Below are 54,534 nucleotides of genomic sequence, written 5' to 3'. Positions count from 1 at the left end.
TTTTCAGCGGACTGTCAGGCTTGCTGAAAAAGATTGTATCCCTATGATGCACCAGAAAAGGAGCCATACTGCTCCCTGCTACAATCAGACTGACTTCCTTTCCTGCATCCGTCAGTTCCCGTAACATATCTATATATGCACGTGTATCTACAAATTTCATGACAAACCGTTAATTATTGAGAATGAAATGTCTATATTAGAAGGCTGTTCAGGTAATGTTTAAGTGTAAGTACAGCATCATGTTCCATGTTACACTTTAAATGCACCATAGGCACGTTTTTAGCAATAGCTTCTATTAATCCAATGCTTTTCATTACAGCTTCTTTATTCCATTTATTGATACTCGTTTCTCCAAAGAGCTTACTTACGGCTTTTATGCCCGGCATTTTTTCTACTATATTCTGAGGAGCCTGTTCTATAAATACGATAGCTTTAAGCGGCATTATTTTGTTCCGGTGAATATTGGAGGAACCGCAAAATGGCAATCCGGCAATATAATATTTCTGTGTCATGATATCCTGTACGATGATGGAGCGATCCCCATTGATAATTTCGCACCCTTCATGTCTTTGCCAGAGAGCTGCTTGTGTCGATTTCCCGGTTCCACTGGGAGCTGTAAAGGCTATTCCTTTTCCTTCCCATTCAATCAAAGAGGAATGAAGAACTAATGCATTCTGTTTCAGTAAAAAACGTTCCAATGCAAAAGCCTCCAGTAAAGAGGTATTTATGATAATTGTTTCGGTATCTTCCTGACAAATTTCGATTATTACTTTATTTTCATCAATTTCCCTATAGTATGCATTAATACATCCCATAAGAATACGCCTTTCCTGGTTTTTGTGTTTGAGTACAATACACTGCGGCATTTGGCATATTATCTCCCCATCTATTTTGCTGGAAACTTTTACAACGTTCAGTTGTACCTGAATCAGTTGAGTCTGTTCCGGAGAAAAAGGGCTGGGCTTTTCTTGCGAACAGAATTCAGCACAATCTGCATCAATGTGTAAGGTGGCTTCTGAAGTTATTTCAAATATTACGGTAGCAATCGATAGGTAAATTTTCGACTTCATTTATTTTTCAAGTGTTTCTACATTATCCTTCAATTCGGGGATTTCCAACACCATATTTCGTCTGTAAAGCTCTGTTAGAAAACCATAGACATCTCTTTTTGCGATTTCTTCTGTTATTTCATACTTTTCCATTAATTTTTGTATGATTTCTTCCAGGCAGTTAGAACTATCTACTTCTTTCCAGATAAAAGCAGCCGTTGGAGTTAAATGAATCATTCCATTCAGATGCTCTGATGCCTCTCCAATAGGAATAAGTATGCTTTCTTCATCTATCTCACGTAATACATAGTTTTCGTTGGTTCTCATTTGTTTATTTGCTTTTATTCAAGTTTTTTTAATTCTTCTTTCAGAAGCTCTTCGTAAGCTTCATTCAATTCACAATGATATGTTGCAGGTAAAGAAAAATCATGATTTTCAGCAAACGATGCGGCGCCACATGCTTTACAAATTTTACGGAATCTGCAATTAAAACATTTTTTTGAAGTGAAGATTTGTTTGGTTTCTGTTTTTATAGCCTCCCATGCCTCTTTGAATGCATATTCTTTTAGGCTTCTAGCTGGCTTCTGGAGCATTCCGCAGGGTGATATTTCTCCTTTCCAATTTACCCAAAAGCTACTGACACCGGCTGCGCAAAGTAAGCCCCCAGGGGGTAAAACCTCTTCTTCTTCTTCTTCTGTTTCTTTAATATCCTCTAATGTTTCCTTTATATAGTTGATGTAATCGGATAAATGAGGATGCCCCATTCGTATGACTTTTAATTGCTCTTTGGCTGCCTGCTGGGGAGAAAGTCTATTGATATTATCGGTTGATATCTTTCTAGGTTTCCTTTCTGGAGGAAACATATAAGTAGGAGTAGAAATCGGAATATTTAAACTTTCTGTTATCTCAATTACTTTCTCCAAATCATGGCAATTTTGCGGAGTTGGAGTAAAGTTTATTTTCACTTGCACTCCAGCATCCAGTAGTAAATGAATGCCATTCATCACTTGGGTAAACCCTTTCGGATTGCCGCATAATTCTTTGTAAGTATTATCCGATGCTCCGTAAAGAGATATATTTACCCGTCGTGGTTGATTATGCTTGAATGTTTCTGCTATCTGTTTGTCAATTAATGTCCCGTTCGTATTTAGTGTGATAATGATACCTAAATACCGTAATCCTTCATAAAGTTTTAAGAAATCAGGGTATAATAAAGGCTCTCCTCCCGTAAGCAATAAAAACATACACCCACTGTTTGCGGCTTCTTTTCCGATACGTAACCAATCGTCTACAGACAGTGGTGTACCTTGTTGATACATTTCATGTGGAGACATACGAATATAACACATCTTACAGTCCATATTGCAGGCTGGTAGAAGTTCGAATGTCCCACAGATAGGAGTTCCTGAATTAAAAGCCTTATTGCATAGAAATTTCTCAAACGAATTGACGGGTTGGAGGGTAAACATATTTTTAGCTCAATACTTTATCAATATATGTCCCATCGAAGCGATAAGAACCGTAACAGTCCCCCCCTTTATTTTCTGCAACACTGGCTGGTACATAGTAATTTCCAACTCCCCTCACGGACACACTCCTGTTGGCATACTCTGTGTGATTGTCTTTGAATAGACATGGATCACCATATGGTATAGTCATACCACCATCACTATTACTTTTAGGAGTACTTTTTGTTATATAAGTATTACAGACTACACTTCCTGGAGCATCAATCCATACATAAGTAAAATAACCTTCATCATAATGATTGTGATAAGGGTTAATACAACGCATACCATTCTTTCCTGTTACTTGTGTTCCACAGTTGGAGCAGTAGCTATTTGCTACAAAAGCCTCTTCAATAGCTTGAGGCATAACATATTTTTCTTTTTCCATATAGTTGCTTTATTAAATTAATTAAGTTATGAATTCTATATCTCTAAAAGAAATATATTGTGTGCAAATGTACTATTTTTTTTATTATAAGGTTTTAAATTGATGAAAAAGGTGATGAAAATAAGGCTTATTATGTATCTATATATTCAATTTTACATTGTCTAAAATGGGTAAAATCGGGACGAATAGATATTTGATGCTGTTAGTTCCGACTCTGAAATAAAGCTGAACGAATCGTGCTTAATTGGGATTAATTTCTTAATTCAGATTGAAATAGTTGCATCCATTGATCAATGATATTGTTGATAGAAAAATCATCTACCCTTTTTAATGCTTGATTACTCATTTCTTTTCTGACATCTAGATGTTGTATTAAATAGATTAATTTTTCGCTTAGAGATTTTATATCTCTATTGTATATTAGCAATCCATTCTTTTCATCTGTAATAATATCTTTAGGGCCAAATTGACAGGCAAAAGCAACTGAGGGTAATCCGCATGCCATTGCCTCTAATAGAACTAAGCCGAATCCTTCATATAAAGATGTTAGAACAAAAATTGATGATTCTGCCATCTCTTTCTTTACATTATTGGAGTATCCTGTTAATACGACACTGTTACCAAGATTTAATCTTTTGATTTCTTCCTCTAAATTGTTTCTTTCTGGACCTTCACCAACAATCTTTAATTTCCAGGTAGGGCATTCTCTTTGCACAAGATTCCATGCTTTTATTAATGATATAAAATCTTTCTCTATACTTAATCTACCCACTGCAATTATATAATTATTATTATTGTAATTGTTTGTAGGTTCAAATGTTGCAGGGTTATGAATATAAATGAATTTATTATTATTGGGGAAAAAAGTATCTTTATCCTCTTTTGTTAGCAAGACCATTTTGTTATATCCTTTTGACATAACCTTATAATCTAAAAAATTTAAGGATTTAGCTAATATTTTCGATTTATAAGTGAAGTTACGATAATTGGAATTGAAATGTATTTCTCTAATTTTTATAGCGTTCGTATGAAGTAAAGGTACTATATATTTTTCGCTTTGTCCTACACTGATAATTATGTCGGGGGTTATTTGTGAAATGACTTTTTGTAGCTTGAGATAATGATTTATAATCTTAAAATTAGATATTATCTGATGGAGCTTAGATTTATAGTCGTCTTTATAATAATTGATTTGGAGATTGATAAAGGTTATTTTAGGAGATAGTTCGTGAATCAAAGGGTGATTCATCCAATTATCTGTAACAATAATATATACTTTATTTTGAGGAATATCAGCTAAAGCATTAGCTTTTAATAAAGTAACTTTTTGTATTCCTCCTAAGCCACGAATACTATTTATGGTATAAACTATTTTCATATATTCATTTCTTTAATTTATATATTGATTCATTTATAAACATGAAACAATTATATGTTTTAGGTATATAAAGGAATAAAAGTAAACCTATTTTTTTAGATAAACAGATGTGTTTATTTCGAACAAATTCTTTTATTGTTTGTCGCTTTAATATTAAGAATTGGCTAATTGTATAATTATTCCATTTTGTCTTCTCAGAACGATATCGAATATTAATTATAGTTTTATATAGTTTTTGTAGACAAAATGCTCTATATAAGTTATTTTCTACTGGAATTTCATGTAAACATATAAGATATGAATATGCGCGATTAATAAAGTTTTGATTTATAAGTTGATGAGTTATAGATGATGGTCTTTGTACCCAATAGTATAGTGGAACATTTACTAAAAGAGCAGAATTTGTCTTAAGATATACTTGGTTATTAAACTCGGTATCTTCTGTTCCTGTTTGTTTAAATCTTAAATTGCTTATCAAACTTTTTTTATATAGTTTATTCCATACAACTTGAAAATTCATTTCAGACCATTTTAACTTTTGGTCATTGACATTGTATAATCGCTTCATTAAACTTAAACGATTAGCGGTAAAAGTGTTATTGATAGTTACTGTAATATCTTCTTTACAATATTTCCATACTTGTTTGAAAGTTACCATTGAAAAATCATAATCTCCTTTTTGTAAGGCTTCATACAGGATTTCAAGCATTTGCGGATGAATATAGTCGTCTCCGTCAATAAAAGAGATGTACTCCCCAGTTGCATGATCTAAACCTGTGTTTCTTGCTCCTGACAGCCCTTTATTTTGCTGGTGAATAACGATGCATCTACCATCTTGTTTGGCATATTCATCACATATTTTCCCAGAATTATCTGTAGAACCATCATCTATTAAGAGAATTTCAAGGTCTTTGTATGTTTGGTTAATAATACTTTCAATACAAGCAGGTAAATATTCTTCTACGTTGTATATGGGAACTATAACACTTATCATACGTTTTTTATATTATTTTCTTTATACATACAATTAATAGCATAAGCACTCTGTTCATGTTATGCTTGGCTGCAAAAAAGAAGACTTTCCAATGTATCGGGAAGTAGGTTAAATCGAGTTCTTTATATGCTTCTCTATAATGTGGCTGTCTGATAATCTCAGCTATTTTATTTGTTTTCGCTTTCAGGGTATCGGGGGACAAACATTCATTTAATCCCAATCCGATAATGCTGAGTGCAATACGGTTGTACAGAGCTTTGTGACCGATTTCATCAGTGACAGTTGCTTTCATGTAGTTGAATAGTCTGTTCCATTGCTGAGATAACTGGGGCTTATATCTTTTCGTTTCTGCACCGGAGTTGAATTTACGGTAATGATAAAAAGCTTTGTTTATGTAAACGGCTTTCTGTACTTTTCTAAATACATTGCAGTTGAAGAGGGAATCTTCTGCTGTACCGATTATTTTTAAATCAATAAACGATGTCCCATCAAGCACCTCTCTTCGATAAAGTTTTCCCCAGATAGTCCCTAATGAATCCAGCATACCCGGATTGGCAAGTTCCTCGCCTACCGGTCCTATCATTCTTCGCTGGAGTTGTTTACATGCTTCTTTTGTGAAATGCTGTGTTTGTGCAAACAATAACTTAGGCAGCGAGCGATTGCTAAACTCTCGTACGTATGCAAAGAAGCAGACATCCGCATCTTCTATCGTTTGCAGACACTCTTCGATTGTAGATGAATCAATCCAGTCGTCCGCATCTACAAACATGACGTATGTTCCCGTAGCTTTACTGAGTGCTAAGTTTCTGGCTGCCGAAACTCCTTGGTTGGGTTGGGAGAACACCTTTAGTCGATTGTCTTTGACTGACAACTCTTTTAATAGGCACAGGCTATTGTCCGTACTACCATCGTCAACTGCTATGATTTCAATGTGTGAATAGCTTTGTTGGAGCAGAGAATTTAGACATTCACGAATGTATTTCTCCGTATTGTATACCGGTACGATGATAGAGACTAAAGGATTTTTCATCATGATAGTTTGTTTAGATAAAAATTCGTCAGCCATTCTGCATTGTTGCTAATATCGAAACCAGCCTTCTTTATCATAGCAGTTGTATCTACATGTGGCATATTCATGCACTTTTCCAGTTGAGTTACCCATACTTCTGGCTTTTCCTTGATGGATATAGGATAATAAACAGGTGTAAGTCTGGTCTGGTCAGAAATAGTATCCGATAGTACACAAGGCAATCCACTGGCTTGCGCTTCTATTAATGAAACAGGCAAGCCTTCGTAGAAAGAAGGGAAGAGGAATACGTCGAATGCCTGATAGAGTAAAGGCATATCTGCTCTGTTTCCTAAGAAACAGACATCTTTTCCCAGTCCAAGATGCTTGACTTTTTCTTGTATCACACCTTGAAGCTCTCCGCTTCCAACGAGCGCCAATACACTTTCAGGATGTTTGGCATGAAATTCGTGGAAGATGTCAATCAGAAAATCATGGTTTTTCTGCGGACAGAATCTTCCTACATGACCAATCACATATTTGTTGGCCCAGCCGAATTCAGCTTTTACTTTTTGGGAGGTTGCTTCATTATAGGCAAAGGCTGCGGCATCGATAGCATTCCGCATGAAAATCAGTTTTTCCCGATTTTTCTTTCCAAATAACCATTCTCCTGCAATCTGGCTACAAGTAAAGTAGTCGGTTGAGAGCTTACGCATTTGCCTTGCCAACAGTTCCCGAGGAATTCGTTTGAGTTTCTCTATTGCGGTTTCACTGCTGAATACGGGTGCATTGTGTGCATGGCAAATCCGCACTGGTACTCCGTGTTTAATTGCTTCCTTGAAAGCAAAATAACCCAATTCAGACATGTGTGAATGAAGAATTTGATATTCCGGATGATTATCGAAGAACGTTTTCAACAATTGTTGATATTTAAACAGGTTCTGTGGATAAATAGGACACATCCTGAATATCCTTCCTCCCATCGCTTCTATTTCATCGTCATAAGCTCCCCGTTCCTGACGGTGTACCATGAAGTCGAACTGTATCTTGCTTTTGTCGATGGCACGATAGTAATTCATGACCATGGTTTCTGCTCCTCCCCGATTCATGATGGTAAAGAGATTCAGTATTCTGATGGGTTTATTCATTTTACATTCAATTTTTGGTTGGATTGCACTTTATATTTTGTCAGTAGGTACAATAAACAGCCCGGTAGAATGGCGAGTATGGTCAAACCTGGCAAAGGAGATTCTGCAATGAAATGTATATTCTTGGATCGGATGGAACTGGATACATAGTGTATGCACGATTCAAATTTTCGTTTCATGCTGCCACACAGTTTCATGTCGACTTTGCGGATGAAAGCAAATCCTTTAGGGTTGTTCCAGTACTGCCGGTACATGTTCATGCTGGAGCCATCTTGCTGGTATTCTACAACGACAAGCGGTTTATTCAAGGTAAGCAGCGTATAATCCTGATCAATGAGCAGATACTTGTAGCCGAGACTCACATATTTCTCTCCTTCAAAGATGGGATATTCCGGATATTGCTTGATTACTTCAGTTCGGTATACCAGTTTTTTGTCCCCCTTCCCTCCTTTGGCATAGAAGCCGTTCAAGGTCGTTTCTGTCATTCCTTTAGGGAAAGAAGTCCCGATGATGTTTCCGTTTTCAGTACAATCCAAGCCGATGATGCCTGCATACTTATCGGAACCATGGGCTTTCCAGAAATTGACAATCGTTTCCACTGCATCATCGGGCATATAGTCGTCAGAATCGATACAGGTATTCAGTTCGGTATCTATATTCCGGTACGCGGTGTTGTGGGCACCGTGCATTCCCTGATTCTGCTGGTAAATGTACCGGATACTGATTTTACCTTCCTGTATCCATCCTTCCACCAGTGCCTTTGTTGAATCCTTGGAACCGTCATCCACAATCAGCCATTCAAAGTCGTCACAAGTCTGGCGTAGCAGGCTTTCGTACGTTCTACCTAATGTGTGAGCCCGGTTATATGCAGGGGTAAATATGGTGAGTGTTTTCATTTGTCTGTCTTATTTCATTTTTGTTCCTATCAGTCGATGGAATAATTGTGATAGTTTAGTACGCCACTTGGAATTGCCTATCCACGACTGGCTGAACCAGTGTATGGTGTAAGTCTTTGGCGTGCGGGTGATTTTTCCGTTCAGGTAATCGTAGGGAGTGAAATACTCCGAAGGATATACCGTAAAATCGTGGATTTGCTGTTTTTCTCCATTCAGGATCAGTCCGTATGAACGTGTTAGCATTCGGGTCCATTCTTCTACATTGGTAGTCTGATCCAGACTTCCGTCTGCCTTGATAAACTCGCGCTGTTGATAGGAGTTCAGGAATTCACCTATTAGTTCATTCTTCGGTTCTGCTCCTATGATGTTAGTCGCTATCCATTGAGTTCCTTCAAATCCTAAAAATGCTTTGTGCCCTAATAAATCGTCCAGCGGGCGTAACACTTCCACATCGGTATCCATGTAGATGCCTCCTTCGTGATACAAAGCCCAAAGGCGTGCCACGTCGCTTACAAATGCCCATTTCTTATGCTGATAGGCATCCCGGCAATAGGCACATTGGTTGATGTCGAAATTGCTTTCGTTCCATTCTTTGATGACGTATCCTTTACAATATTTCTTCCATGTACCTATCAGGCGTTTCACATCTTCAGGTTTTTCTTTCCCGCCAAACCAGCAATAATGTATTATTTTAGGTATCATAAATAAAAAAATCATGCTTTTTTGCCCTTCACGCCCTTCACACGTTCCCGTAGAAGCCTTTGGCCGGCTTGTATATCGGATTGTGTAGCGTGTTGACATTTACCAGTCTGCCTTCATCCTGCAATCTCTGTAAATGCCGTTGAGCAGTTGTTTTCGTAAAACCACAAAGCCTTTCAAACTTGGTTCTTGTCAGAAAATCGTTCTCGTAAAAGTAGTCCACCAGTAATGCGTCTATTTCGTAGATGTCCAGTCTGGAGGAATGTACTTTGATGTCGCTTCGTTCAAACCGAGCACGGTTCTCCAGGCTGTTCTTCAGGATACTGTCTGCCCTGAACTCTACCGCCTTTATTCCGATGCTCTGTGAACGGGTGGTCTTGGGATCGGCATCCTTGGGAGCCGAGAGTGAAAGGTAAAAATAACCTATCCCCGGCAGGTACACACGGTCGCCTTCACACAAGTTGTATGCCAGCTCATCCCCTAATTCATCCAGTACTGCCCGTATATCCCCTTTCGAGAGTGTACAGCGCTTGCTGATGTTGTTCACTATATCGTTTATGTCTACGGTATGGCTTCTTACCACCCGTGCATGATATTTCTCTTTTCCCTCCTTCTCCGGATCGGATGGAGATGCATAAAAGTCAAATAGAATAGGCATGTTTCACATAGTTTTATGAGTATCTTTTCACTTAAATGAAGCGTTCGCCTGACTCCTGTGAAGCGTTCATTTCACCTTGGTGGGGCGATGTGTTCACCTTTGTGTAATGGTTCCAACGTCTGCACGTTTCCCTTTTATCTTCGAGGTATCTAAGGCTGTTGAAAGCCTCGAAACGGCTTGTCGCAAGATATTGTCCAACGGCTGTTGAAGCTGTTGCAGCAGGTCACTGTGTACGTTATATTTGCCAAAGTTATAAATAAAAACTGTATGAAAAAATTCCTTAAAAACATTTTCTGTAAGCTCCGCAAGCACTTCGTTACAGACCAGTCAGCCGAGGTGCCGGCGGCATCTCTCCGTGTGGTAGAACCTTTTGTTACACGGGCCAGACGTTACAAACCCGATGAGTTGAGCCGTTTTCTGAACGAGCATTACCAGTTTCGTTTCAATCTGCTGACAGAGATGACAGAGTTCCGTTCTGTCCAGACTCCGACAGCAGAGTTTGCATTATTGGATGACCGCGAAATGAATACGATATGCATCGAAGCCTTTAATTCCGGTCTGTGCTGCCGCGACCGTGATGTAAAGCGCTATGTCCGTTCTACGTACATCGAGGCTTATCACCCTTTCCGACTGTATCTGGATAGTCTGCCGGAATGGGATGGTACCGACCGGATGACCGACCTGGCAAGGCGTGTATCGTCTACTTCCTACTGGAGGGACTGCTTTCATCGGTGGATGCTGGCACTTACGGCTCAGTGGATGGGACTGAACCAGGGTATTCATGCCAATAGTACCGCTCCCCTGCTTGTCAGTACCGAACAGGGCTGGCATAAGTCTACGTTCTGCAAATCGCTTGTTCCGGCTTCTTTGCAGGCTTATTATACCGATCAGCTTGATTTGTCGGAAGGACATACTACCGAAATGAAGCTGGCCCTTATGGGACTGATCAATCTCGATGAGTTCGACCGGCTGTCGGTACGGAAAATGGCACAGTTGAAAAATCTGATGCAAATACCATCGCTCAACCTCCGCAGAGCCTATAAGAAAAATTACTGTCAGTTGCCTCGTATTGCTTCCTTCATTGGTACTTCCAACCGCAAAGACCTGTTGACGGATCCTACCGGCAGCCGTCGTTTCATCTGTGTGGAAGTGGAAAGCATGATCGATTGTACGAATATCAATCATGACCAGCTTTACGCCCAGCTTCGTCATGAACTGCTTGCCGGTGAACGTTACTGGTTCACTTCCGAAGAAGAAGCCGAGATACAGCGCCGTAATTTGGATTTTTACCGGATCATGCCCGAAGAAGAAATCTTCCGTAGCCATTTCCGTGCGGCAGTGTCCAATGAGGCTGGTGAGATGCTTTCCCTTGCCGATATCCTCGAAGTACTCCGTGAACATCATCGGGGACTGATGCGTAACATCAACCTCTCCCGGTTCGGCAGTGCCTTGGTGGCTTCCGGTGTAGAACGGTTGCATACCCGTGAGGGCAACCGTTATCGGGTAGTCCGGATCGGTGAAGGGCGTGAAGGGTAAAAAAGGGTAATTAATTCATTAAACTGTAGAGTTTTTGCACCTCCTTTTCGTTTCCGTAGTCGTGTTCCTTCAAATAACCGACTATCTTTTGTTGAAGTTCTTTATTCTTGATAAATTGAGCTATTTCATGGGCACAGCCGGCATTGTCTTGCGGAACAATGATTCCGTCGACACCTTGTTTAATCTGGCTGTGCGCCGTGGGATAGTTAGCCACAATGACAGGCTTACACAGTATCTGTGCTTCGCGTACGGTAACGGCATTTCCTTCAAATCGGGAAGGCTGTACATAAATGTCGCATTCCTTGATGAAGGGGTAAGGATTTTCCCGCTTTCCCAAAAGAATGACGTGTTCTTCCATTCCTGCTTCTTTTATCTTTTCCTTTATCAGTTGTTCATCTCCTCCATAGCCTACGATATACCAGTATACCTCACATCCTTCCTGCAATATCCGTCGGCATATATCGGGCACATTGTCGAAATTCTTGGCAAAGGTGAAACGACCTACAGAGAGCAGATTGACTCGTCCGTTCTGGATCGGGGAATCTATCTTGCTTGTCAGTGCCTTTGCTCTGACCGTCCGTGGAGAAAGAATATTGGCTATCTCGATGATTTTTCCGGCCAAAGTTGGGAATACACTCAAGAAAGAACGTGTCACATCTTCCGATATGGAAACAATATGGTCGAACTGACTCCATACTTTTATCTCCTTTTCCACATTCACACTGATTTTGGTGTAATCCGTATGAATCCATGCTAATTTTTTCTTTGCCTTTACTTTATTCAATACAATGTTGTGAGGAGTCAGGAAGCTGATGGCCAGATCATATTCCGTATTCGGATTGATGTCCGGCAACAGCGGTGTCACCGCATCAAATACATATTGTAGGATAGCCGAACCTTCTTTCAAGTGGTTTCTCTTTGCATACCGGGCAAACTGGAATTTAGCCCATAATCTGGCCAATGCAATATCAGGGAATCCTTTCAGTATCGCTTCCTTTATCGGTTTTTCTATGACATCATATTTCTTGATTTCCGGTAATAAGTGTACCGTATCTGGTACCTGTTTCAACAGTTCTCCCCGGTGACTGTACAGAAACAAATCAACATCGTACAGTTCTGTATCGATTGCATTGAGCAGACCGATTAGACTTATTTCCGCTCCTCCAATTTCTAAATAATGTATGGCTATGAAAATGCGTTTTTTCATGTATACATGAGACTATGTAGTAATAAAGTTAGTAAATTCTGGTTTCTATCGGAATATGTTTGATATTGGTTATTTAATTGATAGATTTTCCTTAACTACTATTTTTATAATAAGGGAATAACTGAGGTTGTTACTAATGAATAGATATTTATCCAATTTTAGAAATAATTTGGCTTAAATACACTTGGTCGTTGCATAGTCCTACACCAACTCCAGCTCCAGCTTCATTTACAAATTTATTATGTACGGGAACTTTATGAGTAGCTTTCATTAGAAACCATTCGTATTCAATATCTACGTGTCCTATATCAATAGCCTGATATCCTAATTTCGCTAAATCGTAAGCCATAATAGTTGCAGTAGGACCTAAGGCTAGTAGAATTAAGTATTTAGTTTTATCGTATTGAGTTACTTTTTCTAATATAGGACGATAGTAATTGAATGCATTTCTATTAGGTGCCAGAATTCTTTTTATTGACTTAGCGTTGTTAAATAAATCGTTATTTACTCCAAGACGACTTTTTTCTCCCTCTATTATTATTAAATCTCTATCTTGCCATATTTGTTTAAGTAGGTTAAACATACGATTAGCCATAGGAGGATTTTGATACATCATGTAGCATCTACTGATGAAGGCATTGTAAAAAGTTGTTTGTTTATTTATATATTTATACCAATATTTTCGATAGAAGGCTAAATGTTTTTTCCAGTGTTTTTGGGAGTCTGAGTCATATATAGATAGATTGTTAAATATATCAGGTAGACATACTATATGGTTTGCTATGGGTTTACTTAACACCTCAATCATTTTTTTTCGTAATATTGGATTTTTATCTTGAAATCCTAATTTCTTCCCAGCTATCAGTTTGATTTCTCCATCCCCTAATCTGCTGACTGAACAATGGGTTTGTAGGATATGGTTTACGGAATCTTCCAGAGAAGCTACTTTAGGTGCTTGTACGAAGTGTTTATAAATAAAATCATTCATTAAGTGGATATTGGCATTTCCTTGAATATATAGATTTACTATTGCATTCCAGATATAGAGTATTATTGTTTTTATAATCATTCTTGTTTTATTTTATAAATTGTCGTTTTAATATATTATATACAGCAAAACTGACTTTCCATTTCATTAATAAGAAAAATAGATACTCTTTCTTACTGTTATATAGATTTTTATAACCTATTATATGAAAAGATTCTTTAATAAACTTTAGCGATAGAATATGTTCTATATCTTTTAGTCTATTTGAAGAATTTGGATTGTTGAAAACGTTTCTAAATAATAAGTTTGTATATCGTTTAATGATATATTGGGCCATATCGTAAGTTATAGGCGTATATAAATCCAAATTATATTTTTTTATTAGTTCCTTTTTATCTTTTACTTGTAAAATAAGGCTACTTTCCATGTAAGGATTATATTTACTTCTCATGATACTATTTGTATTATTTACACGATAATAATATAATGCCTCTTTGATTAGATAAACTCTTGTTGTGGAAAGTAATGCTTTTAAATTATATGTAGTATCTTCTCCACACCGTACATTTTCATTAAAAAGGATTTGTTCTGTAATAACCCAATTCCTTTTAAATATAAATCTCCAAGAAAAACATAAATCATTACTTTCATGGATTTTTGTATTGTATTTGATAAAGTCGAGAGTATTACATACGCAATTGGCAGGAAAATTGGGATAAACAATATTATTATTGGGGATAGTTTTAAAGCTACACATTACTAAGTCCAGCTGATAAGTTTTTGCTATAGTAATCATCTTTTGATACATATTTTCAGCAATTGTATCGTCTGGATCAATAAATGCAATATATGTACCTTTGGCGTTATAGATTCCAGTATTACGGGCTGCACTAGGGCCTCGATTAGGTTGACATATTAATTTAATATTGTCATGATGACTGATATAAGCTTCAACTATAGATTTACTATTATCTGTAGAGCCATCATCAATGCATAGAATTTCTATATTCTTTTCCGTTTGCTTGATGAGGGAATCTAAACATTCCGCTAAATACTGTTCTACATTGTATATGGGAACTATAACACTTAAAATGGGTTCTTTACACATATTTGTTAAGTTCGGTTGATAGATATAATGTAATACCAAGTGTAAAAGGCATTGTTGAAAATTCTGTAGAATAAAATCCAATACCTTTAGTATCACCCTGTGAATAATCTACAGCTCCACTCCTTTGTGTGGCCTTCATTAAGGCTTTTTCTACCGCAAGGGCTGCAATTTTATATTTTTCTGATTTGGTGATTGTATACGCTTTAATGAATAACAATCCAATCAATGCACTACCGGAAGACTCGAAGCGAGTCGTTTTATTAAAATACATACAACCGAATCCTCCTTCCTCTTGCTGCAGAGGAAGTAAACTTTCTGCTAATCTAATAACTCTTTTCTCATTTTCTTCTGAATAGGAGGCTTCAGTAATACCTAGTATATACCAGCCAAGTCCTCTGCTCCAGTCGTAAATACCTAAAGGTAGTTTGTTCGTTAAATGATAGGCATGAGGAGGAAATACATGGTTCAGTAAGATTTCATCAAATTCTTTAATTTGTTTGGTTGCTATATTTTCTTTTCCGCATAAGTTTAAAAACGGACAGACCATTCCAATTGTATCAACGAAGCGAATATTGGGTAAGTTGTCTCTGTATGGGATAGTTGAGGATTGATATTTATTCAAAAATGAAAGAATCTTATGTTCATTTTCGATTGAAAGTGCATTTCTTTTCTTTAATGTATATGCTAGTAAAACCTGATCGGGATATATAATATTCTGATCAGATAACCTTTTGTTTAATTTGTCATATATATCAGGTTTTTGTGGTTCTACCCCTAATAGCAGTCCTGCAATTTGCCAGGATTGAATTGCATTTGATTGGTATTTTTTACAGATGATATCCCATAAAATAAGTCGTTTGGAGTCCTTAATTTTTACGGTTGGGGTATGTCTTAACCAATCTTGTGCCTTTTTATTCATCGCTTTTTGCCATTCGGCCCGAGTATTCCATCGTCCTATATGGATTCTATTAGTCCATGTCTTTAGTGAAAAATAGAAATCTGTGCAAATGAAAATAATAGAAAGGCATCCGATAAAGAATATGAAGAAAATTATTGTCATCTATCAAAAATACGATTAATATTAGATACTTGTTCTTTAATGTTTGGAATTATTATATCTAACTGTTGTTTTATATTGGATTCATTAGCTTGTAGCCATTTAAATGCTTCTGTCATATCATCTTTTTTCTTTAAAGATTGAACAGGCAGAACATATCTTTTGTATGTTCCGAATAAATCTTGGGCAATGCCCTTTGCTTTAACAGAGTATCCGATAACTAATGTTGGGACTTTCTCGGAATAAGCAGCAATAGAAGAGTGTGTACGTGCAGCAATCATAAATCTGCAACGGGCAATATATCCTTTCAGTTCTTCTGCTGTATGGTTTTCAATCATACAGATACGTCCAGTTCCCTTAAATCTGTCATACAATATGTTTAAAGGTATTCGATCATCATTGTGGCTCCATACTACATGCGGAATTAAGGCAACCTGCATATCTGTCTGAGTAATGATGTAATTGATTAATTCAATATAGTTTTGTAATGTCACTCCTTTTCCACTTTCATAACCGATAATCATTGGGCTTACATTGATTCCAACTGTATTTCCTTCAATGAACTTATTAGATAAAGGTAAGTCAATTCGGTTTAATTGGAAGGCCGAATCTGGAATAAGTATAGCTTGCTTCAAGCCTTTGTCCTTCATTGCCTGATAGGTAATGCTTTCTCTGGCAATAATATGAGTGTATCCTTGTAAGTCTTCCAACATTTCTCCTTTTATGCTGTTTGGTTCTATAGAGCATCCCCATAAAATTGTTTTTCCTCCCTTTTTACGGATTTCTTTATTAACCAGATAGATGAACTTTGGAACACCATAACAATAATTATCTCCTCCGATGGAGAGTATATAATCGGCTGTTTTAGCAGCTTTCAATATCGGGGAGAAGTGAATACGGTCATAAGCTGTTTGGGCACCGTAAACTTTAGCTTGAAAAACAGCTTTGAGATATTGTAGACTAAAACGGGATATAGGGCAATGATCAGATTGTACGTTGCAAATTGCATCCAATCCCACTTTTTTGTCTTCTTCAGGTGAAGCGGAAAAAAGTGTAACATCAGCCTGAGTTATTTTACAAGTAGATCGAACGATAGCCTCACATCCGTGATTACCGCTTCCGCCATGTGGATATAATATTAATTTCATGTTTCAATTCTATAAGTCCCCATAAAAGTCTATACATTCTTTGGCAGATGCATATTTTTATCCATTGAGGAGCATGTATATCTTTTATATATTGGGGTAATTGTTTAACTTCTGTTATACTGACTATCTGTTTAATATACTGTAATTTGTAATTTATAGATTTTCCTTTGAAACATTCAGGAAAAGATAATATCGCATCATACATACACCACCATAATCGATGATACAAGTAGGAAATGCTATAATCATTCCATAGATTTTTTCGCTGAAAAAAATCCTTTAAAATATTCCATTGTGCATAATCAATTTCAAACTGATTGATTCTTTTTATGGATGATAACGTTCCGTTTCCTATAATACGATAATGATAAAGGCATTGGTCAACAATATATATTGCTTTTACATATTCCAAATAGTTATAATTGAAAAGCAAATCTTCACCATAAGTGTACTCTGGTGGAAAATGGATATTATGTTCTTGGATGATTGTCCTTTTGTATAATTTGATGACTGGTCCAAATAATAAGAACTTTTTGTTGATATCTGTAAATGCGTTTGTATCTTGTTGCTCTATATGTATTATACCTGTCTTATATGAATAATTTTTGAACGCTCCATTGCTATAATGTCGTTGTAACCCACAAACCACTAAATCTACATTATATTTTTCAATTGGCTGAAACAATTCGTTTAAATAATTGGGGGCTATCCAATCATCACTATCAATAAAGGCAATGTATTCACCTTGCGCTTCTGTAATTCCCCTATTTCTAGCCTTTGAAACTCCCTGATTGGGTTGATGGATTACCTTTATTCTTGAATCCTTTTGCTCCCATTGGTTACATATTATTTCACTTCCATCAGAAGAACCATCATCAATCAGAATACATTCAAAGTCTTTATACGATTGATTTACTACAGACCGGATGCATTCATTTAAATATTGAGATACATTATATACGGGAATGATGATACTAATCATATAACAAATCCTATTTTATCAGAAAGGTCCTCAATCATTTGTTCCTTTTTTTCTTCAGTAATATTTCCTATGACATATTCTTCTGAGTAGCGTGGACTTTTACTGAATAATTTTTTCTTTTTTTCAATGAATTCTTCATAGCTGCATATAATTCTTGCAGGTGATCCTAATGCAACGCAATTGTCTGGAATTGATCGTGATACAACACTTCCTGCTCCTATAATTACATTATTCCCTATTTTTACATTAGGTAATATGATACTTCCTGCTCCTATAAAAACATTATTACCTATAGTAACACGTCCAATCAGCGTGTAACCTAATATACGTTTGGTGCAGGCATCGTGTGCTAATACGTGCACACGTGGAGCAAGTGTTACATTATCACCGATTGATATCAACCAACAATGACCTGGATCTATGATACATTCTCCTAAAATATGACAGTTTTTACCTATTTGAAGTCCATTGGCTATAGCTATTTCCAGTTGGCTTCTGTCATCTATTTTTAGTAAATATTTTCTAATCCATGAATATAATTTAATCATTATAGTATTTTATATAAAAGTTTCAGTTGTTTCTGTTTGTGAAATCTTCCATCCAAGTTTGTCCGAATAACTGATCTCTTGTTTTTTATCTTTTCGCATGTCTCTTTTAAGAGATTCAGAAACTCTATATCATTACTGAATAGTATTCTATTTATATCTTTTTGTTGAGATAATGCTTCTCTGTTGGATGGTATGTCGGATGCTATAATGGGTAGATGGAGTGCCATGGCATCTAGTAAGGATATACTAAGTCCTTCAATATATGAGGCGGAAACATAACAATCTGCATGATACATAAAAGCATAAGGATTACCTATATGACCTAGTAGTATAATATTATTCTGTAAATTGTGATTTTGAATGGCTGTTTTTAGTTTTTCTTCTTCGTGATCACTTCCTCCTCCAAGTATCCACCATGAGAATGAAAAACCTGCTTTTTTTAGTAATGATGCAACACGAATAATTCTGTCATATCCTTTCACTTGAATAATTCTTCCCACAGAAATGAAAACAGGGCGTTCGTTTAGAACAGGTAGTGATATTTTTTCAAGTGTTCTTTGATTTATTGCTGATATGTCGACTGAATTATATATCACCGTTGTTTTTGTGTCCGGAATACTGAATGTTTTTTGAAAACTATCGAGAACAGCTTGTGATACCGCCACAATTTGGTCAAAAGCCTGATATATTTTTTTTTCATTAATCAGACCTTCATCGGTTTTATTTTTTTGAGAATATTCAGTAAGTGTATGCAACCAGGCTATTTTCTTTCCTTTAATGTTAGCACTTCCGACAAGATGTGTAGGCTGGCCTTCATAAAAAGCAATGACGGTATCGTATTGATTTCCTATCATAATTTTATAAAATAATGAAGGAAAGTGCTTCAGCACATAAGATGATAAACGATAATACCAGCGTTTATGGTTGTTTATAATATATTTATAATGAATATGCTCCTTAAACGGCTTATCAAAATATCGTTCGTAATTAGGATAAACACTGTATTTATAGATGGAGCATACCGTAATATCATATAAATCAGGATCTAAATGATTGACGATATCTATTAACATTTTCTCTGCTCCACCTACAATAAAGGATTCGATTATGAATATAATTTTCTTTTTCATCTAAGGTAGGATTTAAATTGGAGTCTTCTACGTATAGAAAGCATAAACCCTATCGGGAGCAAGAAGAAGACTTTCTTGTCCTGACATTTTAATATATAGCGATATTCATGTGCCAGGCAGCAACATGATATAAATTGCAATATATAGTTGATGCGTAATTTGGGGTTATCAATATATGCCAGTTTCTTTAGAAACATTTGGGCATATCCCATCGGATTGTTTTTCAGGAGCTTCCAGCTGGATTGTGTTAATCCTCCTTCCAGATATTCACAATAGTAAATGACTTTGTTATACCAGCGCAAAATGTAACCATCAAGTGCCATCTGATCCCATACAACAGATTCTGGTATGAATTTTTCATTGGCCCATACAGGGAAACTATATTGCCTTAACTTTTCTGTAAAAAAAGCTTCTGCCATATCTGCTTCCAAACCATATTTAGCGCGATTGATATTAGAGGTATCAATATAATTGAAACTCTTATTCGGTATGGAAGAATTATGATTATTTATTTCCCGTAATCCGGAAACTCCTATAAAATTAGTTTGTTCTGGTAACTCTGAAAACCATTTAATTAAAGATTCCAGTGCATCATCGGTCAGATAATCATCCGAATCTACAATAAAGAAATATTTTCCTTGGGCTAATTTGATTCCATCATTAATGGCACGTGCTTTTCCTCCATTTGCTTTTTTTATGTATCTGATAGGAAATTGTGTATGTTCTTTTTGCCATTGTTGTATGATGTTTTCTGTATTATCAGTTGAACCATCATCTATGATTATCCATTCAAAACAGGTTGTAGACTGGCGTTGCAGGGATGCGTATAGACGTCCTAATAAATGTCCCCGGTTATAACTGGGTGTAAAAACAGTTAATACAATGGATTTGTTCATAGCAGTTAGGACTTAAAAAGATTCTCAATTTGGGTCATCTGATTAGACAATAAAAATCGTTCCTGGTGTTTTAGGATATTTTGTTTATATGAAGCCAATAGGTTGGTATTATCCAAAACATGTTTAATACCCTCATACAATCCACTTTCAGAGTTTTCTGTAATTAAACCACATTTCCCATTTAGTAGTAATTCATCCATACCCGAACACGCAGTTGTAATAACTGGTAGCTCTAAAATTAGTGCCTCGGTTACAGCTGTGCTGTATCCTTCACTGACTGATGAACAGACAAAGATATCAGAATGCTTGAGATATGGATATGGATTCTTTTGGAATCCCCAAAGGGTGACTATTTCATTAAGAGAATGTGTATGTATGTATTCTTCCAGTATAGGGCGTTGCTCGCCATCCCCTAATATCCATAGTTCGATGGGATACCCATTTTCGTATAAACGGTTTATTACCCGTAATAATCTGTCGTATGCTTTTTGAGGGACAAAACGTCCTACTGTTACTATTCGGATTGATTGCGTTTTGGGAGGTAAGGAGATGAATTCGTTAGCTCTTTTTATAATATTATCGTTCTCTATAGGGTTGTATAAAGTTATTGCGTTATTGATGCTATATAATCGATTAATAGCATTTGTTGCAGTATTGGATACTCCTATAATTTTATCGTATTTCTGATAAGATTGTTTTTCTTCTTCCTCATTTTTATAAACTGAAGTAATCCAATGGTTGTTGATTAAATCAGTATGAACCCAAGCTATCTTTTGAGCTTTTTTATTAGTGGAATGTGAAAGAATTTTCGTGCAAAAGCCTTCAACAAAAGCTATTTCTATGTCATTCCCTTTAGGTATAAAAAGAGTATAAATCAACTGAGAAGGTAGAATTCTATATATGAGCAAATACAGAATCTTATATAATATTTTACCCAACAAACCTTTTTTTTGTGGGTTCCCTAAAACCGATGTGTAGTTTACGTATTTTCTAACTTCTGCTGCATATATTCCTGTATCAACAATCGTACATAAAGTTATGTCGAATTTAGTCTTATCTATATGTTTCAAGAGTACAGAAAGAACTTTTTCGGCTCCACCTCCGGATAGAGACTCTATAAGAAATAAGAGTTTGGGTTTCATGGCCTGATTAAAGTTTTAAATATATAATATAACCACTCTTTATAGTTAAGGGATGGATATTTGATAGGTACATCTCCAAGTGTTTTTTTTAAGTATTTTTCCCCTTCTTTTCTTTGTATCTTATAGTATGGATACAGTCTGTAAATGTTGGAGGTTATCATTTGATAAATGCCCTCTTGAGTTCTAGGGGAATGATATCCCTTTAGAACTTCTGAAGTCATTATTAATGATTTGATTTGTGATGTCGCAGCTTTGGTAGATATACGTTTGCTTAAGCTATTGGGAGTAGATCTGTAAAAAGATAAAGATTGAGAACAAAATTTTATTCTTTTTGACTGGGATATGATTCTTGCCAGATATTCACCATCATCATTCATGGATAAAGTTTCGTTCCATAATCCGGCTTGATGAACCAAAGATATAGGTATCATGTAACTAATAGGAGGCATACAGCATTTATTAAAGATAAAATCCAGTAAGATTTCCATAGGATTATTATAGTCATGCCATACACTTGTTTGATTAGATTCCGGTAATACTATTTTACCATCTTTGATAATATTCCATGCTCCAATGTACAACGTATCGTCCTTATTTTTTTCGCTATCATAGAGTATAATTTGTTCTTTTATTTTGTTTTTGTCAAGGATATCATCTGAATCAAGAAATTGTATCAGCTCCCCAGAGGCATAATGTAGCCCTAAATTTCTTGCAGAGGCTGCTCCTTTATTCTCTTGAGATAGGAGTTTTATTCTGTTATCCTGAAAAGATTGTGCTATTTCAAAAGATTTATCTGTTGATCCGTCATTTATTATAATGATTTCAAGATTTTTATAGCTTTGATTCAATACAGAACAAATACACTCTTTGATATATTTTTCCGAATTATATACTGGAATTAGTATAGAAACTTTAGGCATTAAACATTGAATTTAAATTTTTCATATAATATGACCATTCTATATAAAAGTGAATATAAAGCTCTGGAAAATTTGTATTTCCTAATTTCATTCATATGAAAAAGAAATTTATAATCTTCAATCACTTTCTGTGGCAAAATAGTATTTAAATATTCAGACCTTTCTTTACGAATTATATTCAGTGCTTTACGAGAAATCCCTGTATTATCAAAATATGCAATGTCTTGATTTATGTATGTAACAGAACAGTTATGTAAAATGATGGTTTCAAAGAAAAATTTCCAATCTGCTACAACTTTCAGGTTCTCATCATACATACCATATTTGTAAAATAAATCTTTTTTTATAAATGTTGTTTGATGGTTTAGACTACCCCAAAATAAATCATAACATGTGATATGGTTGGAATGTATTCCAAAATCTCGTTTATTTATTAAAGTATTATTTATTTGATTGCCATTAATAAAATCGCTGGTAATGGAACGGTTAAAAACATTTTTAAGTGTATCTTTATTGCAAAGATAATCTCCGGAATTGAGGAAATAGATATATTCTCCTTGTGCGAGCTTGACTCCTTTGTTCATGGCATTATAAATACCATTGTCTTTCTCACTGATACAATGGGTAAAATGTTGAATATGTTTTTTTAATAATTCTTTACTCCCATCTGTGGAATCTCCGTCAATAATTATCCATTCAAAATCTTTAAAAGTTTGGGATATTACACTTTGAATGGTTTTTATTAAGCCACTCTGGTTATTTAAATTAATTGTTATAATTGATAGTTTTTTCATTTTAATGATATTGCTTCAAGACCCATAAAACCTTCTTCATTACCTCTGAGAGCTCTCCCGAATCCCTCTTGGTAACCATCGATATGAAGTTCTGCGCAGTGAGGAGCTCTCATATACCATTCTACCATAGGTCGGTGTATATTGATATCAATGATATAATCTCCACTACTTAAATACTTGGGTAATATTATTTGTTTTTTGATGGTGAACTTCCCTTTGTTGATAGGGGTCAAAATTCCTTTATTATGTCCTTCTGCTAATGCTGCCATTGGAACCTCGTCTTTATTTTTTATGATAACCATAAGGTCAGCCAATAGATTCTCATCTGATTCTCCTGTTACAGTTATATTTAAGGTATTTTTCCCAGATTCTAAAGTAGAAGAACTATTATCTGTATCATTAAATAGAATATTGGTTACTTGGAAGCCGGATTTATGCCATGCGATATTATTGACGATTTTATTTTCTTGTTTGTTAGATGACTGACTCATTTTTAAATAATGATTGATTGTATCATTAATGTCATGACCAATATAATTGATACAACCATTGCTTAATACGATACCTTTATTGCATAAACTTCGTACAGCTGCCATATTATGACTAACAAACAATACAGTACGCCCTTCTCCTTTCGATACATCTTGCATTTTTCCAATAGCCTTTTTTTGGAATTCGGCATCTCCTACAGCCAGTACCTCATCTACCACGAGGATTTCAGGCTCTAAAAATGCTGCAACAGCAAATCCTAAACGTACGGTCATACCGCTTGAGTATCTTTTTACTGGAGTATCAATGTATCTTTCTACACCGGCAAAATCGATAATTTCATCAATTTTACGCTTGATTTCATGGCGAGTCATTCCCATGATGGAACCATTCATGTATATGTTTTCTCTTCCAGTCATTTCGGGATGGAAGCCGGTCCCTACTTCTAGTAAAGAGGCGATTCTTCCTTTTGCACGGATAACTCCTGTAGTAGGGGAGGTAACTCGGGATAGGAGTTTGAGCAAAGTTGATTTACCGGCTCCGTTTTTTCCGATAATACCTACTACATCTCCTTCTTGTACATCGAATGTGATATCTTTTAATGCCCATACGAATTCTGAATTTCCCTTTTTGGAGCGATCATTGGTTTCTCCAATTTTGAGATACGGGTCTTCTTTTCGCAAGATCGTGGTTTTCCACCATCTATTTAAATCGTGTGAGAGGGTTCCTGTTCCTACTAATCCTAAATGATATAATTTCCCTATATGATCGAATTGAATAGCTATATTACTCATGTTTTTATTTACATATTAGACTGTGTCCATAAAATTACGTTCTACTCGGTTGAATATGATAATGGATAGGAAAAGTGTAATTAGTAATACTATGAAACTGTAACCTAATCCTATCCAGTCTAATGAACCGCTTCCCATACAACTGTATTTGAAAGTTTCGAATATCGATGTTAAGGGATTGAATGATATAAGCATACGGTATTTTTCGGGAGCTGCACTGAGGGGATAAATTACGGGGGTTACATACATGAATAATTGAATTCCGAATGTAACTAATTGGGTCAAGTCACGGTATTTGGTTGTCAAGGCTGAAATAATCAGTCCCCATGACATGGCGTGAAGGGCTATCATAAGAATCAAAATCGGGAAAAGAATAATGGTCCAATTTATTGTTAAGTTTACTCCTTGGATGTAATAATACAGGTAAATAACGATGAATAGTATTAATTGGATACCAAACTTGATGAGATTGGAAGTGATACCGGATAAGGGGACTACCAAACGAGGGAAATATACTTTCCCGAAAACACTTGCATTGGCTGTAAACACGTTGGAAGAAACCATAAAGGCGGAATTGAAATAATTCCATAACAGGATACCGGACATATAAAAAAGAGGTTGAGGAATACCATCAGTCGAGATACCTGCCAATCCTCCGAAGACAAACATATACATGATGGTTGTCAGGATGGGTTGTATAAGAAACCAAAGAGGCCCCAAGATCGTTTGTTTGTAAACGGTTATAATATCTCGTTTTACATACATGTAGTATAAGTCCCGATATCGCCAGATGTCTTTCAAATCGACATCCAACAATTTTTTCTTGGGTTTGATTTCTATACTCCAGTTGTCTTTTTCTAATTTATTCGTTGTTTGTATACTCATATTGAACCTTTAATGATATTAAAATAAAATGCGAATGCATAAAATGCTAATAAAGCTGCTCCTAATATTTTTTCATGACTTTGCCAGAAGCGTTTTTTCATAAAAGGATATATCAAAATAACCGGCATGATGAACCAGGATATCTGAGCAAAGCGGTTACTATAAGTGGCACGAATGACTAATACCCAAAAGGCATTGGTAATCAGGAATGTATTATAGAGCCAGTGATAATATTCATCGCGGAAATTACGGCGGAAAATAAAATAATAGCCTACAAATACGCCCATGGTGCTATAGAGCAGGAAGTCCCAACGGAAGGTCATACTCATTTGGACGATTTCTCCTACCATGTTTTCTCCTGTCAGATAACCGGAGAAGCGGTCATCTTCTCCAAAGATTTTCAAAGTTGCCAAATAACTTTGTATGCGCATGCCGGCCGCATACGAGGCTCCTACACAGCCTATCCATGCCAGCAGGTAGAGATAGCTGTTTTTGACAAACCAGGCGATGGCGGCTGCACCTACCATAAGTACACAGGATTTATGAAATCCGATGGCAATGATGCCTAAGAGGATGGCGATGGGGAGATGGTTGATGTAGGTCATTGCCAAAATAAAGACTGACGCGCCCATTCCGTTTCGGATACCGTTTACCCCATAATTCCAAAAGGTAAACATGCTGAATATCACTAACAGGGGAATGTAGTAATAGGATTTGAAAATGCGCTGCATGGCCAGCCACAAACTACCTACATAAATAAAAGCACATAGTAAGAAGAAGCTATGGATATCACTGTATTTGGCAAACCAGGCATGCAGGTTATAAAAAAGAAAATCTGTTCCCCATTCCCAGGTAAAAGGTTCGGAAGAGCGTTGTATATCGTAAAAACCATGGGCATAGTTTATAGTATCACCGAAAGCACCGGAAACAGGGCGTAGTCCCATATAAAAAATAAGGATTGCTGTAAACAGAACTCCCCATACGGCATTCAGACTGACAATGTTTTTATGTAGGGCAATACCTGTATTGCATTGCCAGAAAGCAATCAGTACCAGTATAAGAATACTGTAATGGAAAAAGGGGGTATAATCGGCTATGGGTATAAAGTCTATCATAAAAGGTTACGATTGTGGGTTATGCGGAGTTATTTGTAGCTCTGCGTATTGGATTTGGTGATCACTCCAGCAATTGCTATATAAACGATAAGCTGATGTTTTCAGTTCTGGAGCGCAGAATGTATAATCGATGCGGAATAAATTCCCGGCAGGCTGGTAGGTTCCTTCCCATCCGTTTCCGGCTTCGAGAAAGCAATCGCTCAGTTGAGCGGTCAGTTTCCGGTAGGCATACGATACGGGGGTATCGTTCAGGTCACCGCATACGGTAACGGGGTACGGGCTGGAGGCGATGGCTTCTGCCAATTGCTGGGCCTGACGGTTACGTGCTACCGCATTAAGCTGGTAGGTATGCAGGCGGTTGTTTCCCTGGTAAGCAAACGACATGCCGGTAGTCTGCAAGTGGATGTTGAACAGCCGAATGATGGTTCCATTGCATTGCAGGTCTATCTGTAACACTTTGTTATAGCTGTCGGGAAAGTAATATTCTTTCATACCCGATAACGGGAAACGACTGTATACTGCCAGATTGAGTACTTCGTCTTCGCGGCTGTTGAATACCTGGTAAGGGTATCCGAAAGCTGCTGAAATGCTGTCACGATGCAACAGGTTGTCGTGCGGACGTTCCTGCAGACAGATGACATCGGGATGAAGATTCCGGATAAAAGCGGCACTTGCCTGTAGGGTTTGTTTGCTGAGCTGAAAGCCTTCGGTATTCCAACTGACTATCCGTAAAAGGGCATGATCTTCTGAACTATTTGTATGAAAAGAAACTGTCCAGGATTTTCCGGTAAGGAACAGACTGAGGAGGCAGGAAATGCCAAACAACAGGGTGATGCCTTTTTTTCGGCAGAAAACTGCTATTATAGTTGCCAACAAGCTGAATATAGCTAAAGGGATCACCAGCAAACCCAACGGGGACAGGTAACCTGCGAGTACCGGAGGACACCAGGGCATGAGGGCAGTTGCTATTGTCATACATGTTGTCAGTCCGGCCAGAATATAGCTAAATATTTTCATTGTTTGCTATTAGTAAACTAAGGGCATCCAGTTGTGCACTGGTGAGTTTCATATTTTGCAGCATGGGGGCGTATCGCTCCAGGTGATGCAGGTCGGTTCCTACGTAGGTATACATGCCGGCTGCCAGCAGGGCTTCGGCTGCGTGACGGGCGCCGGGGCTGTAGTAACCGGACAATGACATGAGGTTCAACTGTAAGTTGTATCCGTCAGTACGGTACAAGTTGCGGTAGTCGTCCATCGTCATGTAGGTATATCGTTCGGGATGGGCAATGACCGGAAAATAGTTCTTTCGTACTGTAGCCAAAATGTCCTTCATTCCTACTGGTGGAAGCATGTAGGAGGTTTCCACCAGCAGGTGTCTTTCTCCCAAAGGTAGTACTTCGGAAGGTAGCTTGGAGGTGAACTGAGCATCCATCATGTATTCTCCTGCCTGATGAATCTTAATTGGACCTTTGTAACAGGTGCGGAATTTCTCGAAGCGTTCGGTCAGGTAGGTTTGGGTGTTTCGTTCCATGTCGGACATGACATGGGGGGTAAACCATACGGAGGTAATACCGAGTTCTTCGAGGAACTGAAGCAGCTCCACAGAGGTGGCTTTATCGGGGGAGCCGTCGTCCACTCCCGGAAGAATGTGGGAGTGGATGTCGGTCATTCCTTTCAATATACCTGACTGAACCAGGTTATGCTTTTTCTTAAAACTGAAAAACATGTAATCTCGTTTGTTTATCGGTTATTTTTTCCAGAACTGGTACCATTTGTGCGGCTTGTTTTCGTAGCCGTATCCATAACCGTAACCATATCCGTATCCATAGCCATAACCGTTGTTCTTGGTATGGGCACCGTTCAGGATAACGGACATATTTTTAAGTTGTCCGGTACGGTAAATCTTTTCCAGATCGGGTAGCATACGGCGGTCGAACCGGTCGGCACGAATAACGAAGATGGTCAAATCGGCAATACGGTTAGTAATTGCTGCATCGGCAATGATACCTACCGGTACATTGTCGACGATGATGTAGTCGTATTGCTTGCGGAGGGTGGCAATCATTTCCTCCAAACGTTCACTGAGCAGCAGTTCGGCAGGATTCGGAGCAGAAGGACCTGCCGGAATGATATCCAGATTGTCTACCAGTTCATCGTGCTTGATGATTTCCGCCAATTCAGCTCGTCCCGACAGATAGGAAGTCATTCCCTTGTCGTGATGGTGGATGTGTGAACTAAGGGTTCCTTTACGGATATCCAAGTCAATCAGGATGACCTTTTTTTCGGTCTGAGCGATACTTGCCGCCAGATTGCTGCACACAAAGGTCTTTCCGGCACCTGCTCCGAAAGAGCTGAAGGTAACTACCTGCAGATTCTTGCTCTTTACACGCATGAACTCCATGTTGGTGCGTACGATACGGAATGCTTCGGAAGCGATGTCACGTCCCTGACTGCGTACGATAATTCCTTTTTTACCTTTTGCACTTGGCTCTTTTTTGCTCTTTGATAATGGTATTTCACCTAAGAAGGGTACACTGAGGTTGTCTTCAAGATCCTTACGAGTATGTACTTTGGTATCGAAAAACATAAAGGCGAGCAAAATAACAGCTGGTAATGCGATTCCTTTCATGACACCTCCCATAATGATACTTTTTCCGTTAGGAGTATAAGGCATGTCACTACCTCCTGCCGGGTCGAGTACGCGTACATCTGTTTCAGTTGTTGCCTGGCTGAGTGCGTTCTCTTCACGCTTGTTGAGCAGGTAGAGGTATAACTCCTCTTTGATACGCTGCTGACGTTCGATAGACAGCATCTGACGTTGCTGAGTCGGAATGCTGGCGATGCGGCGTTGTGCTTCGGAGGTACGGTTCCGGGCTTCCTTGAGTTTTGCGTTAATGCTGACAATCAGGTTGTCGATATCGCGGATGATGTTCTGGCGAATAGCGAGCAGCGTATTGTTCAGTTCCTGTACTACCGGGTTCTTGTTGCTACTGTTCTTGATAAGCTTGTCACGCTTCAGCTTGTTGGTGTTGTATTGTACAATCTGTGCTTCGATATTGGCATCGGCTATACCTGTATTGGATGGAATAAGACCGGTGATTTTGGATGGGTCTACTAAGAATTGCTTGATATATTTAGCCATTTCAATCTGAAGTTCCATCTCGGTGGCTTGCGTACCGTATTGTTCTTTGTCGGATACTGATGTGCTTGCCGAAGAGGAAACGTCAATAATCTCGTGCTGACGTTTGTAATTTTCTATTTCGGATTCTACTCCTCCTAATTCTTTCTCAATGATAATCAAACGTTCATTGATGAATTGGGAAGTACTAATGGCTATCTGGTTCTTGTCTTTAATGGTTTCTTCATTATAAACGGTAATCAGCATGTTCAGTACATCTTCAGCACGGACAGTAGAATAGTCGTTGAGGCTGAGGTACAAAATGGAAGCATCGTTTTCGGCCTGACTAATGCTCAGGTTGGAGCCGAAAAGGCTTGCCATGTTATCAATGCTGTTTTTCTCTACATGGATAGTAGTATCGAACCACTTGCTGCCATAATACAGTGTGGGACTGACTACCAGTTTGCCGAGCGGAGTCGGGATGGTATCGTTGAGCTTGGCTGTCAGCGCCTTGTCTGCTACCGGTAATATGTCGCCACCAAAATCTGTCAGGCGTACTTCGTGATCATTAATGGGAGTGACACTGACACGTGCTGTTTGATAATCTTCTGTTTCGGCAAAAGAAACCTTTACGGGGGCCTGTGTGTATAATTCTTTTTCGCGTAGCCCGTCGTCCATTTTGTAGCAGATATTGGCATTCAGACGGCTGACTACTTCACGCATCAGGTTGTGTGACTGGAACTGAAGTATTTCGTTGGATACATTGGTAGTGGCCATGGTCTGAAAGCGTTCAAGTCCGTTGTAGCTCCGTTGATTGGCATTTTTTATCATGACCGTTGCCGAACGGGAATATTTGAAAGGAGTTTTGGCGTACTGATACCATGCATAGCCTCCGAAGATTGCAACCGACAGGACAAACCAGTACCAGCGGTTGATCAGGTACATTATCATGTCCATAGGGTTGATATTGAAACCGCTTCCGCTGATGTTCTTATCGGGAGAGAGGTCTTTTTGTTCACTCATTTGTATCATAGGTTGAAGGGAATTATTTAACTGCTAATACGACTAAAGAAGTAATAGTGGTGATGAATGACAGAATCATGCTGAAAGTACTGAAGGTACGCTGGGCATTGTCGCGGGTCTTGTTGGCTGACGGTTCTACGTATACGATGTCATTCTGCTGAAGGTAATAGCAGGGAGAATTGAATACATCTCTTGAACGGAGATCGTGGAACAAAATACGCCGCTTGTTTCCGTATTCGCGGATAACGGCTACACGGTCTACACGACCATCGTCGCTAATATCGCCTGCCTTGGCAATGGCTTCCAGTAAGGTAATGCGGTCACCGGTAATATCATAAACTCCCGGACTTCCTACTTCTCCTAATACGGTCACTTTGAAGTTCAGGAAGTTGACCATGACAATAGGATCTTTAATCAGATCTTCATCAATCAAACGTTGCTTAATCAATTCGGTAACTTGTCCGCGAGTACGTCCTTCTACTTTCAGTTTACCCAAAATCGGGAAATCGATTTCTCCGTTTACATCGACCAGGTAACCTTTGTTGGCATTGTCGCCGCCGCTGGTAGGGGTGGAACTGGTGATATTGCCATCCAGACCAACGCTGTAGTTACTGCTACCCGGGATATTGAAGGGTAAGGTCAGTTCCGGATTCTTGCAACTTACGGTAATGCTGAGGCGGTCGTCACGATGGATGACAGCTTCGTATTTTTGGAAAACCGGATATTCCTTGAGCTCCTCCATGTCGCGGAGATAGATTAAGTCTTTTCTTGTTGCACAAGATGAGAAAAGCAAGGTTGTAAATAAAAAGAGTAAAAGGGCTGATTTGTTCATGTCTATTTTTTGATTTTTATAGTTGTTCTATTGTTTTAAGTTCGTTTTCGTTCAGGTGGATGACAGAATCGCACCGTTCCATAACCCTCGGATCGTGGGTGACAAAGATAATGGTTTTTTCCTTTCCTTCGGCTAAAATGTTGTTTATTAACTTTGTAGTGGTATCAACATCAAGGGCAGAAGAGGCTTCGTCGAACAGCCAGATGTTACCCGGACGCAGCAGGGCACGGGCTATGGAGATACGCTGTGCCTGTCCTTCGGAAAGACCATAACCGTGTTCTCCAATGCGGGTATCTACTCCTTCAGGTAAATCGAATACAAAGTCGGCACAGGCAATACGCAGTACTTGCTCCAGTCGGGCTTCGCTACAGTCGGAAGCACCTAAAAGTACATTTTCACGGACGGTACCACTGAGCAGAGTGTTTCCCTGAGGGACATACATGAAGTTGATGCGGGTGGCGGAAGTGTCTGTATATGTTTTTCCATCTGCCCTCACAAGGTTAATCGTTCCTTCATCGGGATGGACTAGTGCGAGCATAAGGCGAATGATGGTAGTTTTGCCAGTACCGGTAGGTCCCGCTACGGCTGTAGAAGTGCCGGGACGGAATTCTGCTGAGAAATCGTGAAGCACGTGCTGTCCGGACTCGTAGCCGAACGAAACATGCTTGAATTCCAAAGTAAGTGGTCCGTCAATATGTTCCGGGGTTTCATCCGGCTCTACATCTTCGAACAATTCCATGAGACGTTCTACCGATGCCCAGCCACGGACTAAGGAGGGCGGAATGGCAATCAAGCCCAGAAAAGGTCCTTGCACCTGTCCTACTAATTGCAGGAAGGCAGTCATGGTACCGAAAGTAATCTCCTGATGCTCCAGACGGTAAATACCCCACAAAAAGGCACATAAATATCCTCCTCCGAAGACAAAACCCATTACACCTTGCGAGAAGGTAGAAAACTTGATCTGTTCCATACCGAGGTTGAACAGTTTTTCCTGTGATTCATGTAACTTTTGCTTACGGTAATCGGTAGCTCCTAACGAGCGGACCAGCACACGTTGTGACAGGTTTTCCTGCATGACCGAACCCATTTCGCTGTTCATGGCTTTTTGTGCTTTACTTAGCTCGCGCACTTTGCGGAAATAGATTTTAGACAAGAGTACCAGTGGAGTAGCTCCCAGTATGAACCACGCCAGGCGCGGTTCGAGTGCCCAAAGGAAGATAAATGCTCCCACCAGCTGCACACAGGTTATCAGTAGGTTAGGTAGAATTCCCATTCCCATGCTAAGCACTTCGGAAGCATCGCTGTTGATACGGGTCAGCAAGTCGCCGGTATGCCATTTTTGTCCGCTCTTCCACGAGCACATCATCAAGGCATCCGACAATGAGTTCTGCATGCGGATACCGATACGCATGTTGATTTTCCCAAAAATCCAAGGAGAAATCAACTTGACCGCCATGCCGAAGAAGAAGAAAAATACCACGATACCAGCGGCCATCCAGACATTACCTTCGCGGGCACCGGTTACAATATCGATGATCCATTTGGAGAGCCAGACATTGAAGAGGGACATCCCTACCCCGAAAATACCTGAGAAAATGGAAAATATGATAAGCCAGTGGTATCCCTGCGTAACCTGAAGAACCCAGCGCATGGCTTTTTTGCCAATGGTATATTGCTGGGAGAGATTCTCACGGGTTAGTTTACTTAGTATTTTTTTCAGTATGGTTTTCATGTGTGGTAAAAAGTTCTTTTATGCGTCTGAGGATAAGTAATGTGGGCCACCAAAAAGTTTCTGCCGGGGCACAAGTGAAGAATAGCTGTATTTTACGGGCTATCTGCCGGGTAGTGTACAGCTTGTTTTTCCATTTACCTTCGGGACGCTGTTTCTTGCGCTCATCGTAAAAACCGAAATTGCCGCTTTCCCAGATTTCTGTCATCAGAGCAGTGGTATCGCAATGTTTTCGGAAAGGGAGATATTCCTCGGACAATCCTAAATGTTCTGCCAGAAAAGAATAAAGCAGGCAAGACCATTGCCAGACACCAAAGCTGTGGCATAGATGTTCCAGTTCTGTGCGGTTGGTTTCCTGGGCCAGTCCTTTGAGTAGGATGGCCGCATCGCATAACTGGCGCAAGCCGATTCCTTCGTTGAGCAAGTGTTTCAGTATATGGGTGGAAACCAGCAAATGGTGAGCTTCCGGTGTGGGGACACTGATGTGTATGCCATTGTATTCAGGCTGGATGCTTGGTTGTGCCGTACAGAAAATCTGTTGCTCCCATTTTCGTAATGTCTTCTGAATAAAAGGGCTGTGCAGTTCTATCAGCTCGGGATGCAGTTCGATAACAACCTGCCCAATACAACAGGCGGCGTCATCGCTTGCTCCGTATCTGACACTGACTCCGGATGCTTCCAGTTTCCTGGCTGCCTGTCGTACGGCTTCGGCACTGCCGAAATACAGGTCGATGTCGCCGCAGATACGATGCAGTGGTTGAGGATAATAGCAACTCAGGGCCAGTCCTTTGATTAATTCAAAAGAGATGGAAGGCTCGGATGCAAAAAAACGATTGAGCGAACAAAGTACTTGAATATGTTGTTTGTTGATGCGTTCCCACTGATCAATGTCCAACGTCCATCGTAAAATGAGCGTATGTGGTGGATACAACGGACGAGGAAGCAACAACATACCATCGTATACGATACCTTGTACTGCCTGCCTGCGGCTGTGAATATATAATGCCTGCCATTCTTCGGGTGATAGTGGAAAATACTTCTCTGCATCTTCCTTGACTCCCCAAAGTCCTTGGCGGATCAGGAAAAACAGCGCATCTTTTATGCGGTCACTACTGTTCATGCCAGCAGTCCGGTTCTTTGCCACTGCATGCACATTTCGTGTACATCGGAAGCAGCCGTTTCACGGTCGACATCGTATTCTTCACAGAGTAAATCAACCAGATAATCTTCATCGAATTCTTTACCTTCTGCTTGTTGCCACAACCATGCGGCAGTCTCATTCAGAGTCAGAATCTGCGTCATGTCCATGGTTTCGCTGAAAGGATTTACTATCATATATTCTCCGGCAACTTCGCGGAGAGTGAGGTTTTCGTTGAGTTTCATAAATTAATTGTTAGTTGTTATTGATTTTTTTATTTTCCAAAGCACACGGAGGAGATAGCTTCTCCAGGGGTGCATATAACACCATAATAGCCCGACAAGCCTCATCAAGGGGCTTTCGGGCGAGAAGCTGTGCCGGCCGCGGTAATAGCGGGTGACTACAGCAATAATCCGGGAGTAGTCTGTATGTTCGAACTGGTTGGTATTGCCGTCGCCGAGTAAGGTGATGCGTCCACTTTTTGTTATTTGTCGGATACGGTGTAATACGATGCCCGATTCATCGGTTTGTGCTACGACTACTGTTCCTTTGCGGATGTGTTTTCCATCGGGGGGAGCGAGCAAGACATCATCGTTGTGGCGGAGGAAGGGAAGCATGCTACTTCCTCGCACGCGGATACGGACTGATTTCCCTTGACGGAGTATTTCCTGTACGCCGGCAAAAAACAGATCGTTGCGGACAAATACTTCTTTTTTCTGTTCCATCTGTCTTACCAGTTCAGACCAGACGGCTGGATCATGCCCTGCTGTAACAGTTGCATGATAAAATCAGAGGCATCTGCTGCGGCTGTTTCTCGGTCAACCTCGTATTCGTCGAGTATCATGTCGACCAACTGGTTAAAATCAGCTGCTTCTTCGATATGCTCCCAGATAAAGGCAGCTGTATCGGTGAGGCTGATCATGCCGTTGAAATCGTGTGCGGTTTCGTCAGCCGGAACCAGTACGGTTTCATCGGCAATGGTGCGTGATATAAAGGATTTAATTTTTTTCATACATGGTTCATTATAAGTTTCTGGTACAGGGTGTCGACGGCCTCACGACTGATGTTGCACGCATAAGTAAGGCAGGGCAAGGTGGACACAAGAGATTCGGTGAAAGTCATTGCCGCATCCGTAAACTCACGGTTCCAGTAGTTTACCGTCAGTTGTTCCAGTACACGCCTGAATGTAAGGACTTTCTTTTCTATTATTAAATGATTGTCGGGTGCCTGTTGTAACAGGACGATAGCCTGTACTTCCCGACGTTCGTTGTGGCAGATGCCACTTGTACCACAGATGGGCCAGCCGTTGGCATAGAATGTATCGCCTTCATGGCTCAGCAAGCATTTGTCGCCGTTCAATACCTTTGCCTTTTCAGGCAGGTATTGGCACCACAGGTTAGTATGTGTGGTCTTCCCTATTCCACTGGGACCGCTGAACAAGATTGCTTTCCCCTCGAAGTCGAGGTAGGAACAGTGAAAGACAAAGGAATTTCGTAAAACAAGGTGCTTTTCGAGTGCCAGCAGGGAATGGAAGATGGTGTCGGCACTCAGCAGGTGCATGTAGGCCGGATTGAAATAAATTTCCGTATGGCATGCATCCGTTTCTTCCAGATACGCATAGGGCGTTTGTCCGTCCGGAAAAACCAATAACCGGGATTCCAGTCCCGACGGTTGCCGGAATACAAGGATATCCGGCTTACGAAAAACAGGTTGAATAGTGGGTAGCTGTGGATTCCGGTCCGTGTGGAAGGTATAATAGAGGTCCGCTTTTTCGAAGGTAGATTCGAAAAGCAACGTGTTTGCCGGAAGATATTCTCTTTCGAAACCTTCCAGCTGGATATGTAGAGGCCCTATGGTCAGTCTGATCATGATGTTATAAGTTAGCGTTGAACTTCCTGCTCAATGAGGCGGCGTTTAGCCTGGCCGATGGCGCAGAGATAAGTGGTATCTCCGCAATATTTTTTCTCGTTGGTTGCGTTGGCGTAGCATACGTTGCACAGCTTGCTCAGTTTGCAGCCGCTGCATTCCGTATGGGTGGGTAAAGCTGTACATTGCTCTACCACCTGCTGCCAGGCTTCAGCTACCGAGTGGGTAGCAAGAGATACGGATGGAGTAGCCATATCCACACAGGGTGACAACATGCCTTGCCAGTTGATCCAGCAGGAGCTTTTTCCGGCGCGGCAACTCAACGTCACGCCGTTGGGAACGGCAGATTCCATATCGGTGAGCTCTGCGTTCATACCTTTAATGTGTTCGTGATAATTGGCTTTGTATTTGTATTTGAGGTGTTCGATTTCGAGAGCGGCCACTTCTTCCGGAGTTAATCTGATTTCCGGAATCGAAAGCTGCGATGTACATGTCGGACTACAGAACAAAGATGTGTAGCAATTGATGGATGCCGGCATATCCAGTTCTTCCGCCATGCGGATGACCGTTTCGTAATCCTGTCGGTTTTTGCGGATGATGGTCAGGTTCAGTTTGGTATCGATGTGATACTTTTTCAGTAACCGAAGTCCCTGTATACAACGGTCGTACCCGTTTGAAGTATGGCATAAATCCTTGTAAGTTTCGTTGCATCCTCCATAGAGGCTGACATTGAGGCGGCGCGGTTTAACCTTGCTGAACAATTCCGCTACCTCTTCGGTAATAAGTGTCGCATTGGTGTTGATGGTAAGAATGAATCCCATTTCACGAAGGGCCAGATAAAGCTCGCTAAATTGAGGATACAACAAAGGCTCTCCTCCAGTAAGCAGGATGAACAGCGTACCCATGGCTTTCAGTTCTTCTGCTGTTTTTAGCCATTCATCCATACTCCGTACATTTCCATGCATCGCCAGTTCGCGTGCATTCATACGGACATAACACATGTCACAACTCAGGTTACAGAGTGGAGTCAGTTCGAAAGAAGCTGATATAGGGATTCTGAGTTGCGTTGCTTTATCTACCAAGCGTTTTTCTACCGGGTTTGCATCGTGTAGTTGGTCCATCTTTTAAAAAAGATAAGATTGTATCATGAAGGGTACAATCTTATCTCTATACGGTTTATTGATTTTGTTGATTATGATTTAGCCATTTCCCATGAGTTTCGGTCGAGATTTTCTGTACAATGTATATCATTATTATGTTTTCCTCTCCATATAATTACTTTTATATTATCAAACTCAGGTGTTCTGGTATCGTCCATATATCCATCAATGAAAGAGCTTGTGGTTGGGGCTTCATGCTTTTCCCCACATGCATGATAGGTTCCTAGATAATTCCTATAGTTAGGCTCTAGATTTCCCCACCTGTCAGTTTTAGGAGTTCCTGTAAAAACTTCGTAGGGGTATCTGTGTAAGTGAAGATCTCCTGCATTACATTCAAACAAATAATTACCATATTCTGTATCTCCACAAGCTGCAATATAGTTTTGTGGTACAAATGTTTCACTTTCCAAGACAGGCTTGATATATGCTCTTTTGTTTCCCATTGTATTATCAACACTGGAGCTTCGGTAGATCATGAGTGCGTTATTGATGATTTTGTACATATTTCCCCTCATTGCACATTGTGTGGAAATGTCCATGTAGGTGAAGGAACATGGATTGGTGCCGGATCAACAATTATTCCTGGAGTAAAGATTGGGAAATGGAGCATAGTAGGTGCCGGTTCGGTTGTCGTCAGGGATATTCCCGACGGTGTACTCGCCTTAGGTAACCGGTGTGAAGTAATAAAGAAATTGCAATGAAAAAGAAAGTCTTACGAATAGCGACGGTACCGATGTCGCTGAACTTGTTGCTACAAGGACAGTTGCGCATGCTGAATGAGGACTATGAAATGGTCGCTGTTTCTTCTCCCGGAAAAGATCTGGAAGAAGTGAAAGCAAGAGAAGGGGTGCGGACGGTAGGAATACGGATGGAGAGGCGTATCTCCCCTATTCAGGATTTGAAATCGCTCTTTGCACTGATAAAACTGATGCGGAAGGAAAAACCGTGGATGGTGCATACGATGACTCCGAAAGCGGGTTTGCTGGGGATGCTGGCAGCGCGGATATGTGGAGTGCCGGTCAGATTCCACTTGTTTACGGGGCTGGTTTTCCCTACTTCGACGGGGCTGAAGCGGAAGCTGTTGATGGCTACGGATAAACTGACGTGTGCTTGTGCTACATTCATTAATCCGGAAGGCGAAGGGGTAAAAAGGGATCTGGAACGTTTCGGCATTACGCACAAGGAATTGCATATAGTGGGAAACGGAAATATTAACGGAATTGATTTGGCGTATTTCGACCGGACGGAAGAGGTCATGAAAAAGGCTGAAAGCATTCGGGAGAAAGATTGTATAACCTTCTGTTTTGTGGGACGAATTGTCGGTGATAAAGGCATGAATGAACTGGCGGAGGCATTTGCAAGGCTGGAAAAAGAGTTTTCGTCATGCAGGTTGTTACTGGTGGGGGATTTCGAAGAGAAGCTGGACCCAGTCTTGCCGAAAACCAAACGGATGTTTTTAGAGGACAGCAGAGTGACGTTTGTCGGATGGCAGCAGGATATCCGGCCTTATCTGGCTGCTTCGGATGTGTTTGTCTTTCCTAGTTACCGGGAGGGCTTTCCGAATGTTGTTCTTCAGGCAGGAGCAATGAACTTGCCTAGTATCGTAACTGATATCAATGGAAGCAGTGAGATTATTCGTGACGGTGTGAATGGTGTGATTATTCCTCCCCGCAATACGGAGGTTTTATGGAGAGCAATGAGGAATATGCTTACGGACGAAGCGGCGAGGCAGAAAATGGCTGCTAATGCGCGGAATTTGATTGGCAGCAGGTATGACAGGATGTTCCTGTGGCAGGAGCTTAGAAAGACATATAAGAGTCTGGAATAATACTTTGCTGCAAACAACGGTTGGAAATATGAAAAAGCTTCCGGAAACCGATCAAAAGGTTTCCGGAAGCTTTTTTGTTGTTCCACTGAAAGGAGCTAATTATTTCTTGTAGTTCTTCAGACCAGTCTGGAGGAAGTCTACGTACTTGGCGATGTCTTCATCGTACGAATATGACTTGTTCAGAGGCATACCTTCGTTGTCGAGCAATACGTAGAACGGCTGTGCATTGGCTCCAAATTTAGAGCGTTGTAGATAGCTCCATTTGTCTCCTATCGTGCGCAAGGTGCGTTCTGTTCCATTTTCTGTAACCTTTATCGGTTCCGGAAGTTTGGTCTTTTCGTCGACGTACAATGTAATAAGTACATAATCGTCGTTCAGCAACTGACTTACTTTCGGATCGGTCCATACGGCAAGTTCCATCTTACGGCAATTTACGCAACCATATCCGGTAAAGTCGATCATGACTGGTTTATTGTTCTGACGAGCATATTCCATACCCGCATCAAAGTCGGTGAATTTAGCATGTACTTCGTTCTTATATAAATTGAAGTCCTGAGTCTGCATGGGAGGTGCGAAAGCACTGACAGCTTTCAAAGGTGCTCCCCAAAGTCCTGGAATCATATATACGGCAAAAGCCAGTGAGATCAGTGCCAGGAAGAAACGTCCCACCCCTACTTTATTGTTATCATCATCGTGCGGGAACTTGATTTTGCCCAGCAGATACATACCTAATAAAGCAAAGATTACAATCCAGAGTGCCAGGAACGTTTCACGGTCGAGCAATCTCCAACCGTATGCCAGGTCGGCAACCGACAAGAATTTCAAAGCGAATGCCAGTTCCAGGAATCCCAGTACTACTTTGATGACGTTCATCCAGCCTCCAGATTTAGGCATAGACTTCAGCCATGACGGGAACATTGCAAAGAGGGTGAACGGTAAAGCCAGTGCGATAGCGAAGCCCAACATACCGATAGCCGGAGCAACTACGCTACCTGTAGTAGAAACTTCTACCAACAAGAAGCCGATGATAGGACCAGTACAAGAGAAAGATACCAACGACAAGGTAAATGCCATAAGGAAGATGCTAAGCAAACCTGTTGTTGCTTCTGCCTTGCTGTCGACGGCATTGCTCCACTTAGACGGTAAGGTAATTTCGAATGCGCCGAAGAAAGAAGCAGCGAAAACAACCAGCATCAGGAAGAACAAGATGTTGAAGATGGCATTGGTAGACAATGCATTAAGTGCGCTCGCTCCAAAAATCAATGTAATGGCAAGTCCCAGTGCTACGTAGATAACTACGATAGAGGCACCATAAGTCCATGCATCGCGAATACCTTTTTTCTTATCCTTTGTACGTTTCAGGAAGAAGCTGACAGTCATCGGGATAATAGGCCATACACAAGGAGTAAACAAGGCGAGAAGACCTCCTACCAGTCCGGTAAAGAAAATGTAAATCCAGGAATGTGATTCCTGCTCTTCATTACTTCCATAGCTGGAAAGTTCTTTGATAACCGGTTTCCAGTAATCTGTAGCGTCCTGCAAAGTTTGCGGAGCAGCTACTGTGGCAGAATCGGCTGTCTCGACTGGCTGGTCGGTTGCAGTCTCTTCCGCTGCTTTTGCATCGGCAGATGTTGTCGAAGCGGCTCCGGCAGCAGTTCCTTTATATGAAAAATCTACGCTGGTAGGCGGCAAGCAGTTTTGGTCGTTGCATGCGCCATATTCCAGATAACCAGTCACCAGATAATTACCTCCAGTCAGTTTGACCTTCTGCGAGAACTTAGCTGTACCTTCGAAGAATTTCACTTCCATATCGAAGATAGGGTCCATTTGTTTGATTTCTTTTCCTACCGGAGTAAGTTTACCAACTAATTCAGCACCTTCTATCTTGTCGATGTTGAAAGTTGCGGAAGTAGGACCGCCTTCTTGCAGGTCGGTAGAATAAACATGCCAGCCCTGGTCCATTGTACCAGTAAAAATAATTTCTGCTTCATTGGCCGAAAGATTTTTCCATTCGGTCTTGAATCGTACCGGATCTTGCATCTGGGCGAACATGGGCAAACAGATTAACGCCATGAGCAGCCAACTGAGCGTGATTCTTCTTTTCATCGTTTCTTTTCGATTTTTTTGATTGTAAAATATGAAATTTGTTTTTGTTATTCAGTAACTTCGATACCTTTCAGTGTCGCAGAACTCGATTCGGTGATACGTACGCGTACAAAATCGCCGATGCGGTGTGTACCCCGGTCGAATACCACTACCTTATTTTGTTCAGTTCGTCCGAACAGTTGTTCTTTCGAACGCTTGGACACCCCTTCTACCAGTACTTCGAAGGTTTTGCCTACATCGCGGGCATTGCTTTCGGCCGACAACTGATTCTGTAGCTCTATCATTTCATTCAGACGGCGTATCTTGACTTCTTCGGGTACGTCGTCGGGCAAATGTTTGGAGGCATATGTTCCCGGACGCTCAGAGTACTTAAACATAAAAGCAGAGTCGTATGCACATTCACGCATCAGTGAGAGGCTCATCTGATGATCTTCTTCTGTTTCAGAATGAAAACCGGAGAAAATATCCGTACTCAGTCCACAGTCGGGTATGATACGGCGGATTGCCTCTACCCTTTCCAGATACCATTCGCGCGTATATTTACGGTTCATCAGTTTCAGAATACGTGAACTTCCGCTCTGTACCGGCAAATGTATGTGCTTGCATACGTTAGGTACATCGGCTATGACGTGCAGTGTTTCGTCGCTCATATCTTTGGGATGTGAAGTAGTAAAGCGTACACGCATTTCGGGTACAGCCTCGGCAACGATACGTAGCAGCATCGGGAATGTTACCACCTCTCCTTCCCGTTCGAAACGGTACGAGTTTACATTCTGACCCAACAGAGTCACTTCCTTATAACCCTTGCGTTGCAAATCGTGCACTTCGTTCAAGATACTTTCCACATCACGGCTTCGTTCACGTCCGCGAGTGTAAGGCACGATACAGTAATGGCAGAAATTGTTACATCCGCGCATGATAGATACAAAGCCGGAAATGTGATTTCCACAGATTCGTGACGGGATGACATCGCGATAAGTCTCTGTTGTTGACAGTTCTACGTTGATAGCCTTCTCTCCTGCTTCGACGGCACCAATCAAGTCGGGCAAGGTCAGGTAAGCATCCGGTCCCGCTACCAGATCGACATGATGGTTTTCGATCAGGTCGTTTTTTACGCGTTCAGCCATACACCCCAATACACCTACGATAAGATGCTTGCGTTTTTTCTTCAGCGAGTGGAAAAATTCCAGACGGTTCAGGATTTTCTGTTCTGCGTTGTCACGGATAGAACAAGTGTTCATAAATACAGCATCAGCTTCGTCCAGGCTCTCGCATGGCGCATATCCTGCCATCTGCATGATAGATGCGATGACTTCGCTGTCTGCCACATTCATCTGACAACCGTAAGTTTCAATAAACAGTTTTTTGGTTTCCAGTTCGGTTGCGGATTTAAAGTCCGCTCCCGTAGCTTCTTTTGTCATAATGGTATGTTATTATTTAATAAATTCATTTGCAAAGATATGAGTTTCTTCCCTAAAATCCATGAATGTGTTATATTTATTAGTATCTTTGGGCAAATCCTTAACATTTTGGTAGACTATGGACGACGTGGTAAGCATACTTGTTGTAGTAGCGGCTATTGCCTTGGCCGCCTGTCAGAATTATGCCAAGAAGAAAAAGACGAAAAATACTGTTTCCCGCAGGAAAACGGCAAAGCCGATTCCAGTTGTCGGGAAGAAGGAAGAAATAGTACCGGATAAAAGTAGTGACTCCGTAGCCCAATATGTTGATAACAAGAAAAATAGAAAGGTTAAAGGAGAAAGTAAAAAGAGGCGGGAAGTAGCTGTCGAGGCGCAGAAAAAGCCATCTCCTCGTATTGCTCAGCCGGCAGTGTCGGAAAAAAATATCCGTTTGAGTACACCGGAAGAAGCGCGGCGTGCATTCATTTATTCTGAAATCTTTAACCGTAAATATTAACCGGAAACAATGTAAGTTTAATACTAACAATTATAAAAACACCTAATACCATGAATTATAACTTTATGACCGCAGCCGAAGCTGCCAGCCTGATAAAAGATGGAGAGATTATCGCCCTGAGCGGGTTTACACCAGCAGGAAGTCCGAAAGCCGTAACGGCAGAGCTTGCCAGGCAGGCGGAAGAGAAACACGCCAGGGGAGAACACTTTCAGATTGGGATTATTACTGGAGCTTCTACCGGAGATTCTTGCGACGGAGTGCTCACTCGTGCTCATGCTATTCACTTCCGTGCTCCATATACCACGAATACTGACTTCCGCAAAGCAGTCAATACCGGTGAAATCAATTATACGGATATACATCTTTCTCAGGTTGCCCAGCGTTTGCGTTCCGGTTTTTTAGGTCATGTAACTACAGCTATCATCGAAGCCTGTGAAATTACAGAAGACGGACGGATCTATCTGACTGCAGGTGTGGGAATTACTCCGACAATTGCTCGTCTTGCCGACCGGGTGATAGTAGAGCTTAATGCTGCGCACAGCAAAAGCCTGATAGGTGTGCACGATTTGTATGAAATGGAACGCCCTCCTTATCGTCGTCCGATTCCTATTGTACGTCCAAGCGACCGTATCGGATTGCCTTATATTCAGGTAAGTCCGGAAAAGATAGTAGGAGTGGTAGAAGTGAATCTGCCTGATGAAGCGAGAGGATTCCATGAACCGGATCCTATTACGGATAAAATTGGTCAGAATGTAGCTGACTTCCTTGCGGCAGATATGCGCCGAGGAATTATTCCGTCTACTTTCCTTCCGTTGCAGTCGGGAGTGGGGAATATTGCTAATGCTGTACTCAGTGCATTGGGCAAGGATCCCAGTATTCCACCGTTCGAAATGTATACGGAGGTTATTCAGAACTCAGTCATCAAATTGATTAAAGAGGGTAGAATCAAGTTTGGAAGTACTTGTTCACTCAGTGTTACAAACGACTGTCTGCAAGATATTTATGATAATATGGATTTCTTCCGCCACAAGCTTGTACTTCGTCCGTCGGAAATATCTAACTGTCCGGAAGTTGTTCGTCGTATCGGTGTTATTTCAATGAATACAGCCATCGAAGCTGATATTTACGGAAATGTAAACTCAACTCATATCTGCGGTACGAAGATGATGAATGGCATCGGTGGTTCGGGCGACTTTACCCGCAGTGCTTATATCTCTATCTTCTCTTGTCCGTCGACAGCAAAAGGAGGATGTATCAGTTCAATCGTGCCGATGGTTTCTCACCTCGATCATAGTGAACACTCTGTAAATGTGATTATCACCGAACAGGGTATTGCTGATTTACGTGGAAAGAGTCCGATGGAACGTGCACAGGCTGTAATCGAAAACTGTGCACATCCGGACTACAAACAACTGTTGTGGGATTATCTGAAGATTTCTACTAAGGGACAGACTTGCCACAGTTTGTCGGCAGCGTTGGGTATGCATCAGGTTTTCATCAAACAGGGTGATATGCGTCTGACTAACTGGGCTGACTTCGAAAAGTAACTTTTTAATTTATCTGATATCGATTCCCCTCTGGGTTCCGTTATTGGTTCTGCTTTACAGAAAAACGGAAAGCTCAGAGGGGAATTTTCTTTTTGGGTATAGTTGCTGTTAGGAAAAACTCTTTTGATAAGCTTGTTGAAAAGTGTATTTGTATATAAACAGGGGTGTGAAATAAGTGTGAATATCTCTGTTAAAATCCTTGTTCTATATGGGGATGTGATAGATATATATTTCTGATAAATAGAATTTTAGTTATTGTTTCAACAGGTGTTAACAACCTGTTGGTAATAGTTGATTATTCCGTTAAAAACCTGATAAGTATTAGTGTGAAAAGATGCAGTATAATTAGTTGTTGAGTAATGGGGAAAAAGCGGCAGGAATGTCAACTAGGGAAGGAGTATGAGTTAATAGGCTGCAAGATAACGGATTGGTCGGATATTTGTTAGCGGAAAAATCGGTTTTATTCCCGAAGTCTTACTATCTTTGCACGGTATTGTGGGAAATAGTAAAAATCAAATATATAACATCACTATGGAATATAATTTCAGAGAGATCGAGAAAAAATGGCAGCAGAAGTGGGTAGACAACAAAACCTACAAGGTTGTCGAAGACGAATCGAAAAAGAAGTTCTATGTACTGAACATGTTCCCTTATCCGTCGGGAGCAGGACTTCATGTTGGTCACCCGCTGGGCTACATTGCCAGCGATATTTATGCTCGTTACAAACGCTTGCAGGGCTATAATGTATTGAATCCGATGGGATACGATGCTTATGGTTTGCCTGCTGAACAATATGCTATTCAGACCGGTCAGCATCCGGCTATCACTACCGTAAACAATATTAACCGTTACCGTCAGCAGTTGGATAAAATCGGTTTTTCATTCGACTGGGACCGTGAAGTTCGTACTTGTGAGCCGGGTTATTATCACTGGACTCAATGGGCTTTCCAGAAAATGTTCAACAGCTATTATTGCAATACTTGTGGAAAAGCTGAACCTATCAGTGAACTGATCAAGCATTTCGAGGAGAAAGGAACAGAAGGACTGGATGTAGCTTGTAGTGAGGAACTGAGCTTTACAGCAGAAGAATGGAAAGCAAAGAGCGAAAAGGAACAGCAGGAAGTGCTGATGAACTACCGTATCGCTTATTTGGGTGAAACTATGGTTAACTGGTGTCCGCAACTGGGTACTGTACTTGCTAACGATGAAGTAGTGGACGGCGTATCTGAACGTGGTGGTTATCCGGTGGTGCAGAAGAAGATGCGTCAGTGGTGTCTGCGTGTGTCAGCATATGCTCAGCGCTTGCTCGACGGACTGGAAACTGTAGATTGGACTGATTCTCTGAAAGAAACACAGCGTAACTGGATTGGTCGTTCGGAAGGTGCAGAGGTACGTTTCAAGGTAAAAGACAGCGATTTGGAATTTACCATCTTTACGACTCGTGCCGATACTATGTTTGGTGTAACATTCATGGTTCTGGCTCCTGAAAGTGAGCTTGTTCCGCTGCTGACAACCGAAGGCCAGAAAGCAGAAGTGGAAGCTTATCTGGACCGTACTAAGAAGCGTACCGAACGTGAACGTATCGCCGATCGCCGTGTTACCGGTGTATTCAGTGGTTCGTATGCAGTGAATCCGTTTACTGGTGAATCTGTTCCAGTATGGATCAGCGACTATGTATTGGCTGGATATGGTACAGGAGCCATTATGGCTGTTCCGGCTCACGATAGTCGTGACTATGCTTTTGCAAAACACTTCAACTTGCCTATCGTTCCATTGGTAGAAGGTTGTGATGTGTCGGAAGAAAGCTTCGATGCTAAAGAAGGTATCGTATGTAATTCTCCGAAAGCAGGAGCTACTCCGTATTGCGACTTGAACCTGAACGGATTGACTATCAAAGAAGCTATTGCCACAACCAAAAAATATGTGAAGGAGCATCAGTTGGGTCGTGTGAAAGTGAACTATCGTTTGCGTGATGCGATTTTCTCCCGCCAGCGTTACTGGGGTGAACCGTTCCCGGTTTATTACAAAGACGGTGTGCCTTACATGATAGACGAAAGCAAGTTGCCGCTGGAACTTCCTGAAGTAGACAAATTCCTGCCTACCGAAACAGGTGAGCCTCCATTGGGACATGCTACCAAGTGGGCGTGGGATGTAACCAAAGGTGAAGTGGTAGAGAATACAAAAATAGACAACGTAACTGTTTTCCCGCTGGAACTGAATACTATGCCGGGATTTGCAGGTTCATCGGCTTACTATTTGCGTTATATGGATCCGCACAATGATCAGGCATTGGTTTCTGAAAAAGCCGATCGTTACTGGCAGAATGTGGACTTGTACGTAGGTGGTACGGAACATGCTACCGGACACTTGATTTATTCTCGCTTCTGGAACAAGTTCCTGTTCGACCTGGGTGTGAGCATCAAGGAAGAGCCTTTCCAGAAACTTGTCAATCAGGGTATGATTCAAGGCCGAAGCAACTTTGTTTACCGTATCAAGGATACTAACACATTCGTTTCATTGGGCTTGAAAGATCAGTACGATGTGACTCCGCTTCATGTAGATGTTAATATCGTTTCAAATGATGTATTGGATGTAGAAGCTTTCAAAAACTGGCGTCCGGAATACAACAATGCCGAATTTATTTTGGAAGACGGCAAGTATATCTGTGGATGGGCTGTAGAAAAGATGAGTAAATCGATGTATAACGTAGTGAATCCGGATATGATTGTAGAGAAATACGGAGCTGATACACTGCGTATGTACGAAATGTTCCTCGGACCGGTAGAGCAGTCTAAACCATGGGATACAAATGGTATCGATGGTGTTCACCGTTTCTTGAAGAAACTCTGGAACTTGTTCTACGACCGTCAGGGCAATTTCATGCCGGCAGAAGGAGAACCTACCAAGGAAGAGCTGAAAGCAATTCATAAGCTGATCAAGAAGGTGACTGGTGATATTGAAACCTTCTCTTACAATACGTCTATCAGTGCCTTTATGATTTGTGTAAACGAACTGACTTCGTTGAAATGCCGTAACAAGGCTGTGATGAGTGATCTGGTAGTGCTGATTGCTCCGTTTGCTCCACATCTGGCAGAAGAATTGTGGGAAGCTTTGGGCAATACAACTTCGGTTTGTGATGCACAGTGGCCGGTATTCAATGAAGAGTATCTGAAAGAAGATAGTGTGAAATATACGATTTCTTTCAACGGAAAAGCTCGCTTTACAATGGAATTCCCTGCCGATGCAGACAATGAAACGATTCAGGCAGCCGTAATGAGCGATGAACAGTCGCAGAAGTGGATTGAAGGCAAAACTCCGAAGAAGGTTATTATCGTGCCGAAGAAGATTGTAAACATCGTACTTTAATCGCAGACATATGGAAGCGATTCTGAAGAAAAAAATAGGCAGGGAGTCGAAAGACTACCTTGCCATTACTTTCGGACTGGTATGTTATGCGCTGGGATGGGTAGCTTTTCTGTTGCCTTACCAGATAACAACCGGAGGGGTGAGTGGTATTGCCGCTATTATTTATTATGCTACAGGTATTGAAATTCAGGTTTCTTACTTTGTGATTAACGCTGTTTTTCTGGGATTTGCCTTGAAAATTCTGGGACCTAAGTTCAGTGTGAAGACCATCTATGCCATCTTTATGCTGACTTTCTTGCTTTGGTGGTTTCAGGTTTTGTTCAGAAACAGTGCCGGAAATCTTCCTCAGCTTCTTGGACCGGGGCAGGAGTTCATGGCTTGTGTTATCGGTGCCGGACTGCTGGGTTTCGGAATCGGTATCGTATTCTGCAACAATGGTAGTACGGGAGGAACTGATATCATTGCATGGATTATCAACAAGTACAAGGATGTTACCTTGGGACGTATGATGATGTACTGTGATATCGTAATCATTTCATCGTGTTATTTCATTTTCCACGACTGGAAGCGCGTTTTGTTCGGTTTCTGTGTATTGTTTATCATGAGTATCGTGATAGACTATGTAATCAACAGTTCCCGTCAGTCGGTCCAGTTCCTGATATTCTCGCGGAAATATGAACAGATAGCAGAAGGCATTTCTACCAAGATAGACCGTGGTGTGACATTGCTCGACGGTCAGGGCTGGTATAGCAAGCAAGACATCAAGGTTATTGTTGTACTGGCGAAGAAAGTGGAATCACTCGATATTTTCCGTCTGGTGAAAGATATTGATCCGGATGCTTTCGTTTCCCAAAGTAATGTAGTGGGAGTGTATGGCGAAGGATTTGACAAGCTGAAAGTAAAATAAGTTCGGCTGTCATTTGTTGGATGTAAACAAACTCCCCGGGAGTTTGATGAAATAAGTAAGTTTTTCTGGTTAATATAATTTGTATTATCGGAAAAACTTATTTTATTTTGTAGAGTGAAGAGTTTGTGCTTGAAACGCATTTTAGTTCGACTATGGGGGATATCTTTTCGGCTTGTTGGTCGGAGAGCGGATTTTAGTGTAACATCGAGCAGGAAGAAAAGTTTAATTGATTGATTCTTAAATCTGTAACTTGAAAAGATATGTGGAAAATCATCCTGATGGCATTATTAACGGGCTTCTTTTCTTTAGGTAATACTACATTAGCCGATAGTTTGACGCTTCATTCCGGCTGGCAGTTTTCGAAGTATGGAAGCAATGAATGGTTGCCTGCTGTTGTGCCGGGTACGGTTCATCAGGATTTGATTGCTCAGGGAAAATTACCGGATCCTTTTTACGGGATGAATGAAGACGAGATACAATGGGTGGAAGATGAAGACTGGTTGTATCGGACTTCTTTTATGCTTACCGAAGAACAGTTGGCTCACCAAGAAATATTTTTAGTGTTTGAAGGGCTTGATACATATGCCGATGTTTCGCTGAACGGGGCATGTATACTGAAGGCAGACAATATGTTTGTTGGTTATCGGGTTCCAGTGAAGCATTTTTTGAGAAAAGGAGAGAACAAGTTGCTTGTCAGCTTCCGGTCACCGCTTCGTGAAGCGATGCCTCAGTGGGAAACAAACGGTTTTATTTATCCTGCTGCCAATGATCATCGTGCCGAACGGGTAAGTATTTTCACACGCAAGGCTCCTTATTCGTATGGATGGGACTGGGGAATTCGGATGGTGACTTGTGGTATCTGGCGGCCCGTTCGTCTGGAATTTGCCGGTCAGGCGGTAATAGAAGACTATTTTGTTTGTCAAGAGTCGGTCACTTCCAGTCGGGCAGAAGTAGACAATCGTCTGGAAATAAACAATCTCAGCAACCAGATACAGGAGGCACAAGTAAAGATTACCTGCACGTACGGACAGGAAAGAAGCCGGATGATAGAGCAGGCTGTCAGCTTGCAGCCGGGAGTAAATACGGTATCGCTTCCTCTGAACATTGAATCTCCACATTTATGGATGCCGAATGGATGGGGAGAGGCTGCTTTATATGATTTTCATGCTTCTGTAACCATTGATGGAAAGACAGTTGCCTGCAAGCAACATCAGATAGGACTTCGTTCGATACGTGTCGTACAAGAGAAGGATAGTCTGGGTATGAGTTTCTATTTTGAAGTAAATGGCATTCCGATGTTTGCCAAGGGAACCAATCTGATACCTTCGGATGCTTTGTTGCCACGTGTCACCCGTGAGCGGTATGTCCGTCTGCTGGAAGATGTACAGGCTGCACACATGAATATGATACGTGTATGGGGTGGAGGAGTTTATGAGGACGATGCACTATACGAAGAAGCCGACAAACGTGGCATACTGGTGTGGCAGGACTTTATGTTTGCTTGTACACCTTATCCACACGATCCTGCTTTCCTGAAACAAGTATCGGAAGAAGCGGTTTATAACATCAAACGTCTGCGTAATCATGCTTCGCTGGCAATGTGGTGTGGAAACAATGAAGTAAGTGAGGGCATGAAATACTGGGGCTGGAAGAAGAAATACGGTACCGAGATATACCAGCAACTGGCAGATGGTTACGATATTTTGTTCCGTCGGTTACTGCCGGAAAAGGTTAAAGAACTCGATCCGGGCCGATTTTATCTGGAGAGTTCTCCTTATGAAGCCAATTGGGGAAGACCGAATACCTGGAAGAATGGAGATAGTCATAACTGGGGAATATGGTACGGGCAGAAACCTTTCGAAAGTCTGGATGCCGAAATACCTCGTTTTATGAGCGAATTTGGCTTTCAGTCGTTCCCCGAAATGAAGACGATACATTCCTTTGCTTCACCGGAAGACTATAACATGGAATCGCCGGTGATGAATGCACATCAGAAAAGTTCAATCGGTAATTTCCTGATAAAAAAGACAATGGGATTATATTATCGGGTTCCTGAAAAATTTGAGGACTTGGTGTATCTGGGACTTGTGTTGCAAGGACAGGGAATGCGGCAGGGAATGGAAGCTCATCGCCGGAATCGTCCTTATTGTATGGGTAGTTTGATCTGGCAGCTTAATGACAGTTGGCCGGTTGTTTCCTGGTCGGCTATCGACTATTACGGTAACTGGAAAGCATTGCATTACCAGAGCCGCCGGGCGTTTGCTCCTGTACTGGTAGATGCGGTCCGTGAGGGAGATAAATTGAAATACTATGTTATGTCGGATGTGCTGAAGACAAAGGATATTATATTGCAGATTGAATTGACGGATTTTAAAGGGAAGGTATTGCGTCGTCATCAAGTAAAAGGTGAGCTGCCGGTTAATTCTTCTGCTTTGTTCTATGAAGAGGACTGGAATAGTGCCTTTGCAGTGTGCGATACAACTACTTCGTTTATACACATGACGTTGAAAGGAGTTCATGATCGTCAGGTGCTTTCGGATGAGGTTTATTATCCGGTGCGTCCCAAGGCGCAGCATCTGCCTCAGGCAAAAATAAATTGTAAGATAAAAAAGAAAAACGGTGCTTGTGAACTGACGTTGAAATCGGACCAACTGGCACGTGATGTATTTATAGAAATACCGGTTCAGGGCGTACGCTTCTCGGATAATTTTTTCGATTTGTTGCCCGGAGTTTCCCGGAAAATACTTATAACCTCAGGTGACGGATCTCCATTGGAGGATGTTTCAGTGCATATACGTCAGCTGAGTGATATCTCATATACTGAAAACTAATTATTAATACTAACCTTTATATTTAACTTTTATGAAACCATTCTCAAAATTAAATTGCTTGGGGTTGGCGTTTGCTGGAATGTTGGTTGCGTCGTGTTCGGAAAAGCCGGCGGCTGTAGCTGATTATCAGATAGTGCCTATGCCTCTGGAGATTACAACTCCTCAACAAAGTGGCTTCCTGCTGAAAAGTGGAGAAACAATTTATTACACAGCCGGTAATGAAAAAATGAAAAAGAATGCTGAGTTTCTGGCTTCTTTTATTAAAGAACAGACCGGTATTGACCTGAAGGTACAGGAAGGTGATAAAGAAAGCGGAATTGTACTGAAACTGGGACTGGAGGCTAATTCGCCGGAAGCATACCGCTTGACTGTAGACGGTAAGAAGGTGGTGATTACCGCTCCTTCTGAAGCTGGTGTATTCTATGGTATTCAGACATTACGTAAATCGGTTTCTGTACATGAAGGAGGTGGGGCAATTGAACTGCCTGCTGTTGAAATCAATGACAGCCCGCGTTTCAGCTATCGTGGTATGATGCTCGATGTAGGTCGCCATATGTTTACCGTAGACGAGATCAAGACATACATTGATATGCTTGCTCTGCATAATATCAACCGTTTACACTGGCATCTTTCTGAAGACCAAGGCTGGCGTATCGAAATAAAGAAATATCCGAAACTGACAGAAATCGGTTCAAAACGTAGTGAAACTGTTATAGGACGTAACTCGGGAAAATACGATGGAAAGCCTTACGGTGGTTTCTATACTCAGGAACAAGCCAAAGAGATTGTTGCTTATGCTGCAGAACGTTATATAACTGTTATTCCTGAAATAGACCTTCCGGGACATATGCAGGCTGCATTGGCTGCTTATCCGGAACTAGGATGTACAGGTGGTCCGTATGAAGTTTGGCGTATGTGGGGCGTTTCTGATAATGTACTATGTGCCGGAAATGACAAAACAATTCAGTTTATTAAGGATGTGCTGGCTGAAATTATTGAAATCTTCCCGTCAGAATATATTCATGTAGGTGGAGATGAATGTCCGAAAGATAAATGGAAAACTTGTCCGAAATGTCAGGCTAGAATCAAGGCTTTGGGTATCAAAGGCGACAGCAAACATTCAAAAGAAGAATACCTGCAAAGTTATGTGATAAGAGAAGCAGAAAAGTTCTTGAATGAACATGGACGTAACATTATCGGATGGGACGAAATCTTGGAAGGTGGTCTGGCTCCTAATGCAACTGTTATGTCATGGAGAGGTGAATCCGGAGGTATTGAGGCTGCACGCCAGAAGCATAATGTTATCATGACTCCGAATACATACTTGTATTTTGACTATTATCAGGCTAAGGATACAGAAACAGAACCGTTGGCTATCGGAGGTTATTTGCCTATGGAAAGAGTATATAGCTACGAGCCAATGCCGTCTGCCTTGACTCCGGAAGAACAGAAATACATTACCGGTGTACAGGCTAATCTGTGGACAGAATATATACCTACTTTTGCACAGGCACAGTATATGGTATTGCCACGTATGGCTGCTCTTTGCGAAACTCAGTGGAGTGCTCCTGATAAGAAGAAAGATTACGAGGGATTCTTGAAGCGTACAGTGCGCCTGATGGATATTTACAAGCTGAAGGGCTGGAACTATGCTACTCATATTTTGGATGTGAAAGTCAATATTGCTCCAAATCAGGAAACAGGTAAGTTGGATGTCAGTGCATATACCGTTGACAATGCTCCGATATACTATACACTCGACGGAACAGAACCGACAGCAGCCTCTTTGAAATATGAAGATGGACTGTCAATTGACCAGGCTTGTGTATTGCGTATGACAGCAGTGCGTCCGGAAGGCAATTCACGTATTACTTGTGATACTATTTCTTTCAGTAAATCGACTGCCAAACCTATTTCTATGCTTCAGCCCATTAATAAAGCATATGAATTTAATGGGGCGCCTACCTTGGTAGATGGTATGACTGGTAACCGCAATTATAAGACTGGTCATTGGATTGCGTTTTATAAGAATGATATGGAGGCAGTTATCGACTTGAAAGAAGCAACAGAAATCAGTTCGATGACATTGCGTGCCTGTGTAGAAAAAGGTGACTGGATATTCGATGCCAGAGGTATTTCTGTTGAGGTTTCGGATGATAATAAGGCATTCAAACAGGTCGCTTCAGAGTCTTATCCGGCAATGAAGGAAACTGATCCGAACCAGATTTACGTACATACCTTGAACTTTACTCCGGTAAAGACACGTTATGTCAAAGTAAAAGCTTTGTCGGAAAAGAGTATTCCAGCATGGCATGGTGGAAAAGGTAATCCGGGATACTTATTTGTAGACGAAATTATTTTGAATTAATATAGGCTGACTATGTGTGGAAGTCCGGTTTCTGTAAAGAAGCCGGACTTTTTTAGTACGCCCAGCATGGGCGTGCGCTATAGGGTGTAAGTCCCGAACGAGCCCTGATAGTGGGAATCGTTAGCCCAAGGCAAGGGTGTCCTTCGCGAGGAGGAATCTGAAGGAAGCTGGCGGCAAACTCTCGGCTCTACGAACAGAAACTGATTATAAGGCTACATTTGGAGGACAAGTTTGCTAAACAAAATAAAGTCCTATAACTATCCGAATCCCTATGTAGTAGAATCAGAGGGTATATGAGATGAAAGCGTACGTTCTTATCTGGGGAGGTCTCACGT

General features: G+C 40.8%; 48 protein-coding genes and 1 pseudogene. 9 read left to right on the top strand and 40 right to left on the bottom strand.

What is annotated here, in order from left to right:
• Window positions 1–191: 191 nt before the first annotated feature.
• The 11 genes from WKT12_RS12775 to WKT12_RS12725 form a co-directional block, all read right to left on the bottom strand.
• The gene (locus WKT12_RS12775; protein ID WP_340319915.1) at window positions 192–1,070 is read right to left on the bottom strand and encodes a hypothetical protein; all 879 of its coding nucleotides are present in this window, start codon (window positions 1,068–1,070) and stop codon (window positions 192–194) included.
• Window positions 1,071–1,376 (bottom strand): PqqD family protein, encoded by a 306-nt coding sequence (locus WKT12_RS12770; RefSeq protein ID WP_340319914.1) that lies wholly within the window; start codon window positions 1,374–1,376, stop codon window positions 1,071–1,073.
• 14 nt (window positions 1,377–1,390) lie between these two features.
• Window positions 1,391–2,518 (bottom strand): radical SAM/SPASM domain-containing protein, encoded by a 1,128-nt coding sequence (locus tag WKT12_RS12765; protein WP_340319913.1) that lies wholly within the window; start codon window positions 2,516–2,518, stop codon window positions 1,391–1,393.
• 4 nt (window positions 2,519–2,522) lie between these two features.
• Window positions 2,523–2,945: a hypothetical protein gene (locus WKT12_RS12760; protein WP_340319912.1), complete on the bottom strand. Its 423-nt coding sequence runs from the start codon at window positions 2,943–2,945 to the stop codon at window positions 2,523–2,525.
• Window positions 2,946–3,195: 250 nt separating this feature from the next.
• Entirely contained in the window at window positions 3,196–4,323 is a 1,128-nt protein-coding gene (locus tag WKT12_RS12755) for a glycosyltransferase family 4 protein (RefSeq protein ID WP_340319911.1), read from the bottom strand.
• Window positions 4,324–4,327: 4 nt separating this feature from the next.
• Window positions 4,328–5,317 (bottom strand): glycosyltransferase family 2 protein, encoded by a 990-nt coding sequence (locus WKT12_RS12750; RefSeq protein ID WP_340319910.1) that lies wholly within the window; start codon window positions 5,315–5,317, stop codon window positions 4,328–4,330.
• Between the two features lie 7 nt (window positions 5,318–5,324).
• The gene (locus tag WKT12_RS12745) at window positions 5,325–6,350 is read right to left on the bottom strand and encodes a glycosyltransferase family 2 protein (RefSeq protein ID WP_340319909.1); all 1,026 of its coding nucleotides are present in this window, start codon (window positions 6,348–6,350) and stop codon (window positions 5,325–5,327) included.
• Window positions 6,347–7,471 (bottom strand): glycosyltransferase family 1 protein, encoded by a 1,125-nt coding sequence (locus tag WKT12_RS12740; RefSeq protein WP_340319908.1) that lies wholly within the window; start codon window positions 7,469–7,471, stop codon window positions 6,347–6,349. The genes WKT12_RS12745 and WKT12_RS12740 overlap by 4 nt, the downstream gene beginning before the upstream one ends.
• Window positions 7,468–8,367, bottom strand: coding sequence for a glycosyltransferase family 2 protein (locus WKT12_RS12735; RefSeq protein ID WP_340319907.1), 900 nt, complete (start codon window positions 8,365–8,367; stop codon window positions 7,468–7,470). Before WKT12_RS12735 ends, WKT12_RS12740 begins: the two co-directional genes overlap by 4 nt.
• Window positions 8,368–8,376: 9 nt before the next feature.
• Window positions 8,377–9,084, bottom strand: coding sequence for a glycosyltransferase family 32 protein (locus WKT12_RS12730; RefSeq protein ID WP_340319906.1), 708 nt, complete (start codon window positions 9,082–9,084; stop codon window positions 8,377–8,379).
• A 22-nt stretch (window positions 9,085–9,106) separates the two neighbouring features.
• Window positions 9,107–9,724: an HU family DNA-binding protein gene (locus tag WKT12_RS12725; protein WP_340319905.1), complete on the bottom strand. Its 618-nt coding sequence runs from the start codon at window positions 9,722–9,724 to the stop codon at window positions 9,107–9,109.
• 267 nt (window positions 9,725–9,991) lie between these two features.
• On the opposite strand from WKT12_RS12725, the gene WKT12_RS12720 reads away from it, so the two are divergent.
• Window positions 9,992–11,260: a VapE domain-containing protein gene (locus tag WKT12_RS12720; RefSeq protein WP_340319904.1), complete on the top strand. Its 1,269-nt coding sequence runs from the start codon at window positions 9,992–9,994 to the stop codon at window positions 11,258–11,260.
• Between the two features lie 10 nt (window positions 11,261–11,270).
• Here WKT12_RS12720 and WKT12_RS12715 read toward each other — a convergent pair whose 3' ends face one another.
• The 27 genes from WKT12_RS12715 to WKT12_RS12585 form a co-directional block, all read right to left on the bottom strand.
• Entirely contained in the window at window positions 11,271–12,467 is a 1,197-nt protein-coding gene (locus WKT12_RS12715) for a glycosyltransferase (protein ID WP_340319903.1), read from the bottom strand.
• A gap of 148 nt (window positions 12,468–12,615) precedes the next feature.
• The gene (locus WKT12_RS12710) at window positions 12,616–13,536 is read right to left on the bottom strand and encodes an SP_1767 family glycosyltransferase (RefSeq protein ID WP_340319902.1); all 921 of its coding nucleotides are present in this window, start codon (window positions 13,534–13,536) and stop codon (window positions 12,616–12,618) included.
• A 7-nt stretch (window positions 13,537–13,543) separates the two neighbouring features.
• On the bottom strand, window positions 13,544–14,563 hold the full coding sequence (locus WKT12_RS12705; protein ID WP_340319901.1) for a glycosyltransferase: 1,020 nt from the start codon (window positions 14,561–14,563) through the stop codon (window positions 13,544–13,546).
• Window positions 14,556–15,482 (bottom strand): glycoside hydrolase family 88 protein, encoded by a 927-nt coding sequence (locus tag WKT12_RS12700; protein WP_340319900.1) that lies wholly within the window; start codon window positions 15,480–15,482, stop codon window positions 14,556–14,558. Before WKT12_RS12700 ends, WKT12_RS12705 begins: the two co-directional genes overlap by 8 nt.
• A 137-nt stretch (window positions 15,483–15,619) precedes the next feature.
• Entirely contained in the window at window positions 15,620–16,768 is a 1,149-nt protein-coding gene (locus WKT12_RS12695; RefSeq protein WP_340319899.1) for a polysaccharide pyruvyl transferase family protein, read from the bottom strand.
• The gene (locus WKT12_RS12690) at window positions 16,731–17,750 is read right to left on the bottom strand and encodes a glycosyltransferase family 2 protein (RefSeq protein ID WP_340319898.1); all 1,020 of its coding nucleotides are present in this window, start codon (window positions 17,748–17,750) and stop codon (window positions 16,731–16,733) included. The genes WKT12_RS12695 and WKT12_RS12690 overlap by 38 nt, the downstream gene beginning before the upstream one ends.
• Entirely contained in the window at window positions 17,747–18,298 is a 552-nt protein-coding gene (locus WKT12_RS12685; protein WP_340319897.1) for an acyltransferase, read from the bottom strand. Before WKT12_RS12685 ends, WKT12_RS12690 begins: the two co-directional genes overlap by 4 nt.
• Window positions 18,298–19,428, bottom strand: a complete 1,131-nt coding sequence (locus WKT12_RS12680) for a glycosyltransferase (RefSeq protein ID WP_340319896.1) — start codon at window positions 19,426–19,428, stop codon at window positions 18,298–18,300. The genes WKT12_RS12685 and WKT12_RS12680 overlap by 1 nt, the downstream gene beginning before the upstream one ends.
• Complete coding sequence (locus tag WKT12_RS12675) at window positions 19,425–20,324, bottom strand: glycosyltransferase family 2 protein (RefSeq protein ID WP_340319895.1); 900 nt, start codon at window positions 20,322–20,324, stop codon at window positions 19,425–19,427. The genes WKT12_RS12680 and WKT12_RS12675 overlap by 4 nt, the downstream gene beginning before the upstream one ends.
• Before the next feature lie 5 nt (window positions 20,325–20,329).
• Entirely contained in the window at window positions 20,330–21,466 is a 1,137-nt protein-coding gene (locus tag WKT12_RS12670) for a glycosyltransferase (RefSeq protein WP_340319894.1), read from the bottom strand.
• Window positions 21,463–22,386, bottom strand: a complete 924-nt coding sequence (locus WKT12_RS12665) for a glycosyltransferase family 2 protein (protein WP_340319893.1) — start codon at window positions 22,384–22,386, stop codon at window positions 21,463–21,465. Before WKT12_RS12665 ends, WKT12_RS12670 begins: the two co-directional genes overlap by 4 nt.
• Window positions 22,386–23,180, bottom strand: a complete 795-nt coding sequence (locus tag WKT12_RS12660) for a glycosyltransferase family 2 protein (RefSeq protein ID WP_340319892.1) — start codon at window positions 23,178–23,180, stop codon at window positions 22,386–22,388. Before WKT12_RS12660 ends, WKT12_RS12665 begins: the two co-directional genes overlap by 1 nt.
• Window positions 23,177–24,463 (bottom strand): ABC transporter ATP-binding protein, encoded by a 1,287-nt coding sequence (locus tag WKT12_RS12655; protein WP_340319891.1) that lies wholly within the window; start codon window positions 24,461–24,463, stop codon window positions 23,177–23,179. Before WKT12_RS12655 ends, WKT12_RS12660 begins: the two co-directional genes overlap by 4 nt.
• Before the next feature lie 15 nt (window positions 24,464–24,478).
• The gene (locus WKT12_RS12650; protein WP_340319890.1) at window positions 24,479–25,348 is read right to left on the bottom strand and encodes an ABC transporter permease; all 870 of its coding nucleotides are present in this window, start codon (window positions 25,346–25,348) and stop codon (window positions 24,479–24,481) included.
• Complete coding sequence (locus tag WKT12_RS12645) at window positions 25,345–26,463, bottom strand: EpsG family protein (protein WP_340319889.1); 1,119 nt, start codon at window positions 26,461–26,463, stop codon at window positions 25,345–25,347. Before WKT12_RS12645 ends, WKT12_RS12650 begins: the two co-directional genes overlap by 4 nt.
• A gap of 6 nt (window positions 26,464–26,469) precedes the next feature.
• Window positions 26,470–27,480, bottom strand: coding sequence for an endonuclease/exonuclease/phosphatase family protein (locus WKT12_RS12640; protein WP_340319888.1), 1,011 nt, complete (start codon window positions 27,478–27,480; stop codon window positions 26,470–26,472).
• Entirely contained in the window at window positions 27,467–28,189 is a 723-nt protein-coding gene (locus tag WKT12_RS12635; protein ID WP_340319887.1) for a tyrosine-protein phosphatase, read from the bottom strand. Before WKT12_RS12635 ends, WKT12_RS12640 begins: the two co-directional genes overlap by 14 nt.
• A 21-nt stretch (window positions 28,190–28,210) precedes the next feature.
• The gene (locus WKT12_RS12630; protein WP_340319886.1) at window positions 28,211–30,613 is read right to left on the bottom strand and encodes a GumC family protein; all 2,403 of its coding nucleotides are present in this window, start codon (window positions 30,611–30,613) and stop codon (window positions 28,211–28,213) included.
• Between the two features lie 13 nt (window positions 30,614–30,626).
• Window positions 30,627–31,436, bottom strand: a complete 810-nt coding sequence (locus WKT12_RS12625; protein ID WP_340319885.1) for a polysaccharide biosynthesis/export family protein — start codon at window positions 31,434–31,436, stop codon at window positions 30,627–30,629.
• A 16-nt stretch (window positions 31,437–31,452) separates the two neighbouring features.
• Entirely contained in the window at window positions 31,453–33,168 is a 1,716-nt protein-coding gene (locus WKT12_RS12620) for an ABC transporter ATP-binding protein (protein WP_340319884.1), read from the bottom strand.
• Complete coding sequence (locus tag WKT12_RS12615; protein WP_340319883.1) at window positions 33,137–34,285, bottom strand: nucleotidyltransferase family protein; 1,149 nt, start codon at window positions 34,283–34,285, stop codon at window positions 33,137–33,139. The genes WKT12_RS12620 and WKT12_RS12615 overlap by 32 nt, the downstream gene beginning before the upstream one ends.
• Window positions 34,282–34,548 (bottom strand): PqqD family protein, encoded by a 267-nt coding sequence (locus tag WKT12_RS12610; RefSeq protein WP_340319882.1) that lies wholly within the window; start codon window positions 34,546–34,548, stop codon window positions 34,282–34,284. Before WKT12_RS12610 ends, WKT12_RS12615 begins: the two co-directional genes overlap by 4 nt.
• A gap of 3 nt (window positions 34,549–34,551) precedes the next feature.
• Window positions 34,552–35,028 carry a S24/S26 family peptidase gene (locus WKT12_RS12605; protein WP_340319881.1) on the bottom strand — a complete coding sequence of 159 codons (477 nt, stop codon included), beginning with the start codon at window positions 35,026–35,028 and terminating at the stop codon, window positions 34,552–34,554.
• 5 nt (window positions 35,029–35,033) lie between these two features.
• Window positions 35,034–35,315: a PqqD family protein gene (locus tag WKT12_RS12600; RefSeq protein WP_340319880.1), complete on the bottom strand. Its 282-nt coding sequence runs from the start codon at window positions 35,313–35,315 to the stop codon at window positions 35,034–35,036.
• Window positions 35,312–36,172 carry a hypothetical protein gene (locus tag WKT12_RS12595; RefSeq protein ID WP_340319879.1) on the bottom strand — a complete coding sequence of 287 codons (861 nt, stop codon included), beginning with the start codon at window positions 36,170–36,172 and terminating at the stop codon, window positions 35,312–35,314. The genes WKT12_RS12600 and WKT12_RS12595 overlap by 4 nt, the downstream gene beginning before the upstream one ends.
• A gap of 11 nt (window positions 36,173–36,183) precedes the next feature.
• Window positions 36,184–37,290: a radical SAM protein gene (locus WKT12_RS12590; protein ID WP_340319878.1), complete on the bottom strand. Its 1,107-nt coding sequence runs from the start codon at window positions 37,288–37,290 to the stop codon at window positions 36,184–36,186.
• A gap of 71 nt (window positions 37,291–37,361) precedes the next feature.
• Window positions 37,362–37,772 carry a hypothetical protein gene (locus WKT12_RS12585; protein ID WP_340319917.1) on the bottom strand — a complete coding sequence of 137 codons (411 nt, stop codon included), beginning with the start codon at window positions 37,770–37,772 and terminating at the stop codon, window positions 37,362–37,364.
• On the opposite strand from WKT12_RS12585, the pseudogene WKT12_RS12580 reads away from it, so the two are divergent.
• Together WKT12_RS12580 and WKT12_RS12575 are read left to right on the top strand one after the other, a co-directional pair.
• Window positions 37,764–38,030 (top strand): annotated as a pseudogene (locus WKT12_RS12580) (DapH/DapD/GlmU-related protein); the annotation flags it as partial. The gene WKT12_RS12585 and the pseudogene WKT12_RS12580 sit on opposite strands and share 9 nt — an antisense overlap.
• Complete coding sequence (locus WKT12_RS12575) at window positions 38,027–39,157, top strand: glycosyltransferase family 4 protein (RefSeq protein ID WP_340319877.1); 1,131 nt, start codon at window positions 38,027–38,029, stop codon at window positions 39,155–39,157. The pseudogene WKT12_RS12580 and the gene WKT12_RS12575, both read left to right, overlap by 4 nt.
• Window positions 39,158–39,256: 99 nt before the next feature.
• On the opposite strand, the gene WKT12_RS12570 is transcribed toward WKT12_RS12575, so the two are convergent.
• Together WKT12_RS12570 and miaB are read right to left on the bottom strand one after the other, a co-directional pair.
• Complete coding sequence (locus tag WKT12_RS12570) at window positions 39,257–41,263, bottom strand: protein-disulfide reductase DsbD family protein (protein ID WP_340319876.1); 2,007 nt, start codon at window positions 41,261–41,263, stop codon at window positions 39,257–39,259.
• Between the two features lie 47 nt (window positions 41,264–41,310).
• The gene (gene miaB, locus WKT12_RS12565) at window positions 41,311–42,684 is read right to left on the bottom strand and encodes a tRNA (N6-isopentenyl adenosine(37)-C2)-methylthiotransferase MiaB (RefSeq protein WP_021970271.1); all 1,374 of its coding nucleotides are present in this window, start codon (window positions 42,682–42,684) and stop codon (window positions 41,311–41,313) included.
• 118 nt (window positions 42,685–42,802) lie between these two features.
• On the opposite strand from miaB, the gene WKT12_RS12560 reads away from it, so the two are divergent.
• From WKT12_RS12560 to WKT12_RS12535, 6 genes are all read left to right on the top strand, one after another.
• Window positions 42,803–43,180 carry a hypothetical protein gene (locus WKT12_RS12560; RefSeq protein ID WP_340319875.1) on the top strand — a complete coding sequence of 126 codons (378 nt, stop codon included), beginning with the start codon at window positions 42,803–42,805 and terminating at the stop codon, window positions 43,178–43,180.
• A gap of 50 nt (window positions 43,181–43,230) precedes the next feature.
• On the top strand, window positions 43,231–44,727 hold the full coding sequence (locus tag WKT12_RS12555) for an acetyl-CoA hydrolase/transferase family protein (RefSeq protein ID WP_340319874.1): 1,497 nt from the start codon (window positions 43,231–43,233) through the stop codon (window positions 44,725–44,727).
• A 531-nt stretch (window positions 44,728–45,258) separates the two neighbouring features.
• Window positions 45,259–48,093 carry a leucine--tRNA ligase gene (gene leuS / locus WKT12_RS12550; RefSeq protein WP_340319873.1) on the top strand — a complete coding sequence of 945 codons (2,835 nt, stop codon included), beginning with the start codon at window positions 45,259–45,261 and terminating at the stop codon, window positions 48,091–48,093.
• 10 nt (window positions 48,094–48,103) lie between these two features.
• Window positions 48,104–49,000 (top strand): YitT family protein, encoded by an 897-nt coding sequence (locus WKT12_RS12545; RefSeq protein ID WP_021970267.1) that lies wholly within the window; start codon window positions 48,104–48,106, stop codon window positions 48,998–49,000.
• Window positions 49,001–49,278: 278 nt separating this feature from the next.
• Window positions 49,279–51,831: a beta-mannosidase gene (locus WKT12_RS12540; RefSeq protein ID WP_340319916.1), complete on the top strand. Its 2,553-nt coding sequence runs from the start codon at window positions 49,279–49,281 to the stop codon at window positions 51,829–51,831.
• Window positions 51,832–51,862: 31 nt separating this feature from the next.
• Complete coding sequence (locus WKT12_RS12535; protein WP_340319872.1) at window positions 51,863–54,199, top strand: glycoside hydrolase family 20 protein; 2,337 nt, start codon at window positions 51,863–51,865, stop codon at window positions 54,197–54,199.
• Window positions 54,200–54,534 lie beyond the last annotated feature (335 nt).

Origin of the sequence: Phocaeicola sp. HCN-6420 (genome assembly GCF_037890145.1) — a bacterium.
Taxonomy (GTDB): Bacteria; Bacteroidota; Bacteroidia; order Bacteroidales; family Bacteroidaceae; genus Phocaeicola.
The sequence above is the reverse complement of the archived record's forward strand: the minus strand, read 5'-3'. Positions and strand labels throughout refer to the sequence as shown.

Excerpts from the sequence above, each read along its gene's own strand:
- WKT12_RS12775 (WP_340319915.1), bottom strand. The coding sequence starts at position 1,070 with ATGAAGTCGAAAATTTACCTATCGATTGCTACCGTAATATTTGAAATA.
- WKT12_RS12770 (WP_340319914.1), bottom strand. The coding sequence starts at position 1,376 with ATGAGAACCAACGAAAACTATGTATTACGTGAGATAGATGAAGAAAGC.
- WKT12_RS12765 (WP_340319913.1), bottom strand. The coding sequence starts at position 2,518 with ATGTTTACCCTCCAACCCGTCAATTCGTTTGAGAAATTTCTATGCAAT.
- WKT12_RS12760 (WP_340319912.1), bottom strand. The coding sequence starts at position 2,945 with ATGGAAAAAGAAAAATATGTTATGCCTCAAGCTATTGAAGAGGCTTTT.
- WKT12_RS12755 (WP_340319911.1), bottom strand. The coding sequence starts at position 4,323 with ATGAAAATAGTTTATACCATAAATAGTATTCGTGGCTTAGGAGGAATA.
- WKT12_RS12750 (WP_340319910.1), bottom strand. The coding sequence starts at position 5,317 with ATGATAAGTGTTATAGTTCCCATATACAACGTAGAAGAATATTTACCT.
- WKT12_RS12745 (WP_340319909.1), bottom strand. The coding sequence starts at position 6,350 with ATGATGAAAAATCCTTTAGTCTCTATCATCGTACCGGTATACAATACG.
- WKT12_RS12740 (WP_340319908.1), bottom strand. The coding sequence starts at position 7,471 with ATGAATAAACCCATCAGAATACTGAATCTCTTTACCATCATGAATCGG.
- WKT12_RS12735 (WP_340319907.1), bottom strand. The coding sequence starts at position 8,367 with ATGAAAACACTCACCATATTTACCCCTGCATATAACCGGGCTCACACA.
- WKT12_RS12730 (WP_340319906.1), bottom strand. The coding sequence starts at position 9,084 with ATGATTTTTTTATTTATGATACCTAAAATAATACATTATTGCTGGTTT.
- WKT12_RS12725 (WP_340319905.1), bottom strand. The coding sequence starts at position 9,724 with ATGCCTATTCTATTTGACTTTTATGCATCTCCATCCGATCCGGAGAAG.
- WKT12_RS12720 (WP_340319904.1), top strand. The coding sequence starts at position 9,992 with ATGAAAAAATTCCTTAAAAACATTTTCTGTAAGCTCCGCAAGCACTTC.
- WKT12_RS12715 (WP_340319903.1), bottom strand. The coding sequence starts at position 12,467 with ATGAAAAAACGCATTTTCATAGCCATACATTATTTAGAAATTGGAGGA.
- WKT12_RS12710 (WP_340319902.1), bottom strand. The coding sequence starts at position 13,536 with ATGATTATAAAAACAATAATACTCTATATCTGGAATGCAATAGTAAAT.
- WKT12_RS12705 (WP_340319901.1), bottom strand. The coding sequence starts at position 14,563 with ATGTGTAAAGAACCCATTTTAAGTGTTATAGTTCCCATATACAATGTA.
- WKT12_RS12700 (WP_340319900.1), bottom strand. The coding sequence starts at position 15,482 with ATGAATAAAAAGGCACAAGATTGGTTAAGACATACCCCAACCGTAAAA.
- WKT12_RS12695 (WP_340319899.1), bottom strand. The coding sequence starts at position 16,768 with ATGAAATTAATATTATATCCACATGGCGGAAGCGGTAATCACGGATGT.
- WKT12_RS12690 (WP_340319898.1), bottom strand. The coding sequence starts at position 17,750 with ATGATTAGTATCATCATTCCCGTATATAATGTATCTCAATATTTAAAT.
- WKT12_RS12685 (WP_340319897.1), bottom strand. The coding sequence starts at position 18,298 with ATGATTAAATTATATTCATGGATTAGAAAATATTTACTAAAAATAGAT.
- WKT12_RS12680 (WP_340319896.1), bottom strand. The coding sequence starts at position 19,428 with ATGAAAAAGAAAATTATATTCATAATCGAATCCTTTATTGTAGGTGGA.
- WKT12_RS12675 (WP_340319895.1), bottom strand. The coding sequence starts at position 20,324 with ATGAACAAATCCATTGTATTAACTGTTTTTACACCCAGTTATAACCGG.
- WKT12_RS12670 (WP_340319894.1), bottom strand. The coding sequence starts at position 21,466 with ATGAAACCCAAACTCTTATTTCTTATAGAGTCTCTATCCGGAGGTGGA.
- WKT12_RS12665 (WP_340319893.1), bottom strand. The coding sequence starts at position 22,386 with ATGCCTAAAGTTTCTATACTAATTCCAGTATATAATTCGGAAAAATAT.
- WKT12_RS12660 (WP_340319892.1), bottom strand. The coding sequence starts at position 23,180 with ATGAAAAAACTATCAATTATAACAATTAATTTAAATAACCAGAGTGGC.
- WKT12_RS12655 (WP_340319891.1), bottom strand. The coding sequence starts at position 24,463 with ATGAGTAATATAGCTATTCAATTCGATCATATAGGGAAATTATATCAT.
- WKT12_RS12650 (WP_340319890.1), bottom strand. The coding sequence starts at position 25,348 with ATGAGTATACAAACAACGAATAAATTAGAAAAAGACAACTGGAGTATA.
- WKT12_RS12645 (WP_340319889.1), bottom strand. The coding sequence starts at position 26,463 with ATGATAGACTTTATACCCATAGCCGATTATACCCCCTTTTTCCATTAC.
- WKT12_RS12640 (WP_340319888.1), bottom strand. The coding sequence starts at position 27,480 with ATGAAAATATTTAGCTATATTCTGGCCGGACTGACAACATGTATGACA.
- WKT12_RS12635 (WP_340319887.1), bottom strand. The coding sequence starts at position 28,189 with ATGTTTTTCAGTTTTAAGAAAAAGCATAACCTGGTTCAGTCAGGTATA.
- WKT12_RS12630 (WP_340319886.1), bottom strand. The coding sequence starts at position 30,613 with ATGATACAAATGAGTGAACAAAAAGACCTCTCTCCCGATAAGAACATC.
- WKT12_RS12625 (WP_340319885.1), bottom strand. The coding sequence starts at position 31,436 with ATGAACAAATCAGCCCTTTTACTCTTTTTATTTACAACCTTGCTTTTC.
- WKT12_RS12620 (WP_340319884.1), bottom strand. The coding sequence starts at position 33,168 with ATGAAAACCATACTGAAAAAAATACTAAGTAAACTAACCCGTGAGAAT.
- WKT12_RS12615 (WP_340319883.1), bottom strand. The coding sequence starts at position 34,285 with ATGAACAGTAGTGACCGCATAAAAGATGCGCTGTTTTTCCTGATCCGC.
- WKT12_RS12610 (WP_340319882.1), bottom strand. The coding sequence starts at position 34,548 with ATGAAACTCAACGAAAACCTCACTCTCCGCGAAGTTGCCGGAGAATAT.
- WKT12_RS12605 (WP_340319881.1), bottom strand. The coding sequence starts at position 35,028 with ATGGAACAGAAAAAAGAAGTATTTGTCCGCAACGATCTGTTTTTTGCC.
- WKT12_RS12600 (WP_340319880.1), bottom strand. The coding sequence starts at position 35,315 with ATGAAAAAAATTAAATCCTTTATATCACGCACCATTGCCGATGAAACC.
- WKT12_RS12595 (WP_340319879.1), bottom strand. The coding sequence starts at position 36,172 with ATGATCAGACTGACCATAGGGCCTCTACATATCCAGCTGGAAGGTTTC.
- WKT12_RS12590 (WP_340319878.1), bottom strand. The coding sequence starts at position 37,290 with ATGGACCAACTACACGATGCAAACCCGGTAGAAAAACGCTTGGTAGAT.
- WKT12_RS12585 (WP_340319917.1), bottom strand. The coding sequence starts at position 37,772 with ATGGGAAACAAAAGAGCATATATCAAGCCTGTCTTGGAAAGTGAAACA.
- WKT12_RS12575 (WP_340319877.1), top strand. The coding sequence starts at position 38,027 with ATGAAAAAGAAAGTCTTACGAATAGCGACGGTACCGATGTCGCTGAAC.
- WKT12_RS12570 (WP_340319876.1), bottom strand. The coding sequence starts at position 41,263 with ATGAAAAGAAGAATCACGCTCAGTTGGCTGCTCATGGCGTTAATCTGT.
- miaB (WP_021970271.1), bottom strand. The coding sequence starts at position 42,684 with ATGACAAAAGAAGCTACGGGAGCGGACTTTAAATCCGCAACCGAACTG.
- WKT12_RS12560 (WP_340319875.1), top strand. The coding sequence starts at position 42,803 with ATGGACGACGTGGTAAGCATACTTGTTGTAGTAGCGGCTATTGCCTTG.
- WKT12_RS12555 (WP_340319874.1), top strand. The coding sequence starts at position 43,231 with ATGAATTATAACTTTATGACCGCAGCCGAAGCTGCCAGCCTGATAAAA.
- leuS (WP_340319873.1), top strand. The coding sequence starts at position 45,259 with ATGGAATATAATTTCAGAGAGATCGAGAAAAAATGGCAGCAGAAGTGG.
- WKT12_RS12545 (WP_021970267.1), top strand. The coding sequence starts at position 48,104 with ATGGAAGCGATTCTGAAGAAAAAAATAGGCAGGGAGTCGAAAGACTAC.
- WKT12_RS12540 (WP_340319916.1), top strand. The coding sequence starts at position 49,279 with ATGGCATTATTAACGGGCTTCTTTTCTTTAGGTAATACTACATTAGCC.
- WKT12_RS12535 (WP_340319872.1), top strand. The coding sequence starts at position 51,863 with ATGAAACCATTCTCAAAATTAAATTGCTTGGGGTTGGCGTTTGCTGGA.